Genomic DNA, 57671 nt, shown 5'->3' on the forward strand with positions numbered 1-57671 from the left:
CAAACCTTTGCTCCACTTTAATGACGAAACGCTGGCGGCCAAATACAGTACAGAATACCTGGCCAAGCAGTCGCAAGTGACTTATCTGATTCCGCTCAGCGGACGACTGAATATCAATTATAAAGGGCAACCTCATATTATTAAACCCGGCACGCTTTATATCCTGGATTTAAGCGCGGGGGACGCCATTAAAATTACCAATCCCCAAAGGGATGAACTGAGTAATTACCTGGTACTGTCAACGGAGTCCATGGCAACCTTCTCCAAGATGACACAGTTCGTTTATTTTGATTTGTCAACGGCCGAAGGCATGCGCCAGAAGCTCATGGAAATCCATTCCATCGGGCATCCCTCTATTTCCGGGACCTTTAAGAAGGTCAGTATGGGACGTTATAATGCCAGAGAAGATTTTAATTATTATCCCCATAAAAGGGATGCGAATAAAACCCTGTTTTATGTTGTCAGCGGCTCCTTTGAAATTGAGGGGCGTCTGTTACAGGACAGAGACGGGCTGATGCTCTGGAACACGGATCAGGTACAGATGGAGTCTCTGGAACAGGACAGTATCTTACTTATATTTGAATATGCCACCAGGTGGTAAACCCCTGAAAATTTTTCGATATTTAGTTAGAAATGTATAATCCCTGGCACCAAGTGGTGTCAGGGATTTATATTAGTACAGTAGTATGCAGATATTAATTTCTTTCGGCTATTAAAAAATGCTCGATGCCTTCCACGGCGCAACCTATCAGGCCTGCTTCTTCTTTGAGTTCAGAAACGGCTATGCTGGTATGTTCCCTGATCTGGGTCATACAATAAGTATTAATGGACTGCAGCATGGGAAGGGTCAGATATTGTTCTGCCGCTGCCATTTTGCCTTCCAGTATAATTAAGGCAGGATTGAAAATTTGAATCAGGGTAGAGATACCTTTACCAAGCGCGCTGCCTACCTGGGAAAGTAATTTAATCGCAAACAAGTCACCTTTATTGGCAGCCAGGGTAATCATTTCCGGGTTGATCTGATCAATCTCTCCATTACAGAGTTCCAGTAAGGTAGAATGCTGACCCGCACGCACGCCTTCTTTTGCCAGGCGGATCAGTGCATTGCCGGAAGCCACTGTTTCCAGACAGCCTTGCTTGCCGCAATAACAGAGTTCCCCTGTGTAATCAAAGGGCATATGTCCGATCTCTCCGGAAAATCCGGCGGCCCCCTTTCTGACTTTGCCGTCCATAATGATGCCCAGCCCTAATCCCCAGTCCATCATCAGCACCAGGGCGTCTTTAATACCCTTTGCCCGGCCGCGCTGCAATTCTCCTTCCGCTGCAGCATTGACATCATTTTGGATAATCGTGGGCAGGCTGAACATGGACTCAAAATAATGAGCCAGACTCAAATGGCTGTTAGGATCTTTTAAATAAAAATGACTTTCTCCTTTTTGTTCGCTCACTAACCCCGGCATACAGATACTGACCCCGATTAGTTGTTGATTGCGGATACCCGTGGCGGCTAACAGTTCATCCGCTTTTTGTTTGATCAGATCGGTATTTTCCCGGGTCTTGGACACCTGGAACGGAAAGCTGGTTTTGGCTTCCATTTGTAAGGTGTTGTCAAATAAGGCTATTTTGGTTTCATATAAGGAGATATCAATACAAAGTACATAAAACAGACTCGAAACCAGTCCCAGTAAAACAGGCTTTCTGCCACCCCTAGATTCTCCTTCACCCTTTCGTTCAATCCAGCCACTTTCAGTCAGCTCCTGAATCAGTTTGGTGACACTGGGGATACTCAGGTTAAAAGCATCACAGATCTGAGCGACTGACACCTCCTTTAATTCAAAAACGAAACGGATGATCCGGACTTTAAGTAATCCCTTTTTTCCTTCCTTGGAAAAGTGATGCAAGAGATTTTTAATGTCCTGAAAATGAGGATTGCCTGCCATAGGTTTAAAAATTAATAATTAATTAAATATGTATAGTGTCTTACACTGAAATTGATATCAGTTAACAACTGTTTAGTAAAAAAACATTTAATTATAAATTCCGAAATATAAATATATAAATAAGTTTTCTGTCTTAGAAACAATTTTGAAAGAAATTAGGGAACACATTTTAAAAAAGCGCCTGAACCGGATTGATTATAATTAAAAATCAGCAAGAAAGTAGGCTTTGAATAAAATTTCCCTTAATTTTAATGAGCATTTTCTTAATGTGTAAGCATCAGGAAGTCAGCCTTTGCATTTTCCCGGAAGTCCATAAGGACTTTTACCTTCTTTTATTTTGCATTTTGTCAACGCTTAAAAAATTTTTTATGAAAAAACATCCTCTTTTCTTTTTCAGCGCATTAGTATCCGCTTGTATTATTTGGTGTTCCGGGTTACATGCCCAGGTAAAACCTGCGGATAATGACCCAAGTCATCCGTTTTCTTTAGCCGGCAGATGGGATCTGAGCGTAGGAGAACAGGGCCATACCAGAGCCAGCTGGCTGGAAGTGGAGGTTTCAGGGGTTAAGACGCTTGTTGGTCGGTTCGTAGGTGCTGGCGGAAGTGCCCGCCCTGTTTCTGTAGTGCATTTTAATCAAGGTGATTTTGATTTTAATATTCCGCCCCAATGGGAGCAGGACAGCAGTGACCTTGTCGTAAAAGGGAAATTGTATGCAGATCATATGGAGGGAACCTTTAAAGAACCGAATGGTGCCGTGCATCATTTTACCGGTGTCAGGGCACCGGATTTGAAAAGAGAGGGACAGGTTCAGTGGGGTAAAACAATAACCTTATTTAATGGAAAAAATATGGATGGCTGGCATATATCCGGAAATAAGAATCAGTGGATCGTTAAAGACGGAGCGCTGATCAGCCCGCATTCGGGCGCCAATCTGATCTCTGATCAGAAATTTAATGACTTTAAACTACACGTGGAATTTAAATACACGAAAGGCAGTAATAGCGGTGTTTACTTAAGAGGCCGATATGAGGTTCAGATCATAGATAATCCGCCAACAGATGAACCCAATAGTCATTTATTTGCCGGTGTATACGGTTTTCTGCCACCCAGTGAAATGCCTACCAAAGGTCCGGATCAGTGGCAGAGCTATGACATCACGTTAGTTGGGCGCATGGTGACGGTGGTAGCCAATGGTAAAACAGTGATCTGCAACCGGGAGATTCCGGGTATTACCGGCGGTGCCCTGGACAGCCAGGAAGGAGAACCCGGTCCTATTTATTTTCAGGGTGACCATGGGCCTATCATGTTCAGAAATATAACCATTACTCCTGCGAAGTAATTTTATCATCAATAACAAATGTGTCCTAAAAGCGGGCAGGATATACCTTACATAAAGAATCCTGCTCGTTTTTGTGTGGGTATGTGTAAAGGTTGAAAGAATAGGTTTTCTAAAATGAATTTGTTTTACATGTTGATTATTAGAGAGTTGAGATACGAGTTTTGCAATGAAAAAGGGGACACGGTTTGTGAGGTTTCAATTTTAGAAATTTTTTTGAGGTTTGATTGTGATTTTTTACCAAAAGATCTTAATTTTGCCCTCCTGAATTGCCCGATAGTATAATGGTAGTACCACAGATTCTGGTTCTGTTTGTCTAGGTTCGAGTCCTGGTCGGGTAACAAAAACGATTGTAAAAGAGGCAGATTTGCCTCTTTTTTAGTTTTATAGGTAATACCGGTGACACCAATAAAATTAGGCATTAGATTCACTTTCCTATTCCCGATTCCCTTTTAAGTGACGAAGAATCAAATCTATTCATTTGAAATAGAACTTTACTTGCTACATTAATGCGACCCTTGATTGAGGTAATATATCCGGCGAAAATGATTCATTAAAAACTATATCTCGCCAAAATCGCTAAAAATTTGAAGTTTTGGCGGATTATAAAGTGCTATATCTCGCCAAAATTGACTTAAAATTGAGGTTTTGGCGAAATATAAAGTACTATATCTCGCCAAAATTAAGAATAATATGTAATTTTGGCGAGATATATAAACGTATACTTCGCCAAAATACTTGATTTTTGTAATTTGAGAAGATTGGTATATGAAGATATTCTTTTCTAATGAATTGATAAATAGATTTGTATGAATAATTTGGTTGGAAGAGAAAAAGAGATTGACATTTTGCAAGCCTTATTCGAATCTAAGGAGGCTGAACTTGTGGCGATTTATGGTCGCAGAAGAATAGGTAAAACATTTCTTATTCGGGAAGTGATGAATAAGGCAATGACCTTTGAAATTGTGGGAGAGCATAAAGGAGCATTAAAGACTCAGTTGACCAATTTTAGCAGGGCACTGATTCAGTATGGTTCCTCTATGGCAATCACACCACCTAATTCTTGGTCGGATGCTTTCTTTCAGCTATCCAAGCATCTCGAATTCAAGGCCAGGACTCACAATGGGAAACAAGTTGTCTTTTTAGATGAGTTCCCTTGGCTTAACACACCTAGATCAGGCTTTTTGTCAGCGTTTGATCATTGGTGGAATAGTTGGGGAAATAAGCAAGACTATCTTATCGTGGTCATTTGTGGGTCAGCCGCTGCATGGATGATTCGCAATATTGTTTATAACAGAGGGGGGTTACACAATAGGATTACCCAGAGAATCAATCTAAAGCCATTTACTTTAGGGGAAACGGAAGATTTTTTGAGGTCAAGAAATATAAAGTTAGGACATTTTCAAATGGCCCAAATCTATATGGCACTCGGGGGCATTGCAGCCTATCTTAAATTACTGAAAAGGGGAGAAAGCGTCGCTCAGGCTATTGATAGATTATGTTTTGACCCAGACGGACCTTTAATCGATGAATTTCAAAGCCTTTACCAATCTTTATTTGAGGATTCGGGAAAATACATACGTGTTATTAAGTTATTGGCAAAAAACACAAACGGATTTTCAAGATCAGAAATTGCAAAATCATTAGATATGTCATCTGGAGGTGGGTTAAGTGTTTTATTGGATGAATTGGAAGCCTCAGGTTTTATTGCTTCATATAGGCCCTATCATTTAAAAAAGGCAAACAATCTATATAAGGTCGGTGATGAATTCTCCTTATTCTACTTGAAGTTTATGGAAAATAAAAAACATAGTGGGATGGAAAGCTGGCATAAGATTGCAGCGACAGCAAGCTGGAAGAGCTGGAGTGGACTGGCTTTTGAACGGGTTTGTCTTAAACATCTTCATAAAATAAAGGAAGCGTTGGGATTGCGAGCTATTCAAACAAATTCCTCTTCTTGGAAGAGTGGTAATAAGGAGGCTGAGGGTGCTCAGATTGATTTATTGATAGAAAGAGGGGATTTTGTCATTAATTTATGCGAAATAAAGTTTTCAGAAAGTGTATTCACCATTGATAAAAAGTATGCAAATGAACTCAGAAACAAAAGGGCGCGCTTTATTGAAGAATCGAAAACAAGAAAATCAGTGATGATAGTTATGATTACCTCATTCGGGGTTAATCATAATGAAAACTATTTGGAATTGATTCAGAATGAAGTAAAATTAGAAGACTTGTTTTAAGGGTAACTGGTTTATCTGTTTATTTTCTGATCAGCTCTAATTGATTAGGTTTGCAAACATTTATTTACCATCAGCAAGTCGCATTAATGCTGTAGGGCGCTTTAGAAACTACATGTATGAAATTTTAGCCAGGCAAATACCCACCAGTTATCAGCAATGCATGGGCCTTTTCAAAATCAGTTTGTTTAACGAGTAATTTAGGGATGTCTGCTATGTTGCCGTAAAGCTGGCCAGCGATTTCGTTTTGCATAAAGGTGGGAATGCCTTCTGACTCCAGAAAATTTTTTGCACCTATTACATCAGTATTTGATTGTGAACTATATATCACTTCGAGAGGATCGGTTATTTGATTGTCTTCCATGACTTATTTTTTACTATATGATGTAGTTAACCCCCAGCTTATGCCGGCTTATTTTTCACTACTAAAGGTAAGGGTTTAAATTTTAAAGTACTCTTTATATCTGTCATATAAGTGACCTGCCTGCAAATAAGCCGATTGCGGGCTCATAAAATGAGAGAACTCAAATGTAATGGCTTTGTCATATTGTTGGCGTTTGGCCGCCTCTAGCTTGAGCCTAAGTTTATCGAATTTAATCGGTAAAAATTTAATAGGCATGTCTCGATCAATCGTCTCTGCATTGGTCCAGCACTGCATTTTATATTTATCTGCCAGTTTTTTGTTAACTGCAAAAAAAGCATCCAGTTCATCGTAATCGATATGACCGTCCTGGAATGCGCAGGCATCCACCACGTCATGGATGCCACTGAAAATCTCATCCCATTCTTTTTCATGTTGCGCTACGGAAACAGCAGATGCTTTGGATAATTGATCAGAAGCGGCTGCAACTGCTTTTTTCCCGTCGATCCATGGAGAGATAAAAGTAGGCAACCCTCCGGAAACATCTTTACATTGTTTACCCATCGCATGAAAAGAGCTGATTGCTCCTTTGGTTTGACGGCTTATTTCGCCGCTGATATACCAGCCTTGGAAACTTTTGTATTTCTGGCCATAATTTTCCCACACTTCGTCAATTACATATTGGTTGGACTGAACCTCGTAGCTCATATCTCCGGTATCCCAGTATTTGCCGGAGTCATATAAGCCAAAATAAAATTTCATCTGATATTTTTCGGCTAACTGTAAAAATAAATCTAGTAAGTCTACTGAAGGCATATAGCAGCCTTTAGAGAGTAAGTATTTAGATGGATAGGTGATGAATTTTCTATAACCGCTGCGTATCATAATGACCGTATCAATACCTATAGCCTTCATGTGTTTAAAATCCTGGTCCCACTGCTTTTCACCCCAGTTTTGGTGAGGGATATCATGAGAGATTTCATCCAGAAAGGTGCCGCTGATAGGTAGGGCATTGGGGTGAGCAATAATTAGTGGATCCTTAGCTGGAACGGTACTAGCAACAGGTAGTTGATTATTGCTACCGGTATTGGCTAATAATGACCCTGCGAATATGCCTGATCCAGCCAGGGTCGCTTTCTTTAGAAAATCTCTTCTTGAATCTGTATTCATATAATGAATGATTAGAATTGAACCTACGGATAACCGAAAATAGGTTTTGCAAATGCATGTATCTCGCTGTAAATTTAAAGGATTATCGGGACTCTGTTTAATAAAAGGCGCCTAATCAAAAGCCCTGTATTGATTATTCTTTTAAAACCAATACAGGGCCTTATCCGCTACGTATCAACTCTTTTTCCAAAAGCAATGGCTACGTTTCTTTAGGATATACGCCAGTTATCTACATCTGGCCTTTCTCTTTTGCATTAAAGCCAGGATTATTGGAGATAGATCTGGCATCAGCCAGGCTAAAAACGGAACCATCTTCATAAAACAGGCCATTAATGGTACCAATATTCCTTTGTGGTGTCAGGTAGGCTGGTTTTACCATAAGAGACCAAAAATAATTGCCTATTGCTGCATCTCTGACATGACTGGCCAGGCTTTTAAAATTTGGGTATAATTGCTCTTTGGGTAAAGCATGTTGGTTCCAGCCGTTGCCAGCCGGTCGCAGCCGTTGCCATTCTGTAATCCAAAGTGGCCTGCCTAGTACCTGGGCAACTTCCTTTGCCATTGCGAGGTCTCTTTTGAAGGCTGGAAGCGCTGTTGGATAGTTATTGTGGAACTGTAAAATATCTATACCCAGATCCATAAAATGCCCCCAGTTTTCCATCCCAGGTAAAGATCCCACAGAAAGCGGAATAGATTTTTGTTTCTCCTTGGCCGCTTTAAACAAATGCCTGGTCATGGAAAGCCTGCCGTTCGCAAGCCCAGGCTCATTCATTACTTCGATGGCCAGTAACCTGTTGTCCGTTCCATGTAGATCCATAATTCGGTTAACAAATGCAGTAGGCTCCTGCCAGCGCTTCGGATCTCTGCTGATGGCAAGTCCCGGAGACATAACGGCTACTGCTGTTTTGGGGTCTTTATTTTTTCTGGCTTCTGCAGTATTATCTACGCCACAGCTGTCAAATAAGGCCAGCAGTATTTTAAAGCCACTTTTATCAGCTGCCTGTAGCATCATTTCCAGGCACTGTTCATGTCTTTTTGGATTCTCCAGCCAATATTCATAACTAAGCCAGATTCTCAGGGAGTTAAGACCAATGCTTTTGGCATAGCCAAAATCTCTTAGGGTAATATCTTGGTTATATTCCTTCCATTGCTGCCAGGTATTATAGGCTTTTGCCGGGATATAAATGGCACCCCTCGGTGTCGTTATCTGTGGTGCTAAGGGAGTAAAACTATCCTTTATTTTTGATGCTAATGGGCTGTTTGTCTGTGATTTTGAGACAAATGGCAAGGCCGTCAGTCCCAGGGAGGCTAATGCACTGTTTTTTAAAAAATTTCTTCTTTGCATAGTAAGAATTTAGGTAAAGATTGGAAGTACGGGAACATTTAATGATTCTGGTAACCAGGCCGGGTTGCTTTTTGCTGGATACCGGTTATTGTTTGCTGCATGGACTGGACTATGTCTGGATGGATGGCTGCCAGGTTTTTATGTTCGGCGGTATCTGTCGACAAATCGTATAGCTGTGGTGCCTTACTAAGCCCGGTAGGGATCTTTTTATTTTTCATCCAGTCTGGTATGGCGGCTGTTTGAGGGGCAATGTATTTATAATTGCCGGCTCTTAAAGAAAGGGTATAGGATTCTTCCAGCATCGACTCCCGGCCTTTACTGGATTTGCCCATAATAACGGGTAACATATCATAACTGTCTGGTGCCTCGCCGGGGTTTAGTTTATAACCAATTAAATCTGCCAGGGAGGCGTAAAAATCAACATGACTAAATAGGGTACTGCTGACTGTCTGTTGAATGTGCCCCGGCCAGTAGGTAATGGTTGGCATCCTGGTCCCAGCTTCAAAAGCACTGTATTTGCCGCCGTTAAATGGCCCCCAGGGTCTGTCTGATCCCACAAGCGCTTCCGCCTGATCCTGGTAACCGTCATCCAATACAGGGCCGTTGTCACTGCTGAAAATAATCAGGGTATTGTCTGCTAGTCCTTCTTTTTTAAGATAATCTATCACTTGCCCCACCGACCAGTCTAGTTCTGCGATAGCGTCTCCACGAGGTCCCATCTTGCTGGCACCTTTAAACCTTGCATTCGGGGCCCTGGGAACATGAACATCGGTAGGCGCAAAATACAAAAAGAATGGATGTTGCTTGTTTTGGTGAATATAGTTTTTGACTTTACTGACTACTGTAGCGGTGATGTCTTCATCTTTCCACCAGGCGGATTTTCCGCCTGTCATAAACCCAATTCTGCTGATACTGTCAATGATGGTACCGCTATGCTGAGAATCAGCCAGCATTCTGGTCATCTCAGGGTGTTCTAGACCTGTTGGTAAATTCCCGACCTTATGGTCATAACTGATAGACAGGCTGTCGGATGTAGAAAGACCTACAACCTGATGATTTTCTACAAATACGGTAGGTACCCTGTCGAGCGTAGCCGGTACAATAAAGGAGTAATTAAAGCCGATTTCTAAGGGGCCGGGCCGCAACTGGTCATTCCAGGTGGGAGTGCCATCACCCAGGCCTAGATGCCATTTGCCAATAACGGCTGTATTATACCCGTTCTTTTGAAACATGGCCGGCAGGGTAGGTGTTCCGGGACGGATTAATAAAGGAGCACTGCCGGGCAATATGGCGGCATTATTACGGAAGGCATAACTGCCTGTCAGTACCGAAAATCTGGAAGGGGTACAGGTAGAAGCGGTGCTGTGCGCATCGGTAAAACGCACACCGTTTTTGGCCAGATGATCGATGTTGGGTGTCTGTACACCCGTAGCGCCATAGCAGCTTAAATCTCCGTATCCCAAATCATCTGCATAGATAATGATGATATTAGGCTTCGTATTTACTGTCTGCTTCGTTGCATTTTTGCAGGAACTCGTGCCCAAGGCGACCAGGGCACCCAACAGTAAAGAGATTGAATTTTTTAATTGCATAACAGGTATTTATTGATGGAAAAACTACTTTATTCGGTGTTACTTAATAGCCGGTGCTGGCCTTTGCGTAAAAGAAGGACTATTGCCCTTGATCCTTGGCCAGCCACCTTTGAAGTAAATTTCATCCAGGAGCATGACTCTTTTGTCAAATTTTAATCCGACCGGACTTTTTTGGCTTTGGAAACGGTCTTTTGGATCAATGGCGTGGTATAACATCCAATATTTTTTGCCCTTATTAGTGGTAATTACAGCGTTATGTCCTGGAGCATCCCAATGGTCATTAAGTTCCAAAATAACCCCATTGCCGGAACCGTCCAGGCCCTCAAATTTTGTATAAGGACCCGCTACATTTTTTGATCTGGCTACCATGACTGCATAATGAGCCTTAGGACCACAGCAATTATCGCCTGAGAAGAATAAATAATAGTAACCCTTTCTATAAATGAGCCAGGGCGCTTCAACCATATTGTCGTAATTGTTTTTTTTATTTGTTGGTATGATAAGGTCTATAGGGTTGCTGTCGGGTGCGAGATGTGTCCAGTCCTGCATCTGTTGCATTTGAATGGGAGCTCTGTCTGAACCCCATAAAAGATAGGATTTTTTAGTGTTGGGGTCATGAAATACCATGGGGTCTATATGGGTATAGGATCTGCCACAAACGAGTGGCGCGCCGATATCCGTAAATGGCCCTTCAGGTGACCTGGAAGTTGCAATGCCGATACAATGTTCTTTACTGCCGTTTTGACCAGATGCAAAATAGAGATAATAGGTTTTGCTTTTAGGGTCATAATGGATATCCGGTGCCCAAAACTCGGTTGTTCTATCTGCCCAACTGGGTTTAACCGGCATGCCGTCTGCTAGATATTGCCAGTGAACCAAGTCTTTTGACTTGGCAATCTGTAAATGGATCATTTCTTTTTGCTCATGCCAGGTCCGGGTAGCGTAGGCGTAAAAATATCCATCCGGCGCTTTTATGATGGCTGGATCTGCAAAAATGGTATTTAAGACGGGATTGGTATAGCTCTTTGACCTGTTGGTATTGTTTTGGGCCTTTGTACTGAGGCCGCAAAAAAACATAAGGAGCCATCCTAATCCATAGGTCATCATTTTTTTGGGAAAGCGCATTGTTTGAGTCATGATATTTTATTTTTTATGATGGAGAACCTGGTTGTGGAACCGGTAACAAGTAAGTTCTTTTTAAAGGCGTAATTTTATATCCATTGCTTCAAAACCAGTTTTTTTTCTGTTATACGGATGCCTGATATTTTATCCTTTTAAAGTTACCAATTATAGCGCGTAAGACAGCTCTATTTAGAATTGGTTAATATTTCAATAGTATTGATTACCGGCTCGTATATTTACAGGGCTGTAGAACACATAAAGATTATTGCTGTTTTTGTCTGCCCTGCTTTAATAATTCTATAAAATCTTTATATACCAATGGGTTGGTATAGTAATCTCCCTTAGGGCCTTTGCCAAATGATTTTTGTAAGAACAAAGGGTTTAAGAACCAGGAAGGGGTACGGGAGGTTATATTTTTAGCGTAACCTTGTTGCAGTAACGGATAAGTCGCCAGAACAACACCGTACTGTTGGAAATATCGGTAATAAATTTTTAAATAATGAGGGATATACCAGGGCTGACTATTAAATAGCTGATTCCATTGCGGGTATGGGATTTTGCCATTATTGACAAGGGTAAGCCACTGATATACGGTAAGACCTGCCGGAAGATTATTTTTTTGTAGAAAATCAGCGCCCTTTTCATTGATGCCAATGCTGTCTTTAAAATGCCGATTGTATAATCTGAATAAGGAGAACTCGGGTACGATAATCGGCTTTTCAGGCATAAGGTTGCGGGCGAAAGTAAAAGCTTTTTGTATGTCTAGGGTGTCTTCTATATGTAAATGAATGGCCAGACCGGTTACGGCCTTATTCATTTGTGCAAAACGGATCAGCTCGATTACACCAGGTGTTTTTTGCATTTGCTGTTCAAAAAGAGCAGGCAGTGAACCTGCATATATTTGGGGCATTGTCCAAGTGGGCTGTCTTTTGTAAAAAGCAATCACGTGTTGCATAAGACGATTGGTAAATATAATTAAGGGCACCTGGTGTTGCGGATTATATTGCAAATCAACCCGCATGGTTTCTAAATTGGGCTCATTGCCCAGCGTAAATATTTTAATATAAGGCCCCACCTCATTTAAAATGCTGTCCACCATTTTAAAATATTGCTGTTCCGATGCTGATCCTGGGACAGGCAGACGTAGTTTTCTTTTTTTAAAGTCCCACCTGAATCCAAAGACAATCTTATAGCCGGCTTTTGCTGCCTTTATTACGTTTTCAATGGCTGGGTTATGTTGGACGCAGAGTAGGCCGTCTACATAATCCAGAATTCTGGGAGTGGTTCTAATCCAGTCTGGATGAACCTTTTGCAGGTATTTAAAATCTATATTTTCCGGATTATGGTTAAAGTTCAGCCCTAGTTGCTGACTAAATAGCGAATGGATGCTTAATAGAAAAAAAGCAGAGATCACAAGGATTTTATTTACGCGCATTATTTTGTCTTTAAATTTGAATAGAAGGATGTAGCGGCCTGAATGTCTGGCCTGACTCTGCCATTTACCCATTGAAGTGGAATGAGCGCCGGACGGCAGGTGATAGGGAAGGACGCTGCCATCATACCTCTGGGATTAAAGAACGCTGTTGACCACCAATTGCCTGCTTTATCGGTGAAAAAGTTATTATGGCCTCCCCCCAGAATGGCTGGATACCTGGGACCGTAAGGTCCGTAAATGCTATCAGCTTCTGCGACTACAACGTCATAACTGTACAGTCCCTTGTCTTTGTGGCCGTCTCTGATGTAAGAATAGGTACTGTCTGGTTTTAATACAGACCATACACTCTGTACCAGTTGATAGGTATGATCGTGTTTTGTCAGCCATACGCCTTCAATATACGGCTCTGGTTGATAAGGGGTTTCTTTTAGTTTTCTAAAGGGTTCAGCAATATCACTGAGGTCACTGTTCATAAGGGCGATATAGTGATCATGTCCTACTAAATAAACCTGCCCATCGGTATCCTCAAAAATACTTAAGTCGATATTGTCAAAAATGGGTTTGTCCTTATTGCCTTTGATATTGATATAAGGTCCGGTGGGGCTTCCCGTCGTGCTTTCTAATACGAAAGACCCTTGCCCTTCATTGAGGCAGGCGGCAATCAGCCATCGATGCCTGCTTTTAATATAATGAATTTCAGGGGCCCAGACCGCTCTGTACATGGAGTCCAGTGGGTCACCATTCAGTGATGTTGTACCTTCTTTTATGGGTTTCCCTTTTTTTTGCCAGGGGGCGGCATCCTTGTCAAAGGACCAGATTCTGCCCAGAGATTTCCAGTGTTTCAGATCAGTGGATTGCCATAAATAAATGCCGTCATTATAATCCCAGCAGTGGGTAGCGCCTTCAAATATTCGGTTGGGGCTGGCCGTGGTTCCTGTCATATAATAATTGCTGTCAGGCCCCAGCATGACATAAGTGTCCCGCATCCAGACATTCATGATTGGGTGAATAGATTGGGGAACGGTCAATAGTGAATCACCGACGGGCGCAACCGGGTCGCTATAGGCCAGCTTTGTCCTGCTTTGCGTATTCGTACCACAGGCGCTACATAATATTAATAAAAATGTGATACACAACATGAAGGGAAAAGGTCGCTTTTTAAAATAAGGCGTTGCAGAATATATTTGTGGATGAGGCATGTGTTTTTACGCGTAATTTTTCTTGTATTCAGATCAGGTTGAATGCAAGGGTTAAAGGATGGTTGTGGGGTATAGGCGGCATTAGAATAGTAAAACCTGGCTAAAAGGATAATGAAAATTAATCACATTAAAAAGGGTCTTTGTTAAGTGGGTTTAGTGTGGGGTGAGAAATTTTGGGGTCAGACATACCTGCCCGTGCGCAGGTATGTCCGTGATACCCCTATTTTCCATCCCAAAACTTGACGACCGACTATGATTAATAACCCGGATTTTGTTCACAAAGCTTATTGGCCTGAATCTCTGATTGAGGAATCGGAAATAAAACTCTATCGGTTGTGGCCTGGGCGGCAGGGATGCCCCTGGCTAAAGCGGAAGAAATAAACGTTCCCTGGCGTATTAAATCCTCTCTTCTTTTGCCTTCAGAGATAAACTCCCAACCTCGCTCTTTGAAAATAGCCTCCCTGAAACTTTTTTGGTCAGGTGCATCTGTTGAACTCAGATTGGGCAGTCCAGCCCTTGTTCTGATCTGATTAATCAAGGTGAAGCATTCCTGGGGTGGGGTGCTGCTCAGTTCATTAAGCGCCTCTGCCCTGGAAAGTAAAATGTCAGCATAACGGTAGATAGGTACGTCATTACCGCTGTTGTTGCCAATGGTGGTATTGTCCCAGTATTTGAAACTACGGGCATTGTCCCCATCCAATATATTAACTGTATTGCCCGCATTGTTGATGTAGCTGGTGCAGATAAGGTTTCTGCGTTTATCGGCAGGGTCCATGGTGTTGACAAAAGCAGTCCTGAGCCGGTACTGGGTGGCGAAGTTGGACATAGTCGATTGGTAAATAAAATCAGGAACCTGATCTGTGCGCTTAAAACCGGCAGGCAGGGCCCCTGCCATAAACCAGTTTCCAAAATCGACCTCGTTTTTACAGGGCAGCACAAGAATCATTTCTTTATTGCTCATGCCTTCGTTTTCTACTCTGAACAAGTCTTTGAAAGCGTATTGCGTGGTAGAATAATAATTAAAGTCCATGATGGCCTGACAGGCATCCGCCGATTTTTGCCACTGCTTTGTATTAAGATAGAATTTCGCTAATATAGCATAGGCAACCCCCTTATTAAATCTGCCAAATGCTTCTTCCTTTCCAGGATCAGGCAAATCAGGAATGGAAGCCGTGATTTCTGAGGCAATAAAATCTTTCATTTCCTGATCGGTAGCTCTGGCCAGATCGCCTGGCTGGCTGGTAGAGGTTCTTAATGGAACCGGCCCGAAGAAACTATAGAGCGTGGCATAACTGTACGCTCTCAGCACCCTCGCTTCCGCTTTATAGAGTTTTTTATTGTCATCTGTGGTGTTGACATTGTCAATGTTTTCAATAACACCATTAGCATCGCGGATACACCGGTAATTAGGAGCCCAGATATCTGCCTGAAACGTGCCTAAGTTTGCATCCCAGGTAAAATTGATAATTTCCACCAACTGGCCGTTTTCTGCTCCGCCGGAATTGAAGGCCATATCAGTACACATCTCAGAATTATTAATGACAAAGCGGGAGTTCTGCTGGGTCTGCTGCTGGGCATAAGCCGAGAATAGTAAAGATTTAATGCCGCTCTCGGTTGTCAACACATTGCCCGGTGCATATTCCGAATAAGGTGTTACATCCAGGTCCTTTTCACAGGCGCTGGACCCTAAAAGCAATAGGGCAGGGATTATATATATGAATATCTTTTTCATCTTATTAATTTTATGGAATTAAAACTGGATATTTAGGCCACCGGTAAAGGTTCTTGTCATGGGATAAGTGTTATAGTCTACCTTATTGATGTTGCTGCCAATGGCATTGGCGGCTGGATCAGCGCCAGAATAATTGGTAATGGTCCAAAGGTTTTGACCACTAATATAAACCGTCGCACTATTGATAAACTTATGGCGCCCCAGTGGAACATTATAAGAAAGCTGGACAGATTGCAGCCTCAAATAAGACGCGCCTTCTACAGTCTTATTGGTAACATTCTTAAGTCCTTGCACATCTCCAGGTATAAAGGAAGGATATTCATTGGTAGGGTTTTCCGGGGTCCATCTATTTAAATAAAGATCGGCCAGTTTATTTCTACGGAAATCCACCGGATAATAAGAATCTACCAGACTGCTATTAAGCATCTTAGCACCATGAGAGCCTTCAAAAGAGACATTGAGCGATAAGCCTTTATAACTGGCGTTTACATTAAAGCCGTAATAGAAGTCGGGCAGGGAATTGCCTAAGATGACCCGGTCGCTACCGTCTATGACCTGATTGCTGTCCAGGTCTTTGTATTTAAGATCTCCGGGTCTTACACCAGCTGGCGCCTTTGTAAAGTCATCACTGGTCTGCCAGACTCCTGTGACCACATAACCGTAATAAGAACCCATGGACTCTCCTGGTTTTAAGATGCTATAATCTCCGATACTGCCGGGCCCCGAGGCGATGACCTGATCCTGGCCACCCAGGCTGAGAATTTTATTTTTCAGGGTCGTAATATTGAAGCTGGCGTCCAGTTTAAAATCGCCTTGGTCGACAAGCGTACTATTGAGCGCAAATTCAATACCTTGGTTGCGCATAGAGCCTACATTTTGGGTCTGTGAACCAAATCCGGAACTCAGCGGTAATGGGATATCGTACAGCAGATTGAACGTTTTTCTGTTATAATAGTCGATGGTGCCGGACAGCTTAGAAGAGAAAAGGCTAAAGTCAAGTCCAATATCCGTTTGTCTGGCGGATTCCCATTGCAGGTAAACATTCGGGCTTCTGGATGGAGCGATAGAGCTGACGCGCTGTCCATCAAAGACCGCATCTCTGCCTGCTGCATAGGTCGATAAATACAGGTAATTGGAATTCGGCTGATTACCGATAGCGCCATAGCTCGCCCTGAGTTTTAAATCAGAAATCGCGTCTACATTTTTCATAAAGGACTCCTGTTTGATTTTCCAGGAAAGGGCGGCGGAAGGGAAATAGCCGTACCGGTTCTGGGGGCCAAACCTGGCGGACCCATCCGCGCGGATGGAAGCGGTCAGTAAATAGCGGTCCAGGTAAGAATAATTGACACGTCCCAGGTAAGAAATTAAAATATTCTCCTGTTTACCATTGCCGACCTCATTGAGGGTCTGGTCTCCGGTTCCCAGGGCATAATAGGTCAGATCTGCCAGTGCGAAGGACCGGGCACTGGCCACCAGAGAACTGGAGGTGTATTTTTCATAAGTAGCCCCAGCCACCGCATTTATTTTATGTTTTCCAAAGCTTTCATTGTAATTAAAAGTTCCTTCCAGCAGATAATAGCCTCTTTTCCCGTCCCGGACATCCGCATATCCATTATAAGAAGCACCGGTGAGCGTAGATGGATCAATCCAGAAATACCTCTGTGCGTCATTCACGTCGGCGCCGACTCTTACTTTGGCAGAAAAGGTAGGGGCAAAGAAATATTCCCCATGCAGGTTCCCGAAAGTGCGGTATGTCTCTCCGGTAGAATACTGCCCGTTAATGACAGCCAGCGGGTTATCCATAGGCGCCATCAGGGGAGATCTGTAATAAGATCCGTCTTCATTGTAGGCAGGTGCGGTCGGGTCATAATTTTGTGCCATATATAAGGCGCTTCCGTTGTCATTAAGACCTGTTCCCGTAGCGTTATACTGGTCTTTCATATAAGAAGTAGCCAGACTGACACCTACGTTATATTTCTGAGGAACGTTAATATCTAAATGAACATTGACATTATAGCGCTGGGTACCTGATTTCAGCATGACCCCATCCTGACCAAAATACCCGGCAGATACATAATATTTGGTGGTGGGGTTTCCGCCGCTAAAAGAGATGTCATGAGATTGAATGGAGGCTTTTCTAAAAAGCAGCTGCTGCCAGTCAGTATTGTAGTTATCGCCGGTTACTTCGGGGTAATTACTGGTATTAAGATTGCCATCTTTGATAATGCCATTGAGTGCTTCCGTATACTGATCTCCCGTCATATATTTTTGGGTATGGCTCACCTGTTGCCTGCCATAGGATCCGTCATAACTGACCTTCAAGTTGCCGGCACCGCCTTTTTTTGTCGTGATTAAAACAACACCATTAGCGCCACGGGAACCGTAAATAGCTGTAGCGGAGGCATCTTTCAAAATTTCGATGGAGGCGATATCCGATGGATTTAAGGTGTTCAGCGGGTTTCTGTCATTGGGATTACTGGTCGTTCCCCCCGGACTGGCAGAGCCAATGGCGACGGCATCATTAACAGGCATCCCGTCAATGACATATAAAGGGGCATTATTACCGGTAATGGAGGTAATGCCTCTAATCTGAACACTCATGGCAGCCCCTGGTTCACCGCTTTTCTGGTAAATCTGCACCCCGGCTACCCGGCCTTGTAAGGCCTGCTGCATATTTATATTGGTGCCTTTTGTCAGATCTTTGGATTCAATAGAGGCCACAGAGCCAGTTAGATCACTTTTTTTAACCGTGCCATACCCAATGACCACGACATCAGACAGGGATTGGTCGCCCTGGGTTAGCTCAATGCTAAGATGGCTACGGCCATTGAGGTCTATCTGCTGACTATTATAGCCGACAAAATCAATAACGAGCTGTGTGTTCTGATCAGGCACCTGTATGGTAAAATGACCCTCAGCGTCGGATAGGGTATGGATCTGCGTGTTTTTTACAGAAATGGTGGCACCATTTAAGGGTTGCCCCTGGGTATTGGTGATCTGGCCACTGACCTCAGTGGACTGGGCCTGAACAAGGTTGCTAAATACCAGTAGCGTTAGTAGCAGCACCAGGCTTCGTAGCGGATACTTCTGCCTTAACTTTAATGGGTTCATAGTGTGAATGTTTTGTTTTTAGTGATTTTTTATTGGCAAGGGTTTTCGTTTTCAGCAATTTTTTGAAACTGATCTAAAAAGCTATAGGACTTTTGGTTGCGCCCGTTGACCTGCTGGACGGACCGGTTAAGAAATAATCCGTTTAATACCCAGGGATCGGTGCTAACTGTAAAGTCCGTATTGTCGGGATAGGATTGGCGCAGTGCATAAAAACTTAAGTAGACGTTCCCCGTGGCCAGAAAGGACTGATAGGCCGTGCATAAATAACTGCTTTTAGCAGCCAGATACGGGGAATTAGCCCAGAAGGCATACCATTCCTGGGCGGGCCTCGGATTTTTTAATGCATAATCGATATATTGATAGTTTTTGGTGACACTGGAGGGCGGAAGCTCAATGCTGTCAGAAGCGGAGGCTTCAGCTGCTTTGATAAACGCAGGCGCTATGGCAGAATCGTTATAGGAACGCCAGTATTTCATCAAAGAAAATTCGGTGACTAGCATTTTTTGATCCGCCCTGATTTTTGAAGCCGCAAAATTCAGGGCACTGGTCATTTCTGCCTCACTATTATGATGGATATGCAAGTCGATACCTGCCAGATAAGAAGTAGCCTTGGCAAAGGCCAAGAGGTTTAAATAGCCCGCGTTGGTCTGCTGGGTGGTTTGATACATATTATCAAAGGCGCCCAGAAAAATAGGCTTTTCAATATTATTTTGTTCAAAATAGGTATGTACCTTATCCGTGGCCTCCTTATAAAAGCTGTTAAGCGGCTCATTCCAGGTGGCAGGGGCCGCCTCAATAAATGGCTCATTGCCCACAATCAGCACATCGGTATATGGCATTACCTTGGCCAGCAGTGTGCTAATAAAACTCAGATAGTTATTCCAGTCCTGGCCATCTTTGGCGGGAAATCCATTCTTTAAGAAGTTGAACTTAAGGCTCAGGACAGTTTTGTAGCCTTTGGATTTTAGGCTGTTATACGCTGCAATTTTGGCATCGGTATTTATAGTACCGGCTTTATACAGGTCAATGACTTCTATAAAGCACCTGACCCACTTGGTTTTGGAGTCTGCTATGTCCTGCATATCGGCCACGTCCACCTGTTCATTCAGGTTCACGCCCATTTTAAAGCTATAATCAATCGAATCCGGCGTAGAGGGTTTGGCCACGGTGACATGGCTTTTTTCACCACTGCATCCCAGGTAGATACCTGCCAGTAGTAACCATAAAAGGCAGTGTGTGTAGAAAAACTTCATATGTATTTAGTTTTTAATATTATTGAATTTGTGTCATCTTACTGGATAAATGCAAGTGGCGTCATCAATAATCCAACAGTGAATAAATGGATGGCTTTTTTGCTGAGCAATTTTAGTCAGAGAATACAGCAATCAATAGCAGTATTGTTAAATAAATCTTGATAATTGTTTAAAAATTGTCAAACAGGCGTCTGGCAGTAAAAATCGGATGCTGGAAACGGGGAATTTCAACATATGTGCGGGCGGGCTGTCCTACAACTAAAAGGTGATTTTGGGGCTTAACGGGGATATAAAAGCCTAACTATGCTGTCTTTAGCAAATATGTTTAGCTGTATTTTTACCTGTTTTGGTGTAATTATTCCTTCCAAAGCAGGACAAATGTTTAAATAAGCCGCAATTTTGTTTATAAATGAAGTTATATTTATCTATTTACTTTCACATTTGACAATAATGCAGAAATTAGCATTCAACAAATAGATAAACCACGCCTTAGATGAAATCCTTATTTTATTTGTGGATATTGTTTGGACTGATAGCCGTAGCCAGGGCCCAGGATATTCAATTTAGAAAGCTGACCTCTAACCAGGGGCTGTCCCATAATACGGTGTATGGAATCTGTCAGGATGATAAGGGGCAGATGTGGTTTGCGACCAGAGAGGGCCTGGACCGTTATGACAGCTATCAGATCAAGAACTATTATATAAAAGATAGCCTGCCAGGCATCTCTCCCGATAAAATTGGCGCCTTATTATGTGATCATGACAGCATTTATATTGCTACCGAAGACGGATTATACATTTATAACCAGCAATCCGACCAGATTTCCAGAAGCCGGGCATTAAAGCAAAAATTGTCGGTACTCTGCCTGTTGAAGGCAGGTAAGGTTTTATTTGTTGGAGGCACAACGGGTTTATTTAAGCTGGAAGCAGGCAAAAGCGAAGCCATTACGCAGCCCAATCTAACTGTCCGGGCCATGGAGCAACTTGGCCCCGATCGTTTTTTAATTTCCATAGGTAACCAGATCAGAGTGATTGATGGTCAAGGTAAAACCATTAAAATGTTTGATGGCCAGTCATTTACCCCCCTGTCCATCCCTAATTTTGATGTTTATAATATGTATAAAGACCAGGCGGGGTTCGTTTGGTTATGCACTAATTATGGGTTGTATTATTATGATATAAACCAACAATCCTTTATCCGGCTGCATTTTTCGGCCAGGGATACCCGGGAGATCAGTACCGTAAGAGCGATTGCCAGTGACGGTAAAGATTTACTGTATATTGGTACCGAAAACGGCTTATATATTTACCACAGAAGTACCGGGCAGGCAGAAAATTACGGCCAGTCTTTCGATAATAATGCCAAAAAGCTCAATGATAAAGCCATTTACTCCGCTTTTATTGCCCGGGATGGCTCTGTATGGTTGGGCACCTATTTTGGTGGAATTAATTATATCCCCTCCAATACCTATGCCTTTGAGCGGATTATGCCCCAGGATAATGGCGGGGGAGTATCTGGTAAAGCCGTCAGTCAGATGATGGAAGATAGTAGCCATCAAATCTGGATTGGTACAGAAGATGGCGGCATTACGATTTATGACCCCCTCAAAGATCAGTACAGCTATATTAATAAAACCTCCCGTCCTTTCTATCTGGGCATTAATAATGTCCATGCCATTCATAGCGATGGCATGGGCGATATCTGGGTGGGCACCTTTTTAGGCGGGCTGCACAGATTTGATTTGAAAAACAAGACCACGACTATTTACACGAATAAACCGGGGGATTCCACCTCCTTATCCAGTGATAATGTTTATGCAGTGTATAGGGATAGCCGCGGAACGCTTTGGATTGGTACCCAAAACGGGGTTAATATATTTGATTACCCAAAAGGTAGGTTTAAACATTTTCGCAGTGATGTCTTTAGTTATAAGTTTATTTATGATATAGGGGAAGATCAAAATGGAGATATATGGTTTTGTACCCGCTTTGATGGGATTTACCGGTATAACCCAATGGGCGGCACTCTGAACCATTATGGGGCCACAGGGCCACACCCGGTTTTAACCAGTAATCAGATTATCAGTTTTTATAAAGACAGCAAATCCAATTTATGGTTTGGCACGCTGGGGGGCGGAATCCTGCGTTTTGATTTTCAAAAGGATACATTTAAAAGCTATACGACTGCCGAAGGATTACCCAATAATAACGTATATGGTATTTTGGAGGATGGCGCAGGGTACGTCTGGCTGACCACCAACAGAGGGCTTTCCAAATACAGCCCTGAGACAGACCGGTTTATCAACTATAATAATAAATACGGACTACCCTCCAACCAGTTTAATTTTAAATCCTACCTGAAAACCAAAGATGGAACCCTTTATTTTGGCAGTATTAATGGGTTGCTATTTTTTCATCCTGAAAAAATAGCTGCCAGACATCCCCTGGTTCCTTTAATTTTTACTGATTTTCAGCTTTTTAATAAGACGGTTGTCCCTGCAGAAGGAGCCGTGCTGCACCGGCAGATTGATTATACCCGCAATATCTATCTGAACTATAATCAAAATGTCTTTACGATTAATTATGCGGCCATTGATTATGCGAACCCGGGCAGCACCCATTACGCCTATTATTTAAAAGGATTTGAGGATAAATGGAACTATGTAGATGGTAAAAACAGCGTCACCTACACAAATCTATCGCCTGGATCCTATACATTTTACGTGGTGGCGCTCAGCGCGGACGGAGCATTGCAAAGTGTACAAAGGTCCATTGATATTATTGTAAGACCTCCTTTTTACAGAACCAAGCTGGCCTATCTGGGCTATTTTTTACTCCTGTTACTGCTTATTTGGCTCTATACCCGTTTTATCCGGTTTTTGCATCAGAAAAAGATGGAAGTGCTGATTGAGCGGATCGAAAAGGAAAAAACGAAAGAATTAACCCAGAACAGATTAAACTTTTTCACCTTTATTTCTCATGAATTCAAGACACCTCTAACCCTGATACTGGCCTCCATTGAAAAGCTGATCTCCGAAAAAGGGGATGCCTTGAAAAATAATAAGGAACTCGCCGGCATTAAAAATAGCGCTTCCGTGCTCTTTAAGCTCATTCAGCAACTCATGGAGTTCCGAAAGGTTGAAACCGGTCATAACAGTGTACAGCTGAGCCGGGCAGATATTGTAGGTTTTCTAAGAGAGGCCACTGCTTATTTTGATACCATGGCCATCAGTAAAGGTATTGATTTACAGTTTAGTGCATCCTGCCCGGAGCTGTTCGCCTATTTCGATAAGGATAAACTCGAAAAAATCCTGTTCAATATCCTGTCCAATGCTATAAAAAACACGCAAAAGGGCAAAATAACACTCAGAGTGGATTGCCTAAGTGGCCGCACAGAAACAGAAGATTTAGAGCCGGCAAGTACCCAGATAACAACAAAGAGAGATGCTGCCATTGCGATCAGTGTAATAGATACAGGGCAGGGAATGACCCGTTCGGAGTTAAAAAATATATTCAATCCCTTTTATAAAGCACCAGATAGTGAGCTAGGGAGTGGCATAGGCCTTTCTCTGGTCCATAGCCTGGTGCAATACCTGAATGGAGTGATAGCCATTGAAAGCGAGGTCCAGAAAGGCACGACCATTTCTATTAAATTGCCGGTGGTATTGAAATTGGAGGAGAAGCAGCCCAAAAAGGACATGGCACCGCATAAAGAAGGCCCAAGTAGAGCAGATAACAATAAGCTTTCCTTACCAGAAAAACGATTAACGCCCGAAAATCCTGCTGCTATTATCACGGAGGCCAAAAGGTACACCTTGCTTATTGTGGAAGACAATAAGGAGCTGATGGTGTTTTTGTCTAATCATTTTGCCAATTTTTACCATGTAATCAGTGCTTTAAACGGTCAGTCAGCCTTAAGAAAGATTGCCAAATTACCCCCGGATATTATTATCAGTGATGTGAAAATGCCTAAAATGGATGGCATAGAATTATGCCGGCACATCAAAAACAACCCTAAATTGAGTTACCTGCCCGTCATTTTGCTCTCTGAGTGGGAGTCAGACGAGAAAAGAGTGACTGGATTAAACACAGGTGCGGACGCTTATTTGGGTAAGCCTTTTAATTTGAAGGAGTTAGAGTTGCTAGTCTCTAATATGATAAAATCGAGGGTAAAATTAAGGGAACATGTCATCAGTATCAGTGAACTAGCGATCGATCATCTTCCGACGAATAATAAAAATCAGGAATTCTTGACCAATTTGAGTAATCTTCTGGAAAAGCGGTTCCAGGACAGCGATTTTACCATTGAAAATATGGCCAGGGACTTAAATATGAGCCGAACTTCTTTGCATCTACACCTAAAGAAAAGTATGGGTAAAAGCGCCTCAGAACTTTTAAATGAGTACCGGCTCAAAAGAGCCGCAGTAATGCTGGAAAATGATATGCCCATTAATGAAGCGGCCTATGCCTGCGGATATAATGACCCCAATTACTTTAGCCGGGTCTTTAAAAAGTATTACGGGCAGACTCCGGCTAAGTATAGGGAGCAGGCTAAAGCCGAAAAATAACAGCGGATAAAAATATTCAGCAGTACAACATTGCTTATATAATTAACATTAGATACTTGAATTAGAAGGGTTTAATCAGGCTGGGTATACTTCCGAAATATTTGGGCAAAAGCAAGAAACGCTTTTCAATATTGTTGCGGAGAGTGAGTAATGCAAGGGCGCATTAGGTTGAGTTTAAGGAAGATATAAAAGTGGTCTTCATCTAAAGCCTGTTATTAAGATACAAGGAGCGAGGATTTTGAGCGTATTTATAGCTATGTCAATGGGACAATCCACTACAAGACCTGTTTGGCAAAATCTAATTATTTAAAGATGGCCTTAGCCAGAACAAATGGGTGCAAAAGTCAAATTTTAGCCGTTCTCTATTGAGGAGAGGGCGTAATCTTGATTAAGAAATTGAATATTAAATGGTTATCTTAATTATCCGATGAAGGGAAGTATAAAGATTTAAATTGACCGGTATCTGGTTGCTATGCTGAAACCAAGAATTTCCTGCCCGTATTTGGGTGACTTTTAAGGCTTTTTCTCCTAAAATGGCCTATTTTTGCGCCTTCAGACAAGAATTTCAAAAAAAAAGTTTGTCTATTCAAAAACTAAACATACCTTTGCAATCCCAATAAAAAATTGGGTGTTATATTATGTCTCAACGCATCAGAATAAAATTACAATCCTACGATCACAACTTAGTAGACAAGTCTGCTGAGAAGATAGTTAAAACCGTACGTGGAACAGGCGCTGTTGTTACAGGTCCTATTCCTTTGCCTACGCACAAGAGAATTTTCACTGTGCTGCGTTCACCGCACGTGAATAAGAAGAGTCGTGAACAGTTCCAGTTAGCTACGCACAAACGTCTGCTGGATATCTACACTTCTTCTTCCAGAACTGTAGACGCACTCAGCAAATTGGATCTTCCCTCTGGTGTAGAGGTTGAAATCAAAGCGTAAGATTACGTATTTAACCATTATTGCTATAAATATAGGGTAATGGTTTAGTTCTTATATAAATAATTAGTCATCTCTCAATTGCCCCTGGTAAGAAAAGAGCTCTGATAGAAAGATATTCAAACTACAATTGTTTGAACTGTAAAATATAAAACAGGCCCTTCGAGGTTTGTTTGTCATCGGTACTTCTCAAGTTTAATAGTTAAACGGCAACAGAAAAGGTCGATGATGACAGAGATTGAAATACTGCTTCATTCAGTATTGTCTCCAAAACCTACGCGGGGCAAAAAACCGCAAAAATGAAAGGAATTATTGGAAAGAAAATTGGTATGACCAGCGTCTACGGCCCAGAGGGCAAGCAGATCGCTGTAACTATCATTGAAGCAGAGCCCAATGTTGTAACCCAAATCAAAAATCAGGAAACTGATGGTTACAGTGCACTACAGTTAGCTGTAGGTGACAAAAAAGAAAAGAACTCAACCAAAGCTGCCATTAACCACTTCGCGAAAGCAAGCACTTCTGCTAAGAAAATCGTTAAAGAGTTTCGCGATTACTCCATCGAAAAGAATTTAGGTGATACCGTCACAGTTGACATCTTCGCTGAAGGTGAATCTGTTGACGTTGTCGGCACTACCAAAGGTAAAGGTTTCCAGGGTGTTGTAAAACGTCATGGATTTGCCGGTGTGGGTGAAGCATCCCATGGTCAGCATGACCGTTCCCGTGCACCGGGATCTGTAGGTGGTTCCTCTTATCCTTCCAGAGTATTTAAAGGAATGAGAATGGCTGGTCGCATGGGTAATGACCGTGTTAAAATGAAAGGCCTTAAAGTCGTTAAAATCTTCGCTGACAAGAACTATATCTTAATTAGCGGCTCTGTTCCAGGTCATATCGGCTCAACAGTTTTCATCCAAAAATAAAAGTAAAGAATTCAGAAAAAACCTATTCTTTACCCAAATTGATTAAAAATGCAATTAGAAGTTTTAAATACAACAGGAAAATCTACAGGCAGATCCGTTGAGTTGCCTGATGAAATATTTGGTGCTGAACCGAACAATCACGTGATTTATCTGGCTGTTAAACAGTACTTAGCTGCAAGACGTCAGGGAACACACAAAGTGAAAACCCGTGCAGAAGTTCAAGGTGCCAGCCGCAAATTACATAAGCAAAAAGGTACCGGTGGTTCTCGTAAAGGTAATATCCGTAACCCATTATATAAGGGTGGTGGTACTATCTTCGGACCTAAACCTCACGCTTACACTTTTAAGCTGAACAGAAAAGTAAAAGACCTGGCTAAGGTTAGTGCGCTTTCTCACAAAGCAAAAGATAATGCAATCGTCGTTTTAGAAGACCTTCAGTACGAAGCTCCTAAAACCAAACAATTCGCTCAGTTATTAGCTGATTTAAGCGTTGCAGGTAAAAAAGTATTATTTGTATTACCAGAATACAATGATAATGTGTACCTGAGCCTGAGAAACCTGCCAAGAGTTGGAAGTACTTTACTGGCTGACATCAATACTTACGATGTTGTAAATGCTGATGTTGTCGTATTTACTGAAGATGCAGCAAAGCTTTTATCTGATAAAGAAGAAGCAGCAGCTTAAGACAAGGATCTAATAGAATTTGAATCATATATGCCCAAGGGCATTAAGTCTGTCAGACAGATATAAAAAATTAAACAGATGAAACTTACAGAAGTTTTAATAAAACCCATCCTTACCGAAAAGGCAAATGCACAAAGCGAAAAGCTGAACAAATTTGCGTTCCGTGTAAATCGTAGGGCTAACAAACTGGAGATCAAAGATGCGATTGAATCTTTCTACGGTGTAACTGTAAAAGAAGTTCACACAATCGTTGTCCCAGCTAAAAACAAAACACGTTTTACTAAAGCCGGATATGTAGAAGGTAGAAAACCTGCTTACAAAAAAGCTTATGTAACCGTAGCTGAAGGCGATACAATTGATCTGTACGGTACAGTTTAAAATTTAGACATTCACAATTATAGTAAGCGAAGCTGAAAATTTCGCATAAAAGTAGATAAAAATGGCATTAAAAAAGTTTAAACCAATGACCGCGGGTACCCGTTGGAAGATTGGAAATGCTTACGCAGAAATTACCACAAATGAGCCTGAAAAGAGCTTACTTGACAAAAAACACCAGAAAGCTGGTCGTAACTCTCAAGGTCGTCGTGTAATGCGTTACAGAGGTGGTGGACATAAAAAACACTACCGTATCATTGATTTCAAACGTGATAAAGCTAACATCGAAGCAAAAGTAGTATCTATCGAATACGATCCAAACCGTACTGCTTTTATCGCGCTGTTACAATATACTGATGGTGAAAAACGCTATATCATTGCTCCTAATGGACTGCAGGTTGGTGCTAGCGTAATCTCTGGTGACAGTGTTGCCCCTGAACTGGGTAATGCGCTGAAACTGAGAAACATGCCTTTAGGTACTACGATCCACAACATTGAATTACAGCCTGGTCAGGGTGCTAAATTGGCAAGAAGTGCCGGTACCTCTGCTCAGCTGAGCAATAAGGAAGAAAAATACGCTGTTCTTAAAATGCCTTCTGGTGAATTAAGAAAAGTATTGATTGATGGTTATGCAACTGTAGGTGTTGTTTCTAACAGCGACCACAGCCTGCAGAGTGCTGGTAAAGCGGGTGCTAACCGTTGGAAAGGTATCCGTCCTCGCGTTAGAGGTGTTGCGATGAACCCAGTAGATCACCCAATGGGTGGTGGTGAAGGTCGCGCTTCTGGTGGACACCCACGTTCTCGTACCGGTAAATACGCTAAAGGTGAAATTACTCGTAAGAAGAAAGGTTCTGATAAACTGATTATTCAGAGAAGCAACGGTAAAAAATTATCTAACAAATAGTTCAATCTGTTAAAATGGTCCCTGGGTAACACCAGGGACAAATAAACAAACAATTATAAATTATGGCTCGTTCAATTAAAAAAGGCCCATACGTAGATGCTAACCTGGAACAGAAAGTTCAGGCGATCATTGATGGCAAAGCAAAGAAGTCTGTAATCAAAACCTGGAGCCGTCGCTCCACTATTATCCCTGATTTCGTGGGACAGACTTTTGCAGTTCATAACGGTAATAAATTCATTCCCGTTTATGTAACAGAATTCATGGTAGGACACAAACTCGGTGAGTTTGCCCCAACCAGAAACTTCAGAGGTCACGCAGGTAGCAAAAAATAATTATAAAAAATTGAGTCAGTTTGATGCTGACACAAAAATATAAGAAAATGGAAGCAGTAGCTAAATTAAAAAATTATCCTACAGGGCCGCGTAAAATGCGTTTGTTAGCAGATGTTATTCGTGGTATGGAAGTAGAGAAATCACTTTCTATCCTGGAATTTCATCCACAGCACAATGCAAAGCCACTGGCTAAATTGCTGAAAAGTGCCATCTCTAACTGGGAACAGAAAAATGATGGTCAAAGCGCAGCTGATGCAAACCTGGTGGTTAAAACTATTTATGTTGATGGTGGCCGCTCGATCAAAAGAATGCGTCCTGCACCGCAGGGACGTGGTCATAAGATCCGCAAACGCAGCAATCATGTAACCATTGTAGTGGATACTAAAGCATAATTAAAGGAAATTAGTAAGAACGCTGTTCTTACGTATTAAACAAATAAACATTGAAAGTGCGACAGCATCAAACTTTCGAATTTTCAAATCAACAATATGGGTCAAAAAGCAAATCCTATTGGTAACAGATTAGGAATCATCCGTGGATGGGACAGCAACTGGTATGGCAACAAGAAAGACTATGCAAATCGTCTGATTGAAGATAATAAAATCCGTACCTATCTGAATGCACGTATTAATAAAGGCGGTGTAGCCAAAATCGTAATCGAACGCACTTTAGGTAAATTGATTGTTACTATCCATACTTCTAAGCCAGGTATCATCATCGGTAAAGGTGGCGGTGAAGTTGATCGTATCAAGGAAGAATTGAAAAAACTGACAAATAAAGAGGACGTTCAGATTAATATTCTGGAAATCCGTCGCCCTGAAATTGATGCAGCAATCATCGGTGATACTATCGCCCGTCAGATTGAAAACCGTATCAACTTCAAACGCGCTATCAAAATGGCGGTGGCTTCTGCATTACGTATGGGTGCTGAAGGTATCAAAGTTAAAGCTAGCGGACGTTTAGGCGGCGCTGAAATCGCCCGTTCTGAAGAATTCAAACAGGGTCGCGTTCCTTTGCATACCTTCCGTATGGATATCGATTATGCAAGTGTTTTTGCACAGACTGTATATGGTAAGATCGGTTTGAAAGTATGGGTTTGTAAAGGTGAAGTTTTAGGTAAGAGAGATCTTAATCCTAACGTCGTAGCCGGTGGTGATTCTAAAGACAGAAGAAGCCATGGTGGTGAAAGAGGCGACAGAGGTGACAGAAGAGACAGAAGACCTCACGGTGGCGATAGAAGAGATAGAAGAAATTAATTATTTAGCTAATAAGGCTATTTAGCTAATGTGCTAGTACAGCAAAATGAACCATTAGCTTATTAGCACATTATAAAAGATCAAATTACATAAGATGTTACAGCCAAAAAGAGCAAAACACAGGAAAGCACAGAAAGGGCGCATTAGAAATGTTGCAAAAAGAGGGACAACCATCTCTTTCGGATCTTACGCTCTTAAAGCGGTTGAACCTATTTGGTTGAACAACCGTCAGATAGAAGCAGCGCGTCAGGCAATGACACGTGCTATGAAACGTGAAGGTAATGTTTGGATCAGAATATTCCCTGATAAACCCATCACTAAGAAGCCTGCTGAGGTACGTATGGGTAAAGGTAAAGGTAACCCTGAATATTGGGCTGCAGTTGTTGAACCGGGACGTATTATTTTCGAATGTGACGGTGTTTCACAGGAGATCGCACAGCACGCTATGAAGCTGGCTGCTGCCAAACTGCCCATTGCAACTAAGTTTGTATCGCGCAGAGATTTATAATCATAAAGGTCCGGTCGGTAGTTAAGGGAAGGTATTGAAACCCCGCTTTACAAGCCGATAGTATTTATCAAAAAATAAAATTCATCACTAATGCCTAATAAAGCAGTAGAATTTAACAAAAACCTTCAGAGTATGTCTGTAGAAGATCTGAAGGCTCGCATTCAGGAAGATGAACTTCGTTTGAAAAAAATGGAATTCGCTCATGCTATTTCTCCGATAGAAAATCCAATGAGCATCCGTCTATTCAGAAGAGACATCGCTCGGATTAAAACCGAATTGAGAAAAAGAGAACTTAGCGTAAAATAATATATTGTCTCAGGACAATAAAAAATTAAGTAAAATGACCGAAAGAAATTTGCGTAAATCTAGAGTAGGTGTGGTTAGCAGCAACAAGATGACCAAGACCATTACGGTTGCGGTTGAAAGAAAGGTTAAGCACCCTATGTACGGTAAATTTGTAAAGAAGACGACCAAGTTTCATGCACATGATGAAAAGAACGAAGCCCAGATCGGTGACGTTGTTAAGATCATGGAAACTCGTCCCCTGAGCAAAACAAAACGTTGGAGACTGGTTGAGATCGTTGAGAAAGCTAAATAAGCTTTTGGGATCTATAGGTTTCCTTTTGAATAATAAAATTGATTGTGATTAATTGACTATTAATCTCAGCTAAAAGCTAAATAAAATGATTCAGCAAGAAAGTAGGCTACGTGTAGCTGATAACAGTGGAGCTAAAGAAGTACTTTGCATCCGTGTTCTGGGTAACTCTGGTCAGGATTATGCAAAGATCGGTGACAAGATTGTCATCACTGTAAAGGATGCGATTCCTGCAGGTGGTGTTAAGAAAGGTACCGTTTCTAAAGCCGTTATCGTAAGAACCAAAAATAAATTACGTCGTAAAGATGGTTCTTATATCCGTTTTGATGACAATGCAGTTGTTTTATTAAACAACTCTGACGAACCTCGTGGTACACGTATCTTTGGGCCAGTTGCCCGTGAACTGCGTGATAAAGGATATATGAAAATTATCTCCCTGGCACCAGAAGTTCTCTAAGCAAATTCGGCTCCCATACCGGACTATTAATTACCGGTACATAATGACAAAATTTTTTAGTTTAGCTTTTAGCGGATTCGCTTGAAGCACTAAGCATACAAATATGAGCAATAGATTTAAACCTAAATACAATATCAAAAAAGGGGACAAAGTAGTCGTCATTGCTGGCGATGATAAAGACCTTAAAAAACCCCGCACGGTATTGCAAGTAATTATCGACAAAGGTCGTGTTGTGGTAGAAGGTGTTAATATCGTCTCCAAGCATACCAAACCTTCGGCTACAAATACCAAAGGTGGTATTGTAAAAGTTGAAGCACCTATTCACATCAGCAATGTACAGTTGTGGGATGCTAAAGCTGGCGCTCCTGCCAGAATCAAACGCACCCGTGACAATGGTAAATTAGTACGTATATCTAAAAAATCCGGGGAGGCAATTAAATAATGAGCACACAAAAATATACACCAAGATTGGCCGATAAGTACACTAAAGAAGTTGTACCCGCGCTGATTAAGAAGTTTGCTTACAAATCTGTAATGCAGGCGCCTAAATTGGAAAAGATCTGTTTAAACCGCGGTGTAAACGGAGCAGTAGCTGATAAAAAATTAGTTGAAGTTGCTGTGGATGAGTTAACGCTTATCTCCGGTCAACGTGCTGTGACTACTTTTTCCAAAAAAGACATCTCCAACTTCAAGTTAAGAAAAGGAATGCCTATTGGAGCAAGAGTAACACTTCGCGGTGAGAAAATGTATGAATTCTTGGATCGTCTGATCTCTGTTTCCCTGCCACGTGTGCGTGACTTCAAAGGAATCAGCGATAAAGCATTTGATGGTCGCGGTAACTACACTTTAGGTGTTACTGAACAAATCATTTTCCCAGAAATTGATATTGATAAAGTAAATAAGATCACTGGTCTTGATATAACTTTCGTTACTTCTGCTCAGAACAATGAAGAAGCTTACGAATTACTGAAAGAACTGGGTCTTCCTTTCAAGAATATCAAAAAAGAGCAAAGCAATTAATTAAATCCATTTAGGAACTGGGGCGCAAGTCTCGGTTTCATAAATAAATCAAAAGTATTATGGCAAAAGAATCTATCAAAGCCAGACAGAGAAAACGCGAAGCACTGGTTGCTAAATATGCAGCTAAACGCGCGGCTTTAAAAGAAGCTGGTGATTATGCAGCTTTGGACAAGCTTCCAAAAAATGCTTCTCCGGTACGTCTTAAAAACCGTTGTCAGCTGACTGGTCGTCCAAGAGGTTATATCCGTTACTTTGGTCTATCCAGAGTTATTTTCAGAGATATGGCTTTAGATGGCAAGATTCCAGGGGTTAAAAAAGCCAGCTGGTAATCAAGAGACGCGATTAGCGTTTCATAGTTTTAATCAATTTTACAATCGTATTAATTTAGATACAAATGGTAACAGATCCTATAGCAGACTTCTTGACAAGGATTCGTAATGCTCAAATGGCAGGTCACAGAATTGTAGAAATTCCTGCATCTAACCTGAAAAAACGTATTACAGAAATTCTGTACGCTCAAGGTTATATCCTGAAGTACAAATTTGAGGATGATAATAAACAAGGCGTGATTAAAATCGCCCTGAAATATGATCCTGAAACTAAGCGTCCGGCTATCCAGGCTTTAGAACGCGTTAGCCGTCCAGGTCTGCGTCAATATTCTAAACCAGCTGACTTCAAAAGAGTTATCAATGGTTTAGGTGTAGCAATCATCAGCACTTCTAAAGGTGTTATGACTGACAAACAAGCGAAAGCTGAGAATGTAGGTGGTGAAGTTCTTTGCCACATTTATTAATATTTTTGGATCCTGAATACATTAAGCTGGACATACACAGCTGATCGGTTCAGGGCCCGTCATTCGTCTTAAAAATTTATTGTATGTCTCGTATTGGTAAAAAAACCATTGTTATCCCTGCAGGCGTAACTGTATCTGTAGACAAAGCAAACATTGTTACAGTTAAAGGACCTAAAGGTGAATTGAAACAAAGCATCGACCGTGATATCACTGTTGAGGTTGAAGGAACTGAGCTTAAAGTAGCTCGTCCTACAGATCAGATCCGTCACAAGGCGTTACACGGCTTGTATCGTTCTATTCTGGCTAACCTGGTTAAAGGTGTATCCGAAGGCTTTGTAAAAGATCTTGAACTGGTGGGTGTGGGTTATAAAGCCACTAACCAGGGTAATCTGCTGGATCTTTCTTTAGGTTATTCTCACAACATCGTTTTTGATGTTCCTAAAGAACTGAAAGTTTCTACAGAAATGTTGAAAGGTAAAAACCCGACCATTAAACTGGAAAGCCATGACAAACAGCTTTTAGGTCAGGTAGCTGCTAAAATCCGCAGCCTGCGTAAACCAGAACCGTACAAAGGTAAGGGTGTTAAATACGCTGGTGAAGTTATCCGTCGTAAGGCAGGTAAAGCAGCAGGTAAATAATATTTTAATTGTATGGGATAGCTATACTATCCCATACTTTACATATAATTATAGTATGTTCTCCGGCAGTATCGGGGAATAATAAAATAAGAAAAATGAGCAACACATTACAGAAAAAACAAAAGATCCGTTATCGTATCCGTAAGAAGGTAAGTGGCACCGCCAGCAAACCTCGTCTGTCTGTATTCAGAAGCAATACTTCTTTATATCTGCAGTTAATCAACGACGATGAAGGTGTGACCATTACAGCAGCTTCAACAAGAGATAAGGATATCGCTGCTCAGTCCGGCAATAAGACTGAAAAGTCTAAATTAGCTGGAGAGGCTATTGCACGTAAAGCACAGGAACTCGGTATTAAAGAAGTTGTATTTGATCGTGGTGGTAATCTTTACCATGGCCGTGTCAAAGCTGCAGCTGAAGGTGCTAGAGAAGGTGGCTTAACATTTTAATTAATTATTTAGTTTACAGTAAATAGATTTCAATGTCTAATACAAATATTCAAAGAGGAAAACCTACAACTGATTCTGATTTAAAAGAAAAGGTTGTTACTATTAACCGTGTTGTGAAAACAACTAAAGGTGGACGTACTTTCAGTTTCTCCGCATTAGTAGTTGTCGGTAACGGTGCTGGTATCGTAGGACAGGGTTTAGGTAAAGCAAAAGAAGTTCAGGAAGCAATTGTAAAAGGAATTGAAGATGCCAAGAAAAATCTGGTAAAAGTTCCTGTCCATAAAGGTACTATTCCTCACGAACAACATGCAAAAGTTGGCGCTGCAAAAGTTATGATTAAGCCAGCAGCAGCCGGTACCGGTGTAATCGCCGGAGGTAGCATGCGTGCCGTTCTGGAAAGTGCAGGTCTGACTGACGTTTTATCTAAGAATCTTGGTTCCGCTAACCCTCAGAACGTGGTAAAAGCAACTGTAAAGGCACTGACTTTACTGCGTGAACCACTGGATGTTGCTCGTCAGCGTGGTGTTAAGGTTTCTAAAGTGTTCAACGGATAGGAACAAAGTTTTGAATGGGGACTCTGCTTTTATAGATGGAGCTGTTTCCCAATCAAGGAATATTATTAAAGAAAGAGGCGTTACTTTTAGAAAGTTCGTTTCATTAACCTCAAAAAGATGGCAAAGATAAAGATAACACAGATTAAGAGTGCAATCGACAGACCGGAACGTCAAAAGTTGACGCTCAAGGCTTTAGGTCTGAAAAAGTTGAACGCTTCTCGTGAAGTTGAAGCGACTCCTCAGATCGAAGGAATGGTTAAGACTGTTAGCCACCTGGTGAAAGTTGAAAAGCTCTAATCGGTATTGGATTAAAAGATTTTGCAGTTTAAAATTAATGTATATTTTTGCTGCACTTTAATAAAAAAGCGAGGGGCGATTCCCCGTTGAGTATAAAAATCAATTATAATGAAATTACATGAATTACGTCCCGCAGCAGGTGCGGTACACAAAGAAAAACGTTTAGGACGTGGTGAAGCTTCCGGCAAAGGTGGAACTTCAACAAAAGGTAACAAAGGAGGTCAGAGCCGTGCCGGTTATAAGAGCAAAATCGCTCATGAAGGTGGTCAGATGCCGATTCAACGCCGAGTTCCAAAGCGTGGTTTTAAAAATCCAGGACATGTAACTTATAAAGTATTTAACCTGGCTCAGGTTGAATTACTGGTGGAAAAATACAAATTAGAAGAATTCTCTTTAGAAAATCTGTATGTTAATGGTCTAGTTTCCAGAACGGATAAAGTTAAAATCCTTGGAAACGGTGAGATTGCCTCTAAAGTGACCTTCAAAGTTCACGCACTGAGTGCAAAAGCTAAAGCAGCGATTGAGGCTGCAGGCGGAACGGTTGAAGTTTTAAACTAATTTAAAAATAAATTCCGGACGCATCCCTCGTGATGCGTCTTTTTGTCTTAAATTGCGTTGTCCTAACTTTTAGACGCTCACAACTCTTTTAGTCTTGGTTATAAATAATAGCTCGTACTAAAAATTAACTATCGAAAAGGAATGAAAAAGTTAATCCAGAACTTAAAAAATATTTGGAGCATTGATGAATTACGGGAGAAGATTGTCTTCACCCTGTTACTCATTCTGGTGTTCAGGTTTGGGGCGCATGTGGTGATCCCGGGAATTGATCCCAATAAGATCTCTGCTGCTGCCGCACAGACGCAAAATAATGGCTTATTAGGAATGTTTGACACCTTTGCTGGTGGTGCGTTTTCCCAGGCTGGTATTCTGGCTTTAGGAGTAATGCCTTATATCTCTGCTTCTATCTTTATGCAACTCGCAACCGTCCTTGTTCCTCAATTACAGAAGATTCAGAAGGAAGGGTCTAGCGGACAGAAGAAAATCAATCAGATTACACGTTATCTGACTGTAATTGTGACTGCTTTTCAGGCGGTAGCTTATATTTCATTACTTAAAAGCCCCACTTACGCAGTGGCCTTGATTCCTTCTTATCAACCTTATTTCTTCGTATCTACGCTTTTTGTATTAACGGCAGGTTCTCTGTTTGTTATGTGGCTGGGTGAGAAGATTCAGGATAAGGGACTTGGAAACGGTATCTCTATTATCATCATGATCGGTATCCTGTCCAGCCTGCCACAGGCTGTTATTCAGGAATTCCAGTCTAAGCAAGTAAAAGGCGGAGGTGGTCTGTTGATTTTCTTAATTGAAATCGCATTCTATATTGGTATTAACATGGCACTGGTTTTACTGGTAGAAGGTGTTAGGAAAGTACCTGTTATTTATGCAAAACAGTTAATGGGGAATAAACAGGTAGGTGGTGCCCGTCAGTTCTTGCCTTTGAAAGTGAATGCTGCTGGTGTAATGCCGATTATCTTTGCCCAGGCAATTATGTTCTTACCTACTTTGGTTTCATTTACAGATCTGGATAAAGGTGGTTCTATTGTAAAAATCTTCGGTGACCACACAAACGTATGGTATATGCTGATTTATGGTGGTATGACCATTGCCTTTACCTTCCTGTATACTGCGCTGATCTTTAACCCTAAGGAAATGAGTGAAGACCTGAAAAGAAACAATGGATTTATTCCGGGTGTTCAGCCAGGTAAACCTACAGCAGATTATATAGGTTCCATTATGGACCGTATCACGTTCCCGGGCGCCGTTGCACTGGCTGTGGCTGGTATCCTGCCAGGTTTTGCCCAGATGTTGGGTGTTCAACAGAGTTTCAGCTATTATTTTGGCGGAACTTCTCTGTTGATCATGGTAGCAGTAATTCTGGATACTTTACAACAAATTGAAACACACCTGCTCATGCGTCAGTATGACGGTCTGATGAGCGGCGGAGCCAGAGTACATGGCCGTAGTCATGTAGGTAGTGGCATTTAAATATTATTGGTAGCAAATACCATTCATAAAACTGACCTGTCTATTTTTCAGACAGGTCAGTTTTGCGTTATGGCAGGTATAGTCCGCTCTAAAGAGCTTAAGCCTCCTGAAATCCCTATAGATTGTTATAGTATCCATCCGAAGTGCGTATTTTTATCTTTTATTGAGTAATTTTGCACTATATTTAAATGTTGAGCTATCTTTAAGTGATTTATAGTAAACTATTTAGCTGATTAAAGAGGCCTTGTACAACAGTTCTTCCTAATGAAGGGCTGTACATAAACATCACCCATTACACGTGTAATCCATGATCCAGACAAAGACCAATGCGGAAGTTGCAATCATGCAGGAAAATGCAACCACCATCAGCCGCATTTTAGCAGAAGTGGCCAAAATATTAAAGCCAGGTATGACCACATTAGAAATCGATAAAATGTGTAAGGATATGATTTTGGATGAGGGTGGTATTCCGACATTTTATAATTATTACGGTTATCCCTATAATATGTGTACATCAGTCAATGACGTTGTGGTACATGGGTTTCCCAATAATGCACCCCTGAAAGACGGAGATATTGTTTCACTCGATCTGGGTATAACCAAAAACGGCTACGTAGGAGAACATGCATACAGTTTTGTACTGGGGGAAAGCACACCGGAAAATTTACAACTGGTTCGCGTTACCAAAGAGTCGCTGTATAAAGGAATTGAAAAGGCTGTGACAGGCAACCGGATCGGAGATATTGCTTTTGCCATTCAAAACCATACGGAAGGAAAATTCGGTTACGGAGTCGTAAGAGAACTGGTAGGGCATGGACTGGGTAAAACCATGCATGAGGAGCCCAATGTGCCTAATTATGGTAAAAGAGGCACCGGAGCAAAGCTGAAGACCAATATGACCATTGCCATTGAACCTATGATTAATCTGGGTAAACGTAATATTTATACTGAAAAAGACGGCTGGACCATCCGTACAAAAGACGGGATGCCCTCCGTGCATTTTGAACACAATGTGTGTGTGAAAGAAGGCAAAGCGCTTATTTTATCTGATTTTTCTATTATTGAGGCTGCTGAACGTACCAACAGCAATCTGAATACTTCCTATCATGATGTACCAGAGGATAAATAAATCAGCATTTTATTGACCTGCAGCGGCAGTTAAAATAAAATGCATGGTACAGGTGTAAACAGAATTCAGAAGAAATCTGCAAACTGGGTTGTAACAGACACCAGAATGGTACTGTAAAATTTAAAGGGAATTAAATATTGCTGTACCATGCATATCAAAGTTACCAATTCTTCTGAAATTAAAAAATTTATCCTTTTTGCATATCGTATTGATAATCAATATTTAGAATTTTAAACCCTTGACTAAGGATTCATCTACGCAACATTTAGTAGTTATTGGAGCTGGCGCTTCTGGGTATTTTTGTGCCGTAAATGCAGCCAGATTATGTCCCGGACTAAGCGTGACCATCCTTGAAAAGACCGGCAAGACCTTAAGCAAGGTAAAAGTAAGCGGAGGAGGCAGGTGTAATGTGACGCACAGGGCGCTGCCTATTGCCGCTTTTACCGGTAACTATCCCAGAGGCGCCAGGTTATTAAAAAGAACCTTGCATCAGTTTCAGGCATCGGACACCTGGAATTGGTTTGAATCCAGAGGCGTTCAGCTTAAAACAGAAGCAGATGGCCGTGTTTTTCCCTGCAGCAATAATTCTCAGTCTATTACCGATGCTTTAGAAGCGGAAGCCAGAAAATATGGCGTACATGTTCAGTTACATCAGACGGTCATGGCTTTAAAGGCACCCGAAAATAGCCCGCAGGCTGGCACAGGGCAGCCAGGCAGATGGGAAATTCAGTTGATGGGACAATCAGATCCTTTACAAGCAGACTATATTTGTGTGGCCGTGGGCGGACTCATCAAGCGGGATGCCTACCAGTTTATTGCCAATCTGGGCCATGAAATATTGCCGCCTGTGCCTTCCTTATTCACTTTTAATCTGGGCAGACATTCCATTACGGGGCTGATGGGGGTAAGCGTTGAAAACGCAGCTGTTAGGATTGTTGGCTCCAAATTAAAACAAACGGGCCCTTTACTGATTACGCATTGGGGATTTAGCGGCCCGGCTGTCTTAAAACTATCTGCATGGGGCGCTGAGTGGCTGGCCGAAAAAACGTATCAGTTTTCTATTCTGATTAACTGGTTAGGGGAGCAGTGGCCCGAAAATAAATTAAGAGAACAGTGGGCAGAGATCAGGGATCAGAACGCCGCCCATGCCATGGGGGATAAAAATCCATTTGGTCTGCCTAAAAGACTCTGGTCTTACCTTCTAAAGACGGCAGGCATAATTGAGTCCTTGTATTGGTCCAAATTGCCCGCCGGACCTCAAAATAAACTCATTCAGACCCTGGTGGCAGATGTTTATAACATTAATGGCAAAACGACCTTTAAAGAAGAATTTGTAACCTGCGGCGGGGTAGATCTGGCAGCTGTCGATCCGATGCATATGCAAAGCAGGGTTCACCCCGGATTATATTTTACAGGAGAAGTGCTGAATGTAGATGGTATTACCGGAGGGTTTAACTTTCAGCATGCCTGGGCCAGCGGATTTGCAGCAGCCAGCCATATTGCTCAAAACTATCAACAGACTACTGAAAATCAGTAAAATTAGGGATTAATAATAAAATACCTGTCCTGATTGCAGGTGAAGAGTTTCTGCATTATAAGTACAATGAGATTTACGATTCAACCGGATTAAACCTGATTAGCGAACATATGGTCTATGAATGTGGATAACTGCGTAAAATCAGGCTTTGGCAGTATTGTTATACACAATTGGTCAATTATTTGCAGTAGCTGCAGGACTACAAGTATCTTTATATAGATTTTTAAATTTTTCTTATAGTTTTAGGCAAACTATTTGATTAACTTTCGCAATAAATTTTTAATATGAGTCGTTCGATAAAATTTGTTGGATTGGCGGTGGTCGCTACTGCCGGCTTTTCAATCCAACTGCAGGCACAAGCCACTAAAATTAATACAGATCCAGACGCCGAATTTAAACAGGCCAAGGACCTTTATTTTAGAGGGCAGTATTCACTTGCCTATCCGATTTTTAAAACGCTTAATTACTCAGCTCCTTATCACAATAGTAATATTCCTGAAACAAGAGCGGTGGAAGCAAAATTTTATACGCTTTCCTGTTCACTCATGCTTAATCAGGCCTCTGCGGAGGAACCTGCCAAGGAATTTATTCACTTTGAACACAGTACACCGCTGGTTGAGATGCTTAGCTATCAACTGGCAGAATATTATTTTAGAAAAGAAAATTTTCAGGAGGCCCTCAATTATTATAAAAGTGCCGGAACGGCTAATTTAAGTAATGAAGAGACGGCTAAATTGCAGTTTCATCAAGGGTATTGCTTATTTACCATGCAAAAATTTGAGGAGGCGGAACCCCTATTCAATGCGATTCGTCAGATGCCTTCCAATCCTAATTATATAGACGCCAATTATTATTACGGTTTTATCGAGTTTTATAAGAAAGATTATGATGCAGCACTCAGTTCTCTGCAGATTGTAAAGGATAATCCGAGCTATAATAAGATTGTTCCTTATTACATCGCGGAGATCTACTATTTTCAGGACCAGAAGTCAAAAGCCCTCAGATATGCGGAACAGTCCATAAGTGAAGGCGGTCAGTATTATGAAACTGAATTAAAACAGCTGGCGGGTCATATTTATTTTGAACAGGGAGCCTATAGTAAGGCATTGCCTTATCTGGAGGCCTATATCACCAAAAGCGCCAAGGTCAAAAGAGAGGATTTATATGAGCTTTCTTATTGTTATTATCAGGATAAACAATGGAATAAAGCCATTGAAGGACTGAAGGAATTGGGAGGCAAAGAAGATTCGCTGGCTCAAAATAGTATGTATTTACTGGGTGATGCTTATCTGCACACGGGCGATAAGAGCAGTGCCAGAAATGCATTTCTTTTTTGTTCGCTGAATAGTTCCAATAAATCTCAAAAGGCTATTTCTACCTTTAATTACGCTAAACTTTCTTATGAGTTAGGCTATCAGGATGTGGCACTCAGCGAACTGAAGAAATTCATCACTGACTATCCCGGATCTCCTTATAATCAGGAAGCAAAAGAATTACTGGTAAGCGTATTATCCAATGCCAATAATTATAAAGAGGCACTGGCCATGATATCTTCTTTGGGAGGAACCCAAAGTGAAGTGGTGCAAAGAGCTTATCCAAGGATTTTATATGGCCGCGCGGTGGAGTTGATTAATGATCAGAATATAGATCAGGCTTCTGCCATGATTAATAAGATTTTCAATTTACCATATAGTGAAAAGGAAGTACAGCCCGCCTATTTCTGGAAAGGGGAGCTGGCTTACCGGTCACAGAATTATAGCGGTGCGATTGATGCGTTAAATAAATATTTACTTAATCCGGTTAATTATGGAGAAGTAAACGAAACAGATGCCAATTACACGCTGGGTTATGCCTATTTGCGTTCTGAGGATTATAATAAGGCATTAAATGCATTCAGGAAGGTGGCTACAACGGCAAACAGCGGTTCAACCAATGTTCAAAAAGACGCCTATCTAAGAACAGCGGATTGTTACTTCATGCAAAAAAATTATAGTCAGGCTTCCACTATCTATGATGATATCATTAAGCAAAATCTGCCTTCTGCAGACTATGCCTATTATCAAAAGGCGGTTATCGCCGGAGCTTATGGTCGTGTGGCGGACAAGGTAGCCTATTTGCAGGCTTTTGATCAGCAGTATGGTAATTCATCGCTGGCAGCAGAGGCTAATCTGCAAATGGCATCAGCGTATATGGCCAGTGAAAATTTTTCTAAGGCAGTAGCTCCTTTGCAAAAAGTGCTGAACAGTAATCAGGAGGCACTCAAGCCTGATGCTTATTTAAATCTTGGGGTAACCTATTTTAATATGGGCAATAACCAACAGTCGCTGGAGAGTTTCCAGCAACTGATTAAACGTTATCCCAATGCGGAACAAAGCAATGACGCCATCTCCTATGTACGCAATATTTTTGTCAACGAGCATCAGCCAGAAAAATATCTGGCCTTTATGCAACAAAATGGCAAGCAGGTCAGCTATTCGGAACAGGATTCTCTGTCTTATATGTCTGCTTTCAAGGCCTATGGCGATGAGCAGTTTGATGCGGCGATTAATGGGTTCCAGAGCTATTTAAATTCCTTCCCCGAAGGAGGACATAATATTGATGCAGCCTATTATCTGGCTGGACTCTACAATCAGCGCAAGGATGTCAATAATGCGCTAAAATATTATCAGGTAGTGGCCGCTAAAGCACCCAATAATTTTGCTGAAGACGCTGCATTACAGGCTGCCAGGTTGTATTATTTTGAGAAAAAGGACTATGCATCTGCTACTACTTATTACCAACAACTTAAAGATATTGCTACTTCCCAGGAGAATAAGTTGGAGAGCATGAGAGGATTGCTACGGTGTCAATATAAAACTGAACAGTGGGCCGCTGCCGAGGCCAATGCGCAGGATCTGCTCAATCAAAAAGGTATCGCAGATGATGACAGGCAGATTTCTAATACAATCATAGCTAAAAACTTACAGCAACAAGGCGATTTGGATGGAGCAACCGAGGCGTATAAAAAAGTGTATGCTTTAGGCAAATCTGAATATGCAGCCGAGGCAAGATACAGAGTCGCAGAAATTCTGACAGATCAGAATAAATATAAGGATGCAGAAAAAGCAGCCTTTGATGTCATCAATAAATCAGGTTCCTACGATTACTGGATTACTAAATCTTATATTTTGCTGGGAGATATCTATTTTAAGGAAAATGACCTCTTTAATGCAGAAGCTACCCTGAAAAGTGTTGTGGATAATGCCTCCGATTCGACGCTCGCTAAAGAGGCGCAGACAAAACTGGATCAGGTACTGGCACAGAAAAAGAAAAAGAGCCGGGTGGAATAAAGGTACCCGCATCGCAGAAAGAAGTCAGGATCGCAAATTAAAAGTTGAACACTTTACATTGAACACATGAAAGATAGCATAAATCGATATACAAAAATGAAACTTAAGGCACCCATCTGGATCGTTCTGGTATTTTTGGCCCTGATGGCAGGTACAAGTAATGTCCAGGCGCAACGCAGGCGTAAAAAGTCAACTCCTAAGAAGACTGTCGTCAAAAAGACGACCGGAAAAAAGACTGTTGCGCAAGTTCCCAAACAGGCTGCATCTAAAGATACCGTTCCGCTGGAAGGTGGAAAGAATTTTACGGTAACATCCGATTTTACCCCGTCTTTAAAACCGGCTTCTAAAATAAATTTTAGTTCTACTACCGCCTTACCGACTCCGGAAAAAGCTACCTTGAATTATGATGTTCCGGCGCAGAACCTGACCTTTACCTATAATCCGGCTTTTTTAAGGCCACTGGCGGTAAATATCGATACGGGTTCAGTATGGCGTAATTCTCATTTTATAAAACTGGGCTATGGAAACTATTCCACTCCTTATCTAGAGGGTGGTTTCTCACTGGGAGACGGATATCACTCTGCCGTGACTATCCATGCCAAACACACTTCTTCCAAAGGAGATTTGCCATTACAGGAGTTTGGGCAAACGGGCATTGAGGCAAGTGGTGTATTTGCGGTCACAGATAAGAACGAATTAGAGGCCAGGGCTTATTTTAGCGGGGATAAAACCTACGCCTATGGTGGCCTTTTACCGGATCAGGCATATAATGAAGATTCTTTGAAACGCAATTATCATGATGTTGGCATAAAGCTAGGTTTTTCCAATAAATTTAAAAATGCCAATGGCATTGACTATCATCCCACCATTGCAATTGATGCATTTGGTGATAATCACGATGGCAGGGAATCCACGCTTTCTCTGGACGCACCATTCAGTAAACGCCTAAATGAAACCTTTGTAGCCAAGCTGGGTGCGGGCATTGATGTCAGCAGTTTTAAAAAGGATGGACTGTCCATTAATAATAACCTGGTAACCATCCGACCTTCTGTTGAAATCAACCGTCCGGACTTCAAAATGAATGTAGGGATTATCCCTTCTTTTTATAACGGCGACTTTCATTTATTGCCCAATCTCTCCTTAGAAGCTAAAATGAAAGATGAAAGGTTCATTGCCATGGCAGGATGGAAAGGATACTATAATAAAAATACCTACCGCTCTTTGACGACTTTTAACCCCTGGATTGCCACACCAACGGATTTTGATTATACCCGCGTCTCAGAAATATATGGCGGATTTAAAGGCACAGCCGGAGATCATCTGACTTTTAATGCGACTGTATCTTATTTAAATGAGAAAGACTTACCGTTATTTTTAAACAGAACGGAGGATAACCTTTTTGACGTTGTCAGCGATGATATTAATAATTTAAAATTCCATGGAGAATTAGGGTTTAATGCCAAACAGAGCTTCTCTTTACTGGCTGGTATTACGCTAAATAATTATAGTAAGGCTACCGATCAGGCCTGGGGATTATCTCCCATAGAAATGAACGGCTCTTTACGCTGGAGAGTCATTCCTGCTGTGCTGTTGAAAAGTGATTTAGATATATGGACAGGAGGTTATTATAAAGATCCTTCCGCCGGTAATAAAAAATTAAGCGGCGCAGCTGACTGGAATATTGGTGCGGAAGTGGACATTATTAAAAATGTAGGATTGTGGTTGCAGGTTAATAACCTGCTGAATAATAAATACCAACGCTTTTATAACTACCAGACCATCGGTGCCAATATCATGGGGGGGATCATCTTTAATTTTGGTCAGCTGAAAAAATAAATATCATGCCCATTGACTTTTCTTTATTACAACGCTTTTTGATCAGCCATAAAAGGTTGCCATTAGGTAAACTGGGTACCGTTATTTTAGAGGAGCAGCAGGCTTTCCATGAATATACCAGTTCTGTTATCCGCCCTGCAAGTGAAGTACTGCAGTTCTCTCCTAAAACCGATAATGTATTACAGCAGGAATTTGAAAGTTTTGTTGTAAAAAAAGGAGGAACAATTGATCAGGTAAAAGAGTTGTCGGAGCAAATCAAACAGCAGTTGTCTCAAAGTAAGCAGGTGGTACTAGAGGGAATCGGTACGCTGAAAATTGAAAATAATATTTATAAAATTTTTGGTGAAGATCTGACGGCCGCTTATCTGGCGCCAGTTGCCGCCAGCGCAGTCGTGCATGAAGGGGATGTACATGACGTAAAGGTAGGGGAGCAGGTGCATAGTAGTGAAGAGATGAAAGCTTTACTTCAGGAAAATAAATCAAAAGATTATTGGTGGGTATATGCGCTTATTTTGGTAGTAGTAGCCATTGCGGCTATCCTGTACTATCTTTACGGTGATCAGTTGAAATAATTTTATTAGTCTTAAAATAACTCACCTGGGAATAGGAGGCTTTCACTACCTTATTTCCCGGGTGTTTTTATTATACACTTAGGTGAAATAATTTTTGGAAGGCAATTAAATTTTCTATTACCTTTGTCTTATATCTTAATTTTCAAAACTTTAATCATGAGAAAACTATTTCTGCTATTGAGTGTAGGACTATTGTGTTCTGCAATCTCTAAAGCACAGTATTACCGGTCTACCGGTTCAGAATTGAGTATTGGTGTAGAAGGTGCCTTGCCATTAAGTGGCTGGGATGTTTATTATAATGACGGGAGCAGTAAAAAGATTTCCAATTTTGGTATCGGAGCTACGCTTAAATATGCGTATAATTTTAATGAAACGCTGGCCGCAACTTTCCAGACTGGATATATATTTTTTCCAGGTAATAATTTAGAAGTAGCCAAAGATGATATTGGTCAGATTCCCATCAAAGCCGGCGTACGCTTCAGTATGAGCAATTTTTATATCGAACCGCAGTTTGGCTTGAGCTCCCTTATGGAAAAAGGGCAGGTTGTTGCAGATAACAGTGTTTATTCTTATTCCAATACTAATACCGCATTTACTTACGCAATTGGTATAGGAACCATGGCGGGACGTAATTTTGATATTGGTGTGCGATATGAGGCTATGTCCAAAGACGGAACTACCAGTTTTCTGGCTCTAAGAGTTGCCTATAATTTGCCATTTGGCAGATAATCGCAATAATATACTTGTAAATGGGATCAACAGTTGCCTTAACTGCATAGTGTAAGGGAGCTGTTGATTTTTTTAGCAGGCCTTGTTGGCTCTGTTAAAATAGAGATATTGTTTATGCAAAGAAAAATTACTGTATTTATTTCCCTATTCAGTTTACTGTCCTGTGCAGTAAATGCACAGGCCAGATTTGACCTGCAGCGACGCTCTGAATTGAGTATCGGCCTTGAAAATGCCTTCCCGCTGAATGGGTGGGATTTATATGCCAAAAATACAAAGAGTGCAAGCTTCGGTGTGGGACTCTCACTTAAATATGTGTATAAGCTTAACGATGTGCTGGCCACCACGACGCAAATTGGGGGATTGCATTTTTTTGCCAACAATCTTGGGGGAACCAAGGTTAATTCGGGGCAATTTTTTATAAAGGGAGGTCTTAGATTAAATGCTGGCTGTATTTATTTTGAGCCCGAATTTGGTATTAGTACTTTATCGGGAAATGTTCCAGACACTGTTCTTGGTGGTTTTGGAGAATCCTCTATAACGCCATTTACCTATGCAGCGGTCATTGGCGTTTTTGCCGCAAAGTGTTTAGATATCAGTCTTAGGTACGAAGGGATGGTTCAGGATGCCACGGTGGGATATATGGGGCTTAGAGTTGCCTATAAAATACCATTAAATTAAATCGAGTAAATTTAGCTTAAATGAAGATGTAAGTATCTTAAGGGGGTGTCAACTTGTTTTACGTTTATGCTATATTTAGATGGCTACGCAAATGAGTTCAAGTTGGTCTGCCTTTTTGTTTAAGGTTGTAACGTAAAGACTATTGCCATGGATAAATATTTTGCTGTTAAAGGGTATTTTATTTTTTAAGGCTAAGGTATCCATTACTTCCATGCTCGTCGCATTTATTTTGACCAGATTCCTTTTTTTATCTTTTAAAAATACGCATTGACCAAACCAACAGTAGTCCGATGCACCTCCATTATTATATTCTGTTACGATGGAGCCATCTATCAGGTTTAGGCAATAAAAGGCACCTCCCTTGCCTGAGGTACCAAAAAAAATTAAATCTCCTTTTACCTCTACATCTGTGTAGAGATAAGCCTTAATGACTTGCTCCCATAGTAATTTCCCGGATGGCAGGTCAAAACAGGCTAATTTGGATCTTTGGTTATATTTTATTTTTTTGTCACCAAATCGATATTCAGATTGAACGTGATTTTCTTCCAGCTGAATATGTTTTTCTGATTTCAAGATATCTGGCTCCGAAATAATAAAAGTAAGGCCGGTATGCAGTAGTAACTGATTATTATTTTCGCTAAATTTCCAATCTCGCGGAGCCAGTAATTTACCTTTTTGTTGCCGGTAAGACATAAAATATTCCTTTTGTATGCAACTCGTCCCATCTGGCTCTATGGCCAAGACGATAATTTTGCTGCCATAATAGCCGCTTTCTACTTTGGTTTTATCAACGGTTATAAATGCATAATAGAGGAGGTTATTCCAGATGATGGGTTCACATACATGATCGAACGAATGTGGATTTGGATCTGGTATTCTAACGGTCCATTTTATTTCCATACGCGAAGTGGTTTTTTAGATGGTGATGATTGTGTTGTACAGTAGCTAATTTATAGGAGCCCACCAGTTTCCAATATTTGAAGTGTTTTCCTCCCAAAGCATAAAGAACTTGAGTACCCATAGATTCATTTCTACTCAAATCGAATTCAACCACCCCTATCTTCTTTTGTCCGTCGAATATTTTGTGAATGGTGAATGTTTTAATTTTATTTTCTTGAAAAAATTTGTCAGCTACATCGTCCGCTATCTCTTGAGGGAATTTAAAATTATTCTTCCTACCAAATCTTTCATGTTGATATTTTTTGGAATAATGGGTTTTTAGTTGTGTTCACTTGTTAAAAATAGACTTTTGGCCAGGTATAAAAGGTCTATACTCAGCCAAAAGTACAAAAAAAGCAACATTTCTGGCTGAGTATAAAAGATCTATACTCAGCCAAAACTTCTAATTATTTTATACTTTTGGCCGGGTATGATTTAATATGTTGTAATACACTGTATTAATAAAGTTATTGGGCCTATTAAGGTCTGTAGATTTCTGATATTGTTTATTTTGGGAGATAGACTGTTTCTGAAATTGCCTTTAAAAATAAACTTCTGGCAGGTCGGAGAGTTGTCGACTTTTAGGCCCTGAGGATTTTGATTTATCGGGAGACTATCGATTATCATGGTTCAGGGGGCCGGATTCGCCCTTATAAGTATGCTTCTGGTCAGCTATGGATTTATACTCAGGTAAAAGTTGGAAAAAATATCAAGTTCTGGCTGAGTATATAGACTGCATACCCCGCCAAAACTTGACACTTTTGTGGGTATAAATTGAATTCTGATAAAATGAGGTTAGGGGTAGGTAAAATGGCGATTTTGTGCGCTTTTCATATGACCGGATAAAAGACTATGGTACCTGGAGTGCTGACCTTCTCAGGAATGTGTTTTAATCCTCATGAGGAGCAGCCTGGTACACCAGGTTGCCTCCCTTATTAAAGATCCGTAGTCCTAATTCCTGTGCGACGCCTTCAGGCCTTTGAAAGATCAGTCCTGCATTATCAAATATGGTCTGTCCATTTATGGACGTAACTTTAATTGTAACCTGGTATTTCTCTCCTCTTTTCTCAAAATTAAGTTCAACAGTAGGCGCTTGCTGATTATAGACCCAATTTATATTTAGATCCTCCAGATCACCCAATACTTTTCTTACGATGTGGTCAGAACTGCCGGAGATCTTTAAATTTAGCATTAATTGCAATCCGCTAAAGGGAACCAGTTGCGGATAGGTCTCATACAGCATGTTATTGTAGAAATTTCTATTGCCCTTATTTTCTGCTTTATCATAGACAAATGCTAAGGCTTCATATAGTCTGCCCAGGAATAATTTTTCATTTTGGGTGTCTAGCTTAGTTGTTTGAATCAGATTTTCCAGGATTGTTCTGGCCTTTGAATATTGACCTCCCTGTATATCAAACTTCGCTTCCAGTAGTTTAAAGTAACGCTGAATATTTTTTCGTTTATCAGTGGACTGATAATCGTGGTATTTCTCGGCAAAATATTTGGGACTAAAATCCTTCATTAGGTACCAGCCTTCATCAAAGGTGGTTGTTGCTTCTGAACAAAACAGGTCATAGACCATCCTGAAACGGTCGGGATTATACGCCAAGTTTATACAGACGTTGTAGGCGGCCATTAGTTTTTTTGCCTTAAGCTGCCCTAATTGGTATAACCGGATTGGAGAATACCACCAGCCTTTATTTAAGAATTTGATCTGTTCTATCTGGTGGTCCAGCAAATTTACCCTGAGCAGATTTATGGTAAAATCATATTGCTCCTGCGTGAGGGTGGTACCTATATGCAACTCTTTAAACTCTGCTGCTTTATTCAGAACGTAGGCCGCACTATCCAGCTGCGCATCATAAATAAAGGAACGGCAAAGAGCCAGGTTGTACCAGCCAAAGCCAGGCCTGGATCCGTTTTGCTGGATAATCTGATCACACATGCTGATAGCATCTTTACTACGACCCGCATAGACATATAGTTCCGGAAGATAATAGTAAGGTTCTTTAAGTACATTTTCCCCGCTATAACTAATGGATAAGTCCTTTTGGAAAAACTGCTGTGCATTATTGAAGTTTCCGATTTCTGCCTGGAATCCGGCATAATTATTCCAGGAAATCATTCCATATTTGGCCAGGATCTGGTAATAATGAAAGCAGCTGTCATAGTTTTTATTATAACAGTGAAGCAGTGCCAGATAGTGATATATCTGGAGTTCATCGGCCAGACTCTGGTCCGGACCAAACCATTCATCATTTACCTTTTGGTTTTGATGAATAAAGGCCAGGCCGTCATAACAATATTTAAAGGCCATCTGTTCATTGGCCTTTACGGTGTTTTTTAGAAACGGGTGTGCCTGTGATGTAAATATTCTGTTTCTGTGGTAGGTCCACGCTCTGTGATAGTAAATACCAAAGAAGTCTTTTTTAAAATTATAGGAGGCCAGGTGGTTGAGTAGACTCATGACAGAGTCCGGCATTTCTATATTGTCATAGCATTCTTTTAAGGCATTGCAGATGGTATAATAATCCTGAAACCTGTCATAATAGTGGGTCAGATATTCAAGACTTGAAAACAGCTTTTTGAACTCTGGATTAAATTGCGCTTCTATTAATACACGTGCTTTTTCCAGTGTAGGAATGGCATTTTTATATCCCAGATAGTCGGCACTATGGTTGTATTTGAAATAACCTTCATACAGATAGCCGACATAATAAGTGCTGTCCAGCTTCTGGAACGATTTTCCTTTTGCCAGGGCATCATCATCGGTCAGTTGCGCATCCATGCGCTGTGCATCAATTTCATAACGGGCAGATTGGTTCACCCGGGCTAACGGCTGCCCATGCAAACAAAGGCAGCTTATACAAAGCCAGCCCATGATAAGTAAATTGATATATAAGGCCCTTTTTATCACTGATGCTTCCTTGTGAGGTTAAGTTTGCTTAAACGGTCCATTTCTGCATCCAGAATCTGATACAGAAGTTTAGCCCTGGCTTCTTTATTCCTATATAATATTCTATGATCCAGTACCGGGTGTGTTAGAATCTGCAAGTCATTTTCTGTTACATAATCTCTGCCATTTATTAAGGCGTATGCTTTAAGGCACTTAATAAAAGAAATACCGCTTCGGGTGGAAGCTCCCAGAATAATTTCGTCATTGTTTCTGGTGGCAGAAATGATATTACGCACCGCACTGAGGAGCTCCTCATGTATATAAACCTTTTCTGCAGCCTTCTGTAGTTCCAAAATTTCATTTATACTCAGGACTTGTTGAATATCCTGTTGATTTTGCTGTATATCAAGGTACTCCTTATAGATTTCAAGTTCCGTATCGTCATCTACGTAGCCAAAATGGATCTTTATATAAAAACGGTCCAGCTGAGCAGCGGGTAACGGATAGGTACCTTCCATTTCAATGGGGTTCTGTGTGGCCATCGTAAAAAACAAGGCTTCCAGTGGAAAGGTCGTTTCGCCCACTGTAATTTGTTTTTCTGCCATACACTCAAGTAAAGCGGATTGTACCTTAGGAGAAGCTCTGTTGATTTCATCCGCCAATAACACATTACAGAAAAGCGGCCCTTTTTTAAAGACAAAATCTCTGTTCGCCTCATCAAATATATAAGAGCCAATTAAGTCCATAGGTAAAAGATCAGGTGTAAACTGGATTCTCTTAAATATGGCCTGACCATTTTCCCCGCCCGTAATACTTTTGGCAAGGGTCTTGGCCATTACCGTCTTTCCGGTGCCGGGATTATCCTCCATCAGGATATGACCTCCAGCTATGAGTGCCGTTAAAATAAGGCGGATCTGTTTGGTTTTACCCTTAATAACCTGCTCAATATTTTGCGTCAGTTTTTCAATATTTTGTACACTACCAGATGTAGCCAGTACATTTTGCTCTATGTTGGACATTTCATTTTCCATGATAACCTAGTGATTTTTTATGAAAAAATGTAAGGGATGATAAAAATTTAAAAACAGTACGACCCTTCTTTTCCAGGGAATATGTGCTTTTACTGCCTGGACAAAAGGTTTGTAGGTGGCGGCTGCCTCTGTTATTTCCTGTCTGCCCGGTGGCGTATGACTGTATTTTTCCTTCTGATAAACCTTGGTAAAAAGACTTAAATGAGTGCCGAACTGCCGATCTATTTGCTGTGCAAAATCTTCCGGACTATGGAAGTCTCTGGGATACCCCATCTGATTTAATAAATATAAGATCGCTCTTTGCTTAAAATGCAGGTTTTTACGTGCCCTGAAATTGAAAAAGCGCCAAATCAGCCACGGAAGTAAAATGATGATTATCATTATTACCAGTGCAATGACTGCCAGGCTGATTAAAATCGTCAGCCAGTCAAATCCATGCAGATAACTCCTGACTGAATTTTTGTTAGGGGTAACCACTTTTGCTTCCTTAATGATTTTAATTTCATCAATGGAGACAGGCTGTGGCAGCCTGCTTAATATATTGACGGCCGTATCTGCTGCCTTTTGGAAATCCAGATGAGAGAGCTTTTCATCATAAGAGGCAGCCGTAATATGCATACCTTGTTCCAGGTCAGTTAGATTTATCGCCCCTGTGTCGGCAAACACTTTGGCAAAAGCCACAGATAGCCGCATGTCAGGATTTTGGGCAGTTGTAAAGCTTCTATCCTTATATAATATCTTTTCTACGGATAATAGAATCTGTTTTTTTAGTGTATCTACCTTAAGAATAGTTCCGTCGCCAACAAAGGCCACTTTTTGGCTTCCGAGCGGAGGTGTCCCGTCTGGTTGCGGTGCCTGCTGGGTGTTGACATCAGGAATGGTCGTATCGAAATCTATCCAGCCATACCCTTTGAAGAAAACCTGTACCCAGGCATGTGCCTGATCTTCATAGAACCAGTACCAGCCAGGATTCTTGCTACTTCGGTCCACCGTTAAAAAGCCGGTGGCAATCCGGGAAGGAATGTGCAGGGCTCTGAGCATAAAAAGGGTTGCACCTGCGTAGTAGGCACAATAACCCCTACGGTTGGTAAATAGAAAATAGTCTAGTTTATTAGCGCCCGGTAAGCCAGGTTCACCCGGATTATCTGTATATTGAAAGAGCGGTTGCCCAAACTCATCTTTACTTAAAAAATAATCCCGGATGGCCAGCATTTTATCTATGGTGGTGGAGTCCCCGCTGGTGATGGTATCGGCCAGATCTATTATCCGCTGATAGGATTTGCCCTGTGGCATTTGGGTATAGTATGCCAGAAAAGCACTATCGACCCCATTATATCCGCTATCCTGTCTTAATATATCATATCTGGTCTTCTGAAAATCTTCCAACATGGTATTGCCAGCCGGATTGTATACAAAGTAGGCACTGTTCAGGCTGCTGACCCACATTTTGGCATGGTACGCAGAGCTGTACTGACTGGCATATTCATATGGAACCGATATGGGTTGTATGGAGAAGGCGGTGCTAGGCGCCAGATAGTCTTTAGGAGATAAGGCAACCTTATAGACATCTGTTTCTACGACTTTTCTGTTCAGTGTGGCCAGGGAATTTTTAATGGCGTTACTGTCAGATTTTGTGAAAAACAGCGATATCTGTGAGGGATCAGGGCTAAAAAGGTCATTGAAAGGTCTGGTGGTGTCTGTGGCAAAGGTCTGCGTAACAGAATCAAACTTGGTGTAATAATCTGCTGTAAAATATAAGGGATTCTGTGTAGTGCCATCTGCGAAGAAATTATTGAGATGGGCTACAAATACAAGTTGCTTGGTTTTACTTAATGAACCGCTTAAAGGCATTTTGCCGGTATTGCTGATGGTCCCGTCGCGGTTTACCTTGGTCATGCGCTGGCTATTGGATTTCTCATTGTTATAATGAGATTCTACCTTCTTCCAGGCAGTTTCAATGGCGGTAAAATCTTTACGGAATACATAGAAAATGACTGCGAATATCAATATCACCACACCAAAAAATCCGCAGACTCTTTTGGTCAGATACCACCTGAAGGATGACTGATGTTCATTCAGGTTACGGATTAATTCAGAGGCGTAAATGATATAAAATGTGTACAGCAATACAGGTATAAAACCCAGGGCAATGGCTCCTGCGGTGACAGTGGTGATCTTACTGATAATGATAATCTCGATTGCCAGTAAGAATAACACCCAGATAACCGTAAAAAATCGCCACCGGCTAAATCCAAAGCCTACGAGCCAGCCTATGGAGAAAATAAAAATGAATATCAGGTATTGTACAGAGAAAAAGAACATGTCAAACTCCCCGACAGCAATTTGTTTTAAAATCTGGTAACCAATATAATAAAAGAGTGCCAGCATAAGGGCGGTACTGATAAATCTAAAGCGCCAGCTGTAAAAAATAAGAGACAGCAAAATGCCGAGAGAAAAATATACGCCCTGGTAAATCCATTGATTTTGCAGGATGACGTAATTGGCATTTAACTTAAGCAGCACGACGAAGGCAAAAAAAATGGTGGGCAATGCTAAAAGTATGCATTGCACGCCCAATTTTTTCCAGCTATGTGCTCTTTCTATGAACATAATGATGACTTCGTTGTTCGCTTAATTTATTTGTGGAATGGAGTTGATTGTTTCTTTTAAGGCTCTTTCATTTAAGATAAGTTGCTTTCTTAAAGGAGAAAGTGACCATCTGGATTGATACCTTGCTCTTTTGTCCTTTTCTGCCTGTAAAAAGAACCAGGAAATCCAACTGGAGAATTTCTGTTTGCCGATGCAGTTGGATAAAGGAACAAGGATAAAAGTGATTTCTTTGCCATATTCTGCCACTAGCTGCTGCACCTGTTCTACTCCCGTTAGGGAAGAGATGACAACGATAGCCGCCTGTTTGGTATTGACAAAATTCAGTAAATCTTTATTATGTTGCCAGGTACTTAAAGCGATTAAGTGCTTAATTTCTTCTTCTTTGATGGGATGTCCGTCAAAGGTGACGGCTTTTTCCGGTTGGTCAGACACCCATCTAAGATCAGTGTGTTCTTTTTTAATAGACTGATAGATATTCCAGACGGTATTTTTATAGAAATTAAGCATGGGCTCATCCGTAATCTCATTATGCGCTTCTATGTAATCGGAATAGAAGGAGACATATAAGTGCATATGAGAGGCATATGGCTCCAAAATTTCAGGAGTACGGATGACCAGCTCTCTGTTTTTTGCATAGATTTTCCAGACAATTCTTCTTATATCATCCTGATTCTCAAACTTCTTATAATTAAATAAATCGCCTTTTACCCGCCGCATGCGTTCTATGCGGTGGACTCTTTTTTCCGTATTGCGGTGATCGGCCGAAATGCTGTTTAACGGTCCGTTTACCGGAGGAGTATAGAATCTCTCTGAGCTGGCCAGGTTAATGGCCATGGAAAAGAACTGCAGAAAGTCCTCAAAATAAACAATAACGCTGGAGATACGGTATTCCCTGATATTTTCTATTTTCCAGTCATAAAAGCCTTCTAACTGTTGATTAAACCAGTTGGCATGCTCATCCTCAACCAGCTGAATCTTATCAGAAAAAGTACCGTTATCATATACAAATCGCAGTTTGATATATCCCAAAATGGGACGAAGGATAGGATGGAGCTTTAGCTCAATGGGCTGATAAGGAGTGTCAAAGGGCCTGGTTTTAATATGAAACTGGACTTTTCCTCTTTTTTTATTGAAGTAAAAGAAAATCCAGGAAAGCAGAACGCTTATTAAAGAAAGAGACAGAAAAGTGAGACTTACATATAAGGTTATCTTTAATAAGAGCACAAAGACGTCCTGAAATGGTGTATCCGGCAATTTAGGCTGCGCCTTCAACCAGACAAAACAAAGTGCTGAGCCTATGAGAAATAGGCAGAAATATCCTGTGATAGGGGCATAAAAACCCAGCTGCTTGATGGTCTTTCTTATGGAGACTTTTTGCTGCATAAATCTAACGTGAAGTTAGTTGATTAAAAATCAATCACCTATAAAGTGCCTTATATTTTGCAAAATTACTAGGTTTGTCTTGGGATTATCACAAAATATATCATTTTAAATTTGTTATTTTGCCGCAAGGGCGGCCTAGACCGTCTAGCATTTTATGGAAAATACAATTGTGCATAGGGTTTGTCCGGTTTGTGGCAGTAATGCAGTTTCAAGAGCACTGGAAGCAAAAGATCATACGGTTTCTAAGCAGACTTTTGAAATCTGGGGCTGCCAGGACTGTTCATTTAGGTTCACGCAAGCCGTACCGTCTCCCGAAAATATTGGAAAATACTATAAGTCAGATACATACGTCTCCCATAGTAATACGAAAAAGGGACTGGTCAACCGACTATACCATGCAGTTCGTAAAAGAACATTAAAGCAAAAGTTGGCGCTTGTTCGTCAGGCTACCGGTCAGATGGAGGGGAATTTACTGGACGTAGGAGCGGGGACAGGTGCATTTGCCAGTGTCATGCAGGCAGCAGGCTGGAAAGTCACCGGTCTGGAGCCGGACCAGGATGCCAGGCATAATGCGCTGCGCGACTATCAGATGAAACTAGAAGATCTGAGTCACTTATTTGACTTGAATGGTGATACTTATGATGGAATAACCCTATGGCATGTTCTTGAACATGTGCATCAGTTGCATGAGTATCTTGATACCTTCAAGCGGATTTTGACACCTGATGGTTCACTGATTATTGCGGTACCCAATTATACCAGTTTTGATGCACAATACTATGGAAGAGACTGGGCCGCCTGGGACGTGCCTAGACATCTATGGCATTTTTCCCCGAAAAGTATGGAAGTGCTGATGAAAAAGCATGGACTTAGAGTCATCCAGATGCTACCCATGAAATTTGACAGTTATTATGTCAGCATGCTCAGTGAAGGATACCGGCATGGGAAAGGCAATCTGTTCAGAGCCTTCCTGGAAGGGCTTAATTCTAACCGAAAAGCCGCCGGGGATCCCAAAAAATTCAGCTCCGTCATTTATATTATTAAAAAAGCAGACGTATAGGTTATAAATACGAAATGTAAGTTTTATACAAATAATCGCTGGAAATCTTTAGACGGGATACAAGAAAATCAAAGCAAGCATTAAGATTACAGCTAAAAATAAAAAAGGGCTCTTCAATTGAAGAGCCCCTTTTCATAACAGGTTTATTCTTTATTTTTTAATGAACTTACCGTTTGTCTTATTACCATCCGTAGTTATTACTGTTACATAGTAAATACCTGCGGACAGATTGCGAACACTTATAGAACTATTGGTTGCGGTTTGGACCAGTCGTCCACTTGCATCATAAATGCTAACAGATTTAATGTTGCTGATTCCCGTGATGGTTAAGTTATTGCTTGCCGGATTAGGAGTAATAGAGAAGCCAGCTACTTTACCACCTGCAATACTTACAGTTTTAGAGGTTTCAATGCCATCTGCTTTAACGATGCTTAATTTATAGTAGCTCTTAGCTCCTGGGTTCTGATCGGTAAAGCTATAGTTTTTGGTATGTGTTGAAACGCCTGCTGCATCTACAGAACCGATCGTTGCAAAATTGGATCCATCATTAGAACGCAATATGTCAAAACGGATGCTACCTTGTTCAGATTCTGTTGTCCAGCTTAACACTGCATTTTTGTTATCGTCCAGTTTAACATCAAAGTTGGTGAGTGTAACGGGAAGGGCCTGTCCAATAACTAAATCTGTTGCGATAGGTCCGGCATCCAGACTATTGGCAACGTCGGTTACTGTGGCAGTAATATGAAGAGTCCCTTCTTGTGTGGGGGTGCCAGAA

The 57671-nt window shown here is 41.2% G+C and carries 51 protein-coding genes and 1 tRNA gene (2 of these 52 cut by a window edge); 35 read left to right on the forward strand and 17 right to left on the reverse strand.

Annotated features, from left to right (window positions below; genetic code table 11):
- Positions 1–601 carry the 3' portion of a pirin family protein gene (locus BLU80_RS07530; protein WP_091396010.1) on the forward strand. The gene continues 131 nt to the left of window position 1, outside the view, so only the last 601 of its 732 coding nucleotides appear in the window; its start codon lies off the left edge, out of view; it ends in the stop codon at positions 599–601.
- 94 nt (positions 602–695) lie between these two features.
- Here BLU80_RS07530 and BLU80_RS07535 read toward each other — a convergent pair whose 3' ends face one another.
- Entirely contained in the window at positions 696–1940 is a 1245-nt protein-coding gene (locus BLU80_RS07535) for an ROK family transcriptional regulator (protein ID WP_091396013.1), read from the reverse strand.
- Between the two features lie 368 nt (positions 1941–2308).
- Between BLU80_RS07535 and BLU80_RS07540 the strand changes: the two genes are divergently transcribed.
- The 3 genes from BLU80_RS07540 (at position 2309) to BLU80_RS07550 (ending at position 5517) form a co-directional block, all read left to right on the forward strand.
- Entirely contained in the window at positions 2309–3280 is a 972-nt protein-coding gene (locus BLU80_RS07540) for a 3-keto-disaccharide hydrolase (RefSeq protein WP_091396016.1), read from the forward strand.
- Between the two features lie 267 nt (positions 3281–3547).
- Positions 3548–3618, forward strand: a tRNA-Gln gene (locus tag BLU80_RS07545).
- Between the two features lie 468 nt (positions 3619–4086).
- Positions 4087–5517, forward strand: coding sequence for an AAA family ATPase (locus BLU80_RS07550; protein ID WP_091396019.1), 1431 nt, complete (start codon positions 4087–4089; stop codon positions 5515–5517).
- Positions 5518–5641: 124 nt separating this feature from the next.
- On the opposite strand, the gene BLU80_RS07555 is transcribed toward BLU80_RS07550, so the two are convergent.
- From BLU80_RS07555 to BLU80_RS07600, 10 genes are all read right to left on the reverse strand, one after another.
- Complete coding sequence (locus BLU80_RS07555) at positions 5642–5878, reverse strand: putative signal transducing protein (protein ID WP_091396022.1); 237 nt, start codon at positions 5876–5878, stop codon at positions 5642–5644.
- 75 nt (positions 5879–5953) lie between these two features.
- Positions 5954–7045 (reverse strand): DUF4434 domain-containing protein, encoded by a 1092-nt coding sequence (locus tag BLU80_RS07560; RefSeq protein WP_091396023.1) that lies wholly within the window; start codon positions 7043–7045, stop codon positions 5954–5956.
- A gap of 229 nt (positions 7046–7274) precedes the next feature.
- On the reverse strand, positions 7275–8390 hold the full coding sequence (locus BLU80_RS07565) for a hypothetical protein (RefSeq protein ID WP_091396026.1): 1116 nt from the start codon (positions 8388–8390) through the stop codon (positions 7275–7277).
- Between the two features lie 38 nt (positions 8391–8428).
- The gene (locus tag BLU80_RS07570; protein WP_091396028.1) at positions 8429–9982 is read right to left on the reverse strand and encodes a sulfatase family protein; all 1554 of its coding nucleotides are present in this window, start codon (positions 9980–9982) and stop codon (positions 8429–8431) included.
- Positions 9983–10021: 39 nt separating this feature from the next.
- Positions 10022–11119, reverse strand: coding sequence for a glycoside hydrolase family 43 protein (locus BLU80_RS07575; protein WP_091396031.1), 1098 nt, complete (start codon positions 11117–11119; stop codon positions 10022–10024).
- A gap of 247 nt (positions 11120–11366) precedes the next feature.
- Positions 11367–12539, reverse strand: a complete 1173-nt coding sequence (locus BLU80_RS07580; RefSeq protein WP_091396034.1) for a hypothetical protein — start codon at positions 12537–12539, stop codon at positions 11367–11369.
- The gene (locus BLU80_RS07585; protein WP_091396036.1) at positions 12539–13678 is read right to left on the reverse strand and encodes a family 43 glycosylhydrolase; all 1140 of its coding nucleotides are present in this window, start codon (positions 13676–13678) and stop codon (positions 12539–12541) included. Before BLU80_RS07585 ends, BLU80_RS07580 begins: the two co-directional genes overlap by 1 nt.
- 316 nt (positions 13679–13994) lie before the next feature.
- Positions 13995–15470 carry a RagB/SusD family nutrient uptake outer membrane protein gene (locus tag BLU80_RS07590; RefSeq protein ID WP_091396038.1) on the reverse strand — a complete coding sequence of 492 codons (1476 nt, stop codon included), beginning with the start codon at positions 15468–15470 and terminating at the stop codon, positions 13995–13997.
- An 18-nt stretch (positions 15471–15488) separates the two neighbouring features.
- Positions 15489–18581, reverse strand: a complete 3093-nt coding sequence (locus BLU80_RS07595) for a SusC/RagA family TonB-linked outer membrane protein (RefSeq protein ID WP_091396041.1) — start codon at positions 18579–18581, stop codon at positions 15489–15491.
- A 29-nt stretch (positions 18582–18610) separates the two neighbouring features.
- A complete protein-coding gene (locus tag BLU80_RS07600; protein WP_091396043.1) occupies positions 18611–19834 on the reverse strand; it encodes a hypothetical protein in 1224 nt (407 codons plus the stop codon).
- 493 nt (positions 19835–20327) lie between these two features.
- Between BLU80_RS07600 and BLU80_RS07605 the strand changes: the two genes are divergently transcribed.
- The 30 genes from BLU80_RS07605 (at position 20328) to BLU80_RS07750 (ending at position 46977) form a co-directional block, all read left to right on the forward strand.
- A complete protein-coding gene (locus BLU80_RS07605) occupies positions 20328–24401 on the forward strand; it encodes a hybrid sensor histidine kinase/response regulator transcription factor (RefSeq protein WP_091396046.1) in 4074 nt (1357 codons plus the stop codon).
- Positions 24402–25039: 638 nt separating this feature from the next.
- Positions 25040–25345 carry a 30S ribosomal protein S10 gene (gene rpsJ, locus BLU80_RS07610; protein ID WP_066209982.1) on the forward strand — a complete coding sequence of 102 codons (306 nt, stop codon included), beginning with the start codon at positions 25040–25042 and terminating at the stop codon, positions 25343–25345.
- Positions 25346–25641: 296 nt separating this feature from the next.
- Complete coding sequence (gene rplC, locus BLU80_RS07615; RefSeq protein ID WP_091396048.1) at positions 25642–26259, forward strand: 50S ribosomal protein L3; 618 nt, start codon at positions 25642–25644, stop codon at positions 26257–26259.
- A gap of 48 nt (positions 26260–26307) precedes the next feature.
- Positions 26308–26943: a 50S ribosomal protein L4 gene (gene rplD / locus BLU80_RS07620; RefSeq protein WP_091396051.1), complete on the forward strand. Its 636-nt coding sequence runs from the start codon at positions 26308–26310 to the stop codon at positions 26941–26943.
- A gap of 78 nt (positions 26944–27021) precedes the next feature.
- Positions 27022–27321, forward strand: a complete 300-nt coding sequence (gene rplW, locus BLU80_RS07625) for a 50S ribosomal protein L23 (RefSeq protein ID WP_091396054.1) — start codon at positions 27022–27024, stop codon at positions 27319–27321.
- 61 nt (positions 27322–27382) lie between these two features.
- On the forward strand, positions 27383–28222 hold the full coding sequence (rplB, locus tag BLU80_RS07630) for a 50S ribosomal protein L2 (protein ID WP_091396056.1): 840 nt from the start codon (positions 27383–27385) through the stop codon (positions 28220–28222).
- Between the two features lie 62 nt (positions 28223–28284).
- A complete protein-coding gene (rpsS, locus tag BLU80_RS07635; RefSeq protein WP_091396059.1) occupies positions 28285–28554 on the forward strand; it encodes a 30S ribosomal protein S19 in 270 nt (89 codons plus the stop codon).
- Between the two features lie 47 nt (positions 28555–28601).
- Positions 28602–28946, forward strand: a complete 345-nt coding sequence (gene rplV / locus BLU80_RS07640) for a 50S ribosomal protein L22 (protein ID WP_091396386.1) — start codon at positions 28602–28604, stop codon at positions 28944–28946.
- Between the two features lie 96 nt (positions 28947–29042).
- Entirely contained in the window at positions 29043–29810 is a 768-nt protein-coding gene (gene rpsC / locus BLU80_RS07645) for a 30S ribosomal protein S3 (RefSeq protein ID WP_091396062.1), read from the forward strand.
- Between the two features lie 94 nt (positions 29811–29904).
- Positions 29905–30318 (forward strand): 50S ribosomal protein L16, encoded by a 414-nt coding sequence (gene rplP, locus BLU80_RS07650; RefSeq protein ID WP_091396066.1) that lies wholly within the window; start codon positions 29905–29907, stop codon positions 30316–30318.
- A gap of 90 nt (positions 30319–30408) precedes the next feature.
- The gene (gene rpmC / locus BLU80_RS07655; protein ID WP_091396069.1) at positions 30409–30624 is read left to right on the forward strand and encodes a 50S ribosomal protein L29; all 216 of its coding nucleotides are present in this window, start codon (positions 30409–30411) and stop codon (positions 30622–30624) included.
- A gap of 34 nt (positions 30625–30658) precedes the next feature.
- Positions 30659–30916 carry a 30S ribosomal protein S17 gene (gene rpsQ / locus BLU80_RS07660; protein ID WP_091396072.1) on the forward strand — a complete coding sequence of 86 codons (258 nt, stop codon included), beginning with the start codon at positions 30659–30661 and terminating at the stop codon, positions 30914–30916.
- An 85-nt stretch (positions 30917–31001) separates the two neighbouring features.
- A complete protein-coding gene (rplN, locus tag BLU80_RS07665; RefSeq protein ID WP_091396075.1) occupies positions 31002–31370 on the forward strand; it encodes a 50S ribosomal protein L14 in 369 nt (122 codons plus the stop codon).
- Positions 31371–31473: 103 nt separating this feature from the next.
- A complete protein-coding gene (gene rplX, locus BLU80_RS07670; protein WP_091396078.1) occupies positions 31474–31812 on the forward strand; it encodes a 50S ribosomal protein L24 in 339 nt (112 codons plus the stop codon).
- A complete protein-coding gene (rplE, locus tag BLU80_RS07675; RefSeq protein ID WP_091396080.1) occupies positions 31812–32390 on the forward strand; it encodes a 50S ribosomal protein L5 in 579 nt (192 codons plus the stop codon). Before rplX ends, rplE begins: the two co-directional genes overlap by 1 nt.
- A gap of 59 nt (positions 32391–32449) precedes the next feature.
- Complete coding sequence (gene rpsN / locus BLU80_RS07680; RefSeq protein WP_091396083.1) at positions 32450–32719, forward strand: 30S ribosomal protein S14; 270 nt, start codon at positions 32450–32452, stop codon at positions 32717–32719.
- 65 nt (positions 32720–32784) lie between these two features.
- Positions 32785–33183 carry a 30S ribosomal protein S8 gene (rpsH, locus tag BLU80_RS07685; RefSeq protein ID WP_091396086.1) on the forward strand — a complete coding sequence of 133 codons (399 nt, stop codon included), beginning with the start codon at positions 32785–32787 and terminating at the stop codon, positions 33181–33183.
- Between the two features lie 83 nt (positions 33184–33266).
- Complete coding sequence (gene rplF / locus BLU80_RS07690) at positions 33267–33821, forward strand: 50S ribosomal protein L6 (RefSeq protein WP_091396089.1); 555 nt, start codon at positions 33267–33269, stop codon at positions 33819–33821.
- A 95-nt stretch (positions 33822–33916) separates the two neighbouring features.
- Positions 33917–34270 carry a 50S ribosomal protein L18 gene (gene rplR / locus BLU80_RS07695; protein ID WP_091396092.1) on the forward strand — a complete coding sequence of 118 codons (354 nt, stop codon included), beginning with the start codon at positions 33917–33919 and terminating at the stop codon, positions 34268–34270.
- Between the two features lie 32 nt (positions 34271–34302).
- Positions 34303–34824: a 30S ribosomal protein S5 gene (gene rpsE / locus BLU80_RS07700; RefSeq protein ID WP_091396095.1), complete on the forward strand. Its 522-nt coding sequence runs from the start codon at positions 34303–34305 to the stop codon at positions 34822–34824.
- A 117-nt stretch (positions 34825–34941) separates the two neighbouring features.
- On the forward strand, positions 34942–35121 hold the full coding sequence (gene rpmD, locus BLU80_RS07705) for a 50S ribosomal protein L30 (RefSeq protein ID WP_091396099.1): 180 nt from the start codon (positions 34942–34944) through the stop codon (positions 35119–35121).
- Positions 35122–35229: 108 nt separating this feature from the next.
- Positions 35230–35679 (forward strand): 50S ribosomal protein L15, encoded by a 450-nt coding sequence (rplO, locus tag BLU80_RS07710; RefSeq protein ID WP_091396103.1) that lies wholly within the window; start codon positions 35230–35232, stop codon positions 35677–35679.
- 141 nt (positions 35680–35820) lie between these two features.
- A complete protein-coding gene (gene secY, locus BLU80_RS07715; RefSeq protein WP_091396108.1) occupies positions 35821–37167 on the forward strand; it encodes a preprotein translocase subunit SecY in 1347 nt (448 codons plus the stop codon).
- A gap of 307 nt (positions 37168–37474) precedes the next feature.
- Entirely contained in the window at positions 37475–38296 is an 822-nt protein-coding gene (gene map, locus BLU80_RS07720) for a type I methionyl aminopeptidase (RefSeq protein WP_091396113.1), read from the forward strand.
- 238 nt (positions 38297–38534) lie between these two features.
- Complete coding sequence (locus BLU80_RS07725) at positions 38535–39833, forward strand: BaiN/RdsA family NAD(P)/FAD-dependent oxidoreductase (protein ID WP_091396116.1); 1299 nt, start codon at positions 38535–38537, stop codon at positions 39831–39833.
- A 284-nt stretch (positions 39834–40117) separates the two neighbouring features.
- Entirely contained in the window at positions 40118–43162 is a 3045-nt protein-coding gene (locus tag BLU80_RS07730) for a tetratricopeptide repeat protein (protein WP_091396121.1), read from the forward strand.
- Positions 43163–43258: 96 nt separating this feature from the next.
- Positions 43259–44998: a TonB-dependent receptor gene (locus tag BLU80_RS07735; protein ID WP_091396123.1), complete on the forward strand. Its 1740-nt coding sequence runs from the start codon at positions 43259–43261 to the stop codon at positions 44996–44998.
- Between the two features lie 5 nt (positions 44999–45003).
- Positions 45004–45570, forward strand: coding sequence for a hypothetical protein (locus tag BLU80_RS07740; RefSeq protein WP_091396126.1), 567 nt, complete (start codon positions 45004–45006; stop codon positions 45568–45570).
- Positions 45571–45726: 156 nt separating this feature from the next.
- Positions 45727–46299, forward strand: a complete 573-nt coding sequence (locus tag BLU80_RS07745) for an outer membrane beta-barrel protein (protein ID WP_091396130.1) — start codon at positions 45727–45729, stop codon at positions 46297–46299.
- Positions 46300–46413: 114 nt separating this feature from the next.
- On the forward strand, positions 46414–46977 hold the full coding sequence (locus BLU80_RS07750; RefSeq protein ID WP_091396134.1) for a hypothetical protein: 564 nt from the start codon (positions 46414–46416) through the stop codon (positions 46975–46977).
- A 75-nt stretch (positions 46978–47052) separates the two neighbouring features.
- On the opposite strand, the gene BLU80_RS07755 is transcribed toward BLU80_RS07750, so the two are convergent.
- The 5 genes from BLU80_RS07755 to BLU80_RS07775 form a co-directional block, all read right to left on the reverse strand.
- Entirely contained in the window at positions 47053–47877 is an 825-nt protein-coding gene (locus tag BLU80_RS07755) for a PQQ-binding-like beta-propeller repeat protein (protein ID WP_091396137.1), read from the reverse strand.
- 928 nt (positions 47878–48805) lie between these two features.
- Positions 48806–50797 carry a hypothetical protein gene (locus BLU80_RS07760; protein ID WP_139188107.1) on the reverse strand — a complete coding sequence of 664 codons (1992 nt, stop codon included), beginning with the start codon at positions 50795–50797 and terminating at the stop codon, positions 48806–48808.
- A gap of 32 nt (positions 50798–50829) precedes the next feature.
- The gene (locus BLU80_RS07765) at positions 50830–51843 is read right to left on the reverse strand and encodes an AAA family ATPase (protein WP_211481789.1); all 1014 of its coding nucleotides are present in this window, start codon (positions 51841–51843) and stop codon (positions 50830–50832) included.
- Positions 51844–51849: 6 nt separating this feature from the next.
- The gene (locus BLU80_RS07770; protein ID WP_091396146.1) at positions 51850–54453 is read right to left on the reverse strand and encodes a transglutaminase-like domain-containing protein; all 2604 of its coding nucleotides are present in this window, start codon (positions 54451–54453) and stop codon (positions 51850–51852) included.
- A 21-nt stretch (positions 54454–54474) separates the two neighbouring features.
- On the reverse strand, positions 54475–55836 hold the full coding sequence (locus BLU80_RS07775) for a DUF58 domain-containing protein (RefSeq protein ID WP_091396150.1): 1362 nt from the start codon (positions 55834–55836) through the stop codon (positions 54475–54477).
- 154 nt (positions 55837–55990) lie between these two features.
- Here BLU80_RS07775 and BLU80_RS07780 point away from each other — a divergent pair, with 154 nt between their 5' ends.
- Entirely contained in the window at positions 55991–56896 is a 906-nt protein-coding gene (locus BLU80_RS07780; RefSeq protein ID WP_091396154.1) for a class I SAM-dependent methyltransferase, read from the forward strand.
- Positions 56897–57046: 150 nt separating this feature from the next.
- Here the strand turns inward: BLU80_RS07780 and BLU80_RS07785 are convergent, their stop codons facing one another.
- Positions 57047–57671: the 3' end of a T9SS type A sorting domain-containing protein gene (locus tag BLU80_RS07785; RefSeq protein WP_091396157.1), read on the reverse strand. The gene runs 1673 nt beyond the window's last position; only the last 625 of its 2298 coding nucleotides appear in the window; its start codon lies off the right edge, out of view; the stop codon is at positions 57047–57049.

The sequence above is a fragment of the Arachidicoccus rhizosphaerae genome (genome assembly GCF_900107765.1).
In the GTDB taxonomy this organism is placed as follows: domain Bacteria; phylum Bacteroidota; class Bacteroidia; order Chitinophagales; family Chitinophagaceae; genus Arachidicoccus; species Arachidicoccus rhizosphaerae.

What these genes read in the sequence shown, in the direction of transcription:
- BLU80_RS07535 (WP_091396013.1), bottom strand. Translation starts at nt 1,940, where the DNA reads ATGGCAGGCAATCCTCATTTTCAGGACATTAAAAATCTCTTGCATCAC.
- BLU80_RS07540 (WP_091396016.1), top strand. Translation starts at nt 2,309, where the DNA reads ATGAAAAAACATCCTCTTTTCTTTTTCAGCGCATTAGTATCCGCTTGT.
- BLU80_RS07550 (WP_091396019.1), top strand. Translation starts at nt 4,087, where the DNA reads ATGAATAATTTGGTTGGAAGAGAAAAAGAGATTGACATTTTGCAAGCC.
- BLU80_RS07555 (WP_091396022.1), bottom strand. Translation starts at nt 5,878, where the DNA reads ATGGAAGACAATCAAATAACCGATCCTCTCGAAGTGATATATAGTTCA.
- BLU80_RS07560 (WP_091396023.1), bottom strand. Translation starts at nt 7,045, where the DNA reads ATGAATACAGATTCAAGAAGAGATTTTCTAAAGAAAGCGACCCTGGCT.
- BLU80_RS07565 (WP_091396026.1), bottom strand. Translation starts at nt 8,390, where the DNA reads ATGCAAAGAAGAAATTTTTTAAAAAACAGTGCATTAGCCTCCCTGGGA.
- BLU80_RS07570 (WP_091396028.1), bottom strand. Translation starts at nt 9,982, where the DNA reads ATGCAATTAAAAAATTCAATCTCTTTACTGTTGGGTGCCCTGGTCGCC.
- BLU80_RS07575 (WP_091396031.1), bottom strand. Translation starts at nt 11,119, where the DNA reads ATGACTCAAACAATGCGCTTTCCCAAAAAAATGATGACCTATGGATTA.
- BLU80_RS07580 (WP_091396034.1), bottom strand. Translation starts at nt 12,539, where the DNA reads ATGCGCGTAAATAAAATCCTTGTGATCTCTGCTTTTTTTCTATTAAGC.
- BLU80_RS07585 (WP_091396036.1), bottom strand. Translation starts at nt 13,678, where the DNA reads ATGTTGTGTATCACATTTTTATTAATATTATGTAGCGCCTGTGGTACG.
- BLU80_RS07590 (WP_091396038.1), bottom strand. Translation starts at nt 15,470, where the DNA reads ATGAAAAAGATATTCATATATATAATCCCTGCCCTATTGCTTTTAGGG.
- BLU80_RS07595 (WP_091396041.1), bottom strand. Translation starts at nt 18,581, where the DNA reads ATGAACCCATTAAAGTTAAGGCAGAAGTATCCGCTACGAAGCCTGGTG.
- BLU80_RS07600 (WP_091396043.1), bottom strand. Translation starts at nt 19,834, where the DNA reads ATGAAGTTTTTCTACACACACTGCCTTTTATGGTTACTACTGGCAGGT.
- BLU80_RS07605 (WP_091396046.1), top strand. Translation starts at nt 20,328, where the DNA reads ATGAAATCCTTATTTTATTTGTGGATATTGTTTGGACTGATAGCCGTA.
- rpsJ (WP_066209982.1), top strand. Translation starts at nt 25,040, where the DNA reads ATGTCTCAACGCATCAGAATAAAATTACAATCCTACGATCACAACTTA.
- rplC (WP_091396048.1), top strand. Translation starts at nt 25,642, where the DNA reads ATGAAAGGAATTATTGGAAAGAAAATTGGTATGACCAGCGTCTACGGC.
- rplD (WP_091396051.1), top strand. Translation starts at nt 26,308, where the DNA reads ATGCAATTAGAAGTTTTAAATACAACAGGAAAATCTACAGGCAGATCC.
- rplW (WP_091396054.1), top strand. Translation starts at nt 27,022, where the DNA reads ATGAAACTTACAGAAGTTTTAATAAAACCCATCCTTACCGAAAAGGCA.
- rplB (WP_091396056.1), top strand. Translation starts at nt 27,383, where the DNA reads ATGGCATTAAAAAAGTTTAAACCAATGACCGCGGGTACCCGTTGGAAG.
- rpsS (WP_091396059.1), top strand. Translation starts at nt 28,285, where the DNA reads ATGGCTCGTTCAATTAAAAAAGGCCCATACGTAGATGCTAACCTGGAA.
- rplV (WP_091396386.1), top strand. Translation starts at nt 28,602, where the DNA reads ATGGAAGCAGTAGCTAAATTAAAAAATTATCCTACAGGGCCGCGTAAA.
- rpsC (WP_091396062.1), top strand. Translation starts at nt 29,043, where the DNA reads ATGGGTCAAAAAGCAAATCCTATTGGTAACAGATTAGGAATCATCCGT.
- rplP (WP_091396066.1), top strand. Translation starts at nt 29,905, where the DNA reads ATGTTACAGCCAAAAAGAGCAAAACACAGGAAAGCACAGAAAGGGCGC.
- rpmC (WP_091396069.1), top strand. Translation starts at nt 30,409, where the DNA reads ATGCCTAATAAAGCAGTAGAATTTAACAAAAACCTTCAGAGTATGTCT.
- rpsQ (WP_091396072.1), top strand. Translation starts at nt 30,659, where the DNA reads ATGACCGAAAGAAATTTGCGTAAATCTAGAGTAGGTGTGGTTAGCAGC.
- rplN (WP_091396075.1), top strand. Translation starts at nt 31,002, where the DNA reads ATGATTCAGCAAGAAAGTAGGCTACGTGTAGCTGATAACAGTGGAGCT.
- rplX (WP_091396078.1), top strand. Translation starts at nt 31,474, where the DNA reads ATGAGCAATAGATTTAAACCTAAATACAATATCAAAAAAGGGGACAAA.
- rplE (WP_091396080.1), top strand. Translation starts at nt 31,812, where the DNA reads ATGAGCACACAAAAATATACACCAAGATTGGCCGATAAGTACACTAAA.
- rpsN (WP_091396083.1), top strand. Translation starts at nt 32,450, where the DNA reads ATGGCAAAAGAATCTATCAAAGCCAGACAGAGAAAACGCGAAGCACTG.
- rpsH (WP_091396086.1), top strand. Translation starts at nt 32,785, where the DNA reads ATGGTAACAGATCCTATAGCAGACTTCTTGACAAGGATTCGTAATGCT.
- rplF (WP_091396089.1), top strand. Translation starts at nt 33,267, where the DNA reads ATGTCTCGTATTGGTAAAAAAACCATTGTTATCCCTGCAGGCGTAACT.
- rplR (WP_091396092.1), top strand. Translation starts at nt 33,917, where the DNA reads ATGAGCAACACATTACAGAAAAAACAAAAGATCCGTTATCGTATCCGT.
- rpsE (WP_091396095.1), top strand. Translation starts at nt 34,303, where the DNA reads ATGTCTAATACAAATATTCAAAGAGGAAAACCTACAACTGATTCTGAT.
- rpmD (WP_091396099.1), top strand. Translation starts at nt 34,942, where the DNA reads ATGGCAAAGATAAAGATAACACAGATTAAGAGTGCAATCGACAGACCG.
- rplO (WP_091396103.1), top strand. Translation starts at nt 35,230, where the DNA reads ATGAAATTACATGAATTACGTCCCGCAGCAGGTGCGGTACACAAAGAA.
- secY (WP_091396108.1), top strand. Translation starts at nt 35,821, where the DNA reads ATGAAAAAGTTAATCCAGAACTTAAAAAATATTTGGAGCATTGATGAA.
- map (WP_091396113.1), top strand. Translation starts at nt 37,475, where the DNA reads ATGATCCAGACAAAGACCAATGCGGAAGTTGCAATCATGCAGGAAAAT.
- BLU80_RS07730 (WP_091396121.1), top strand. Translation starts at nt 40,118, where the DNA reads ATGAGTCGTTCGATAAAATTTGTTGGATTGGCGGTGGTCGCTACTGCC.
- BLU80_RS07735 (WP_091396123.1), top strand. Translation starts at nt 43,259, where the DNA reads ATGAAACTTAAGGCACCCATCTGGATCGTTCTGGTATTTTTGGCCCTG.
- BLU80_RS07740 (WP_091396126.1), top strand. Translation starts at nt 45,004, where the DNA reads ATGCCCATTGACTTTTCTTTATTACAACGCTTTTTGATCAGCCATAAA.
- BLU80_RS07745 (WP_091396130.1), top strand. Translation starts at nt 45,727, where the DNA reads ATGAGAAAACTATTTCTGCTATTGAGTGTAGGACTATTGTGTTCTGCA.
- BLU80_RS07750 (WP_091396134.1), top strand. Translation starts at nt 46,414, where the DNA reads ATGCAAAGAAAAATTACTGTATTTATTTCCCTATTCAGTTTACTGTCC.
- BLU80_RS07755 (WP_091396137.1), bottom strand. Translation starts at nt 47,877, where the DNA reads ATGGAAATAAAATGGACCGTTAGAATACCAGATCCAAATCCACATTCG.
- BLU80_RS07760 (WP_139188107.1), bottom strand. Translation starts at nt 50,797, where the DNA reads ATGGGCTGGCTTTGTATAAGCTGCCTTTGTTTGCATGGGCAGCCGTTA.
- BLU80_RS07765 (WP_211481789.1), bottom strand. Translation starts at nt 51,843, where the DNA reads ATGGAAAATGAAATGTCCAACATAGAGCAAAATGTACTGGCTACATCT.
- BLU80_RS07770 (WP_091396146.1), bottom strand. Translation starts at nt 54,453, where the DNA reads ATGTTCATAGAAAGAGCACATAGCTGGAAAAAATTGGGCGTGCAATGC.
- BLU80_RS07775 (WP_091396150.1), bottom strand. Translation starts at nt 55,836, where the DNA reads ATGCAGCAAAAAGTCTCCATAAGAAAGACCATCAAGCAGCTGGGTTTT.
- BLU80_RS07780 (WP_091396154.1), top strand. Translation starts at nt 55,991, where the DNA reads ATGGAAAATACAATTGTGCATAGGGTTTGTCCGGTTTGTGGCAGTAAT.